Source organism: Actinomadura flavalba DSM 45200, assembly GCF_000374305.1.
GTDB classification, from domain to species: Bacteria; Actinomycetota; Actinomycetes; order Streptosporangiales; family Streptosporangiaceae; genus Spirillospora; species Spirillospora flavalba.
Window position 1 is genome coordinate 1 of sequence record NZ_KB894107.1, and the last position, 42543, is coordinate 42543.

Below are 42543 nucleotides of genomic sequence, written 5' to 3' on the forward strand. Positions count from 1 at the left end.
CACACCTCGGCACGCACACCTCGGCACGCACACCTCGGCACGCACACCTCGGCACGCACACCTCGGCACGCACACCTCGGCACGCACACCTCGGCCGCGCGTCCCTGGTGGGACGCGCGGCCGAGGTGTGCGTTCGGTCAGTCGCGGGTGAGTTTGCGGTGGGTGACGCGGTGGGGGCGGGCCGCGTCGGCGCCCAGGCGCTCGATCTTGTTCTTCTCGTAGTCCGCGAAGTTGCCCTCGAACCAGAACCAGCTCGACCCCTCTTCCCACGCGAGGATGTGCGTGGCGATGCGGTCGAGGAACCAGCGGTCGTGCGAGGTGATCACGGCGCAGCCGGGGAACTCCAGCAGCGCGTTCTCCAGGCTCGACAGCGTCTCGGTGTCGAGGTCGTTGGTGGGCTCGTCCAGCAGCAGCACGTTTCCGCCCTGCTTGAGGGTCATCGCCAGGTTCAGGCGGTTGCGCTCACCGCCGGACAGCACGCCCGACGCCTTCTGCTGGTCGGGGCCCTTGAAGCCGAACGCCGCGATGTACGCGCGCGACGGCATCTCCACCTGGCCGACCTTGATGTGATCGAGCCCGTCCGAGACGACCTCCCACACCGACTTCTTCGGGTCGAGGCCGCCGCGGCCCTGGTCGACGTAGGAGACCTGCACGGTCTCACCGACCCGCAGCGTGCCCGAGTCGGGCTTCTCCTCACCGACGACCATGCGGAACAGCGTCGTCTTGCCGACGCCGTTCGGGCCGATGACGCCGACGATGCCGTTCGGCGGCAGGTTGAACGACAGATGGTCCATGAGGAGCCGGTCACCGAAGCCCTTGGTGAGGTCGTCGGCCACGATCACCGTGTTGCCCAGGCGCGGGCCCGGAGGGATCTGGATCTCCTCGAAGTCGAGCTTGCGGGTCTTGGCGGCCTCGGCCGCCATCTCCTCGTACCGGGCCAGACGCGCCTTGCTCTTGGTCTGCCGGGCCTTGGGGTTGGAGCGGACCCACTCCAGCTCGTCCTCCAGGCGCTTCTTGCGCTTGGCGTCCTTGTTGCCCTCGACCTTGAGCCGCTCGGCCTTCTTCTCCAGGTAGGTGGAGTAGTTGCCCTCGTACGGGTGGCAGCGGCCCCGGTCGAGCTCCAGAATCCACGTGGCGACGTTGTCCAGGAAGTACCGGTCGTGGGTGACGGCCAGGACGGTGCCCTCGTACTTGGCGAGGAACTGCTCCAGCCAGTTGACGCTCTCCGCGTCGAGGTGGTTGGTGGGCTCGTCCAGCAGCAGCAGGTCGGGCGCCTCCAGCAGCAGCTTGCACAGCGCGACGCGGCGGCGCTCGCCACCGGACAGCTTGGTGACGTCGGCGTCCGGCGGGGGGCAGCGCAGCGCGTCCATCGCCTGTTCGAGCTGGCTGTCGAGGTCCCACGCGTTGCGGTGGTCGAGCTGCTCCTGCAACCGGCCCATCTCGGTCATCAGCTCGTCGGAGTAGTCGGTCGCCATCTGCTCGGCGATCTCGTTGAACCGGTCGAGCATGCCCTTGGTCTCGGCGACGCCCTCCTCGACGTTCCCGAGGACCGTCTTCTCCTCGTTGAGCGGCGGTTCCTGCTGGAGCATCCCGACGGTGAACCCGGGCATCAGCTTCGCGTCACCGTTGGACGGCTGATCAAGACCGGCCATCATCCGCAGCAGCGTCGACTTACCCGTCCCGTTCGGCCCCAGGACGCCGATCTTGGCACCGGGAAGGAAACTCAGAGTGACGTCGTCCAGGACGACCTTGTCGCCGTGCGCCTTGCGCACACGCTGCATCGTGTAGATGTACTCGGCCATATCGTCAAGCCTAGAGCCTCCGGGGCACTGCTCCGTTTCCCTCGCCGCCCCCTCCACGCGGCCTTGGGTGACCGGTGTTACCGATGGTTCGCCGGTGGCCCCTGTTGCCGTCCCACCCACGCGTTCGGCACCCGCGAACGGCCCGGCGTCAGCAGACGCCGGGCCGGCCCGCACGCCGAGGCGGCCGGGTCACCGGCGACCGGCACGAACTCCCGCCGTCGACACCACCACGACCTCGGCCCCGCGTCGGCAGGCGCCAGTCCAGCCCGCCCGGCCCGGACGCCGAGGCGGCCGGGGCGCACCGGCGCGAACTTCGGTTGCCGATGCACCGACGGCCTCGGCCCGACCACGACAGGCGCCGGACCGGCGCGAACTCTCGCCGTCGATACACCGACGACCTCGGCCCGACCACGGCAGGCGCCGGGCCAACCGGCCCGGCGCGAACGCTCGCCGTCGACACACCCATGACCTCGGCCCGAGCGGACGACCGGGAGCAACGGGACTGGGTGCGGACGCTGAGCTTGGCCGGACGTTGCGCGATGGTCAGGTGGCTCTCGGGCCGTCCAGGGCGGGGAGGCAGACGCGGTCGCGGCCGGACTGCTTGGCGCGGTAGAGGGCGAGGTCGGCGGCGGCGAGAAGTTCGATCATGTCGTCGCCGTGCAGGCGCAGCAGCGCGACGCCGACGGAGACGGTGACGCCGACCGTGCTGTCCTCGGCGGGGACGGCCAGGCGGCGGACGCGGTTACGCAGGCGCTCGGCGACGCGGCACGCCTCCACGGTGTCGGCGCCGGGAAGCAGCACGACGAACTCCTCGCCGCCGAAGCGGCCGACGACGTCGTACTCGCGGAGCTGGTGGACGAGCGTGCTCGCCATGCCGACGAGGACCTGGTCGCCGATGAGATGCCCGTAGGTGTCGTTGACCCGCTTGAAGTGGTCGATGTCGATGAGGAGCAGGGCGAGCGGGTCCTGGGTGCGCTGGGCGCGGGCGAGTTCGGTGTCGGCCTCGCGCTGCCAGGCGACCGCGTTGAGCAGCCCCGTCTTGGCGTCGGTGCGGGCGGCGGCCTGGAGCTGCTGGTGCATGAGGCTGCGCTGGAGCAGGACGGCCGGCGGCAGCGTGAGCAGCAGCAGGCCGAGCGAGAGCGCGGCGCTGATCGCGACGATGACGCCGACGCAGAGTTCGACCACGTCGAGCAGCAGGGACTCGCGCGTCCACAGCACGTCGCGCCAGCGCGTCTCGGGGTTGGACGCGTGCGCGGCCAGCGCGACGATGAACGTGTTGACGACCGTGAACAGGACGGCGCACGCGACGGCGAGCGGCACGCCGGGCCAGCCGTCGACGATCCAGCCGATGCCGCCGAGCGGCTCGGGGATGACCGCGTGGAACACCACCGACGCGCAGGCCCCGGCGATGCCGAGCGCGGCCGTCACCAGGATGCGGCGGTACAGCAGGGTGCGGCGGACACGGAACTGCAACAGCAGTTGCAGCGGAATCGGGAAGAGCAGCGCGTACGCGGGCGGCAGGAGCAGCGCGGTGGGCAGCCACCACGCCGACAGCAGGTCGCGGGCGACACCGGCCGGCATGCCGAGACGGCGCGACGCCTCGATGCAGACGGCGCCACAGGCCAAGAGGGCGCCAAATGTCCATAGATCATTCAGGCGCAGCGGGGCGAAGAACAGCGCCGTCGCCGTCAGTGCGAGATGCACGACGACGACTACCACGACGTATGCGGACAGCACCGTCGGACGCCCGGAAACCGCGCGCCAGCGGGGCTTTCGCAGGAGCTCGCCGCCACGGTCCTCGGCGGACGACTGCACGGCCGTCATCCTTCCCCCTTATGCCTCACGTTGGGTAACACGATAGTTGCAACGTGTGCGATCCGGTTCCGAAACCGGTAGCGTCGATAACGCACAAGTCGGTGGCCAAGGTGGCCATCCACCACAGGGTCAGCCAAACCGCTGGCCTCAGCAGATCCGGAGGGGGCGAACATCATGCGCGGCGTTTCCTGGATCTAAGGCAGCCCGCAACCCCTACCGCGCGGGGGCGACGCCCAAGCGCCGTCCCCGCCCCCCAGACCGAAGACCCCCCACCCCCAAACCACCACGACCCACCCACCCCACACAAACCAACCCCCGCAAGCCCGCACCTCCCAAGCCCCCGCCCCGCAGGACCACACCTCCCAAGGCCCCGCCTCGCAGGACCGTGCCCCTCAGCGCCGACCTCCCCGAGACCGCGCCCCGCAAGACTCCGCCTCCCAGGACCATGGCCACACTGCCCAAGAGCGTGCCCGGCGAGAAGGCTCGCACCAAGGCAGCCCCTGCCAAGGCGACCCGCACAAGGGCAGCCCGCACTCAGATGGCCGCAGCCGTGACGGCCCGCACCTAGGCGAACCACACAAAGTCGGCCCACACAAAGTCGGCCCACGCCTAGGCGGCCCACGCCTAGGCGGCCCACGCCGGGACGGCCCACGCCGGGACGGCCCGCGCCAAGGCGAACCACGCAGGGGCGGCCCACGCCGGGACGGCCCACGGTCAGGCGGCCCACGCCTACGCGAACCACACAAGGTCGGCCCACGCCTAGGCGGCCCACGCAAGGACGGCCCAAGCTCAGGCAGCCCACGCCGGGGCGGCCCGCTCTAAGGCGAACCACGCCGAGGCGAACCACGCCGGGGCGGCACACGCTTAGGCGGTCCCCGCCGGGACGGTCCTCGCCGGGACGGTCCGTGCCGAGGCAGCTCGTGCTGGGACGGTTTGCGCGAGGGTCGTCCTTGTGGGGCTTGGTCCTTGCGTTCAGGTCTCGTGCGCGCCGGGTGGGGCGGTCTGACGTCGGGTGCTGGTGGGTGTGCCGTGTGGCGGGGTCGGGTTCGGTCTCCCGTCGTCGGTGTCGCCGGTCGTCGGGGACGAGGTCGCTGGACGTCGCGGGTGGGCGTACGTCCGGCGGACCGGGTGCGGCGGCCGGCGGCCTCGGCAGGGCGGGTTCGCCGGTGCCGGGGAGGGCCGGGTGCGCCTCTCGACTTTGGTGCACGATTACCGAGAGTACATGTTCATTTACCCCCGCGAAAGGTTTCGTCCAGAACTCAGAGAAGTCGTGTCGACACTCTCCGCGTTCACGTGCTATGTCGGGGAGCTGGAGCACCAGCGTGCGACGTCAGGCGGCCTCCCGGGCGTCGATGGGAGTGAGCGGCGGGAGTGCGGTCGCGGAATCGTCGGGCGTGGCCGCGGGGTCGGCGCGGGCGCGAGGGTGGAACGTCGCGGTGCCGCGGGTGAGGTCGTGGCCGAGGGTGGAGGCTTCGATCTCGACGGAGAGCCGCCAGTCGCCGTCCTTCTCGTACTGGCGGATGCGGAGGCGGCCCGTCACGAGGACGGGATGCCCGCGACGCAGCTCGGAGGCGTACACGTTCTCGGCGAGAGCACGCCAGCAGTTGACCGACAGGAACATCGTGTCGCCGTCGTGCCAGTCGCCCGACGACCGATCGAACCGGCGCGGCGTGCAACCCACCCGGAAGCTCAACCACGGGACGCCCCCGCCGGTCAGCCGGTAGAAGGGCTCGGTGGCGGTCCACCCGGCGAGGGTGATGTGCGCTTCGTTCACGGCGTTCTCCGCTCAGGACGCCCGAGGACCCCCGTGACCCTCGGCTCCCCTCACGATGACGCACCGTTACCACCAAGGAAAGCCGGAAACCAAGGCTGTGGATAACTCCGATCCGGGCAGCTACCCATCATCGCGAAAGCGGACGTAGCGCCCGCAGCCCGATCGAGGACCGCTGCCTCAGCCCCGGGCGGCTTCTACGTCGTCGCGGAAGCGGGTGTAGTGCGTTAGTTCGTCCGCCACGCAGCGGATGACCTTGTGGTCGGCCACCTGTTCGATCTGTTCGCGCATGTGCCGTTCCATCCGGTCGCCGTGCTTGCCCGACGACAGCGCGACCATGTTCCGGCATGCCGACGACGTCAGCCAGCCCATCCCCAGCGCGCAGATCGCCACGACCGCGACGTACGGGATCAGCCCGGCCTCGCCCAGCAGCGGATGCGGGTCGGCGCCGCCCAGCTCGAACAGCCCGAACGCGACGAGCAGCCCGATCCACGCCACGCCCAGCACCGCGACCAGGACGAGGAAGTACTGCCACGTCTTCACCAGCCACCACCAGCGCGGCACCTGGTTGAACGTCGGCACCGCCTCGCGCAGCGCGGCCCCGAGGTCTTCGGGGAGTTCGGCGGCGTGCGTGCGGGCGGCGGCGCGCACCGACCGCGCCCACACGTCGGGCAGGTCGTCGGTGAAGCCGGCGGTGACGCCGGCGAGCGCGTTGTCGACGTCGCCCTGCTGCGCGCCGACCGGTCCGGTGAACGCGCCGCGCAGTTCCTCGCGCAGCTCGGTCAGCCGCATGCGGCGCAGCGGGTCGCTGCGCAGCCGCGTGATCATCGTCTGGACGGGCCAGCCGACGAAGTCGGCCGCGCGCAGCTCGTAGGCGCTCTCCATGGCCTCGGCTACGGCGGGGGCGCCGGCGGCGGCGCTCAGTTCCTCGATCAGCTCGGTGCGCCGCGCGGCGGGGACGGCCGACGGCGGCGCCGCCTCGCCCCGGTACGCGGCGAAGCGTTCAGCGAGCCGTTCGACGTCGGTGCCGAGGCGCGCGTTGCGGGCCTGCCGCTCGGCCACGGTCGCGACGAGCACGTCCCGCAGGTTCCGGACGCCGTCGGGCGCGACGGCGGACGTGGTGACGATCCGCGGTTCGGCCAGCCCTTCGGCCTCCAGCAGCCGCCGCAGGTCCGCGACGCAGTCGTCCACCTCGCCGGGCTGGAGCTTGTCGACCTGGTTCAGCACGATCAACGTCACCGCCGCATACCGGGCGTACGGGACGATGTAGTTGCGGTGCAGCGCCGCGTCGGCGTACTTCTGCGGGTCGACGACCCACACGAGCAGGTCCGCGATGGTGACGAACCGGTCGACCTCGGCGCGGTGCACGGCCTGGATCGAGTCGTGGTCGGGCAGGTCGAGCAGGACGAGGCCCTGCAACGACTGGTCGGCGCTGTTGTCGAGCGCGCTGGCCCGCGCGTACCGGTGGCGTTTGTCGACGTCGAGCCAGTCGAGCAGCGGCCCGGCGCCGTCGAGCCCCCACACGCACGCGTGCGCCTTGGACGTCATCGGCCGCCGCACCCCGGTCGGGGACAGGTCGAGCCCGCAGACGGCGTTGAACAGCGACGACTTGCCGGACCCGGTGCCGCCCGCGAACGTCACGACGGTGTGGTCGCCGGAGAGACGGAGCCGTTCCCCGGCGCGGTCGAGCAGGGTCCGCGCGTCGGCCAGCAGCGGCTCGTCCAGGCGTCCCGTCCCGGCCTGGACCATGCGGTCCAGGGCGTCCAGGCGCGCGAGCAGGACTGCGGACGACTCCTCCGGCGCGGCGGCGGACGGCGCGGGACGTGCCACGCCGCCGGTGCTCGCGGGGATGGCGGAGGTGGTCATCGGGCGACCTCCAGATTGTGCGTGGCCTGGTACAACTGCGCGGGCACGGTCTGGTCGGGGATGCCGGCGGCGTCGAGCGCCTGCCCGAACCGGATCGCCTCCTCGTCGAAGAGCATGCCGATCCGGCTGCGCAGGTCGGCGCGGGCCTTGGCGCCCATGCCGCGCAGCGACTCGGCGCCGAACAGGGCCTTGAGCAGCCGCTGCGGGACGGCGCTGTTGCCGGAGACGGCGACGTCGGACGTCCCGTAGCCGAGCAGCCCGACCATGAGGACGAGCGCGAGCGCTTCGGGGTCGAACGAGACGAGCTTGGCGACCGAGCGCTTGGTGACGCCCTCGGTGCGCACGAGGTCCTGGACGTGGTCCTGCCAGGCGCTGACGGCCCGCGTGACGCGCCGCGCCAGCTCGGGCGACGCGGTGCCGAGCGACGCCGACGCCTCGGCCATCACCGGACCGCCCGCCGGATGTTCCCGCCAGCCCGCGATGACCTGCTCGGCGGCGTGCTCGGCCGACGAGACGATCAGCGACTCCAGCCCCGCCCGCAGCGCGGACTTCAGCGCCCGGACGCGGGTCGGGCCGCGCTGCCGCCGCGCCGCCCCGTGCCGTTTGCCGGACTTGGTCCGCCGGATGTGCAGCGATTTGAGCAGGTCGCCGGTGCCGGCGAAGTCCTGCCAGCGGGCGAGGACCTCGCCGCGCAGTAGCGAGCCGTTGCGGGTGGCCTCGTCGAGTTCGGCGAGGGCCGTGCCGTAGGACGACTCGACGATGCGGGCCAGCTCGTCGCGCTGCTCGACCTGCGCCTCGACGTGCCTGGCGACCTCGGGGACGCGGGTGCGGAAGCTGTCCAGCACGCCGCCGAGGGTGTCACCGACGACGAACTCGCGGTCGCCCGCGTTGTCGGCGACGCCGACGAGCCAGCCGCGGATCTCCTCGACGGCCTCCTCGGGCAGGCGGCTGTCCTCGATGCGCGTCTCGGGGACGGTGAAGCGGCGCGTGTCACCGACGCCGTGCTCGTCCAGCATGTCACCGAAGTGCCCGACGACCTCGGCGCCCGCGCCCTGCGGGACGCGCGACAGCACGACGCCGATGGTGGCACCGTTCTCGCTGGCGCGGCGGAGCATCTGCCAGACCTGCGCGTCGGCGTAGCGGGCGGCGGTGGTGACGCACAGCCAGAGGTCGGCGACGGCCATGAGCTTGGTCGCGAACTCGTAGTGGTCTTCGAAGACCGAGTCGAAGTCGGGGCTGTCGAGGAGCGCGAGGCCGCGCGGGACGGCGTCGCTGGCGATGATGACGAGCTGGTCGCCGGCGATGGCGTCGGGCGCGGGGCCGCGGACGCGTCCCATGCCGGGCAGCAGCGGCCCTTCGAGGAACCAGTCGGCGTGGTCGGGGTGGCAGACCAGGATCGGGCTGCTCGTCGTGGGCCGCAGCACGCCGGTCGCGGACACGCGGGTGCCGACGAGCGTGTTGACCAGCGTGGACTTGCCCGCCCCGGTGGACCCGCCGAGCACGACGAGCAGCGGGGTCTCGACGGCCTGGATGCGCGGCAGGACGTAGTCCTCAAGCTGGTTGCGCAGCTCGGACCGCGCCTCGCGCGCCTCCTCGACGCCGGGCACGTCGAGCACGAACTCGAACGCGCCGAGCCGGTCGCGCAGCTCGCCAAGCGCCCGCGTCAGCTCGCTCTGCCGCATCGTGGTGCCCGCGAGCGCCAGCGCGGACCGGTCCGGCCGCCGCACCGCCTCGGTCCGGACGGCCCGCCGGGGTTCCTCGGCCTCTTCCGGATTTTCGGGAGTCTCGGGCGGCGCCGGTTCGGGGGCCTCCGCCTCCGGAGCGGGTGCGGCTCCGGTGAACAGCTTCCGCTCGGACGCGTCCGGGGCGTCCTCGGACGCGTCCCCGAAGATCAACGCCGCGGCGGCACCCGAGTTGGACCCGCCGCTCGCGCTTTCGCCCGGTTCGTCCCCGAACGGCACGCCGGACATGCCGGAATCGCCGGTCGGCTCGTCGCCCGAAGCGGGCGGGACCAGCCCGAACCCGTCCGCCCGGACGGACGGACCCGAGACCTCGTCGCCCGACGGCACAGCCGAGGCCGGGCCACCGAGGAAGCCGGACGACCCAGCCGGGTCACCGCCGGAAGTACCGGACGACGCAACCGGGGCCGACCCGCTGCCGGGAACGCCGAACGACGTAGCCGAGGCCGGATCGCCGCTAGGACCACCAGACGGCGCAGCCGAAGCCGGGCCGCCGCCGGAAACACCGGACGGCGCAGCCGAAGCCGAGCCGCCGCCGAGAATGCCGGACGGCGTGGCCGAGGCCGGGTTGCCGTCAGGAACACCGGACCGCGCGGCCGAAGCCGAGCCGCCGACGGGAACACCGGACGGCGCAGCCGAAGCCGGGTCGCCGGGGACGCCGGTCGAGTCGTCGCCGCCCGGGGCGCCGGGCGTGCCGCCGGGTTCGGGCGGGGCCGGGCGGGGGCCTGGGTCGGTGGCGCCGGAGGGTGTCGGCGCGCGTGCTTCCTCCACCCGGGTACCGCTACCCGCTCCACCGCCGGAACTACCGTTGCGCTCGCCGGAATCACCGGCGGCGGCCGGGATGCCGGACTCGTCCGGGGTGCCGGGCGTGCCGGAGCCGGTCGACGGGGGCGCGGGTGTTTCGTCGGGGGTGGGCTGGTTCGGTGGTGCGGGCTGGCGCTTCACGGCGTCGGCCTCTCCGGGTCCGGCGGGGGCGGAACGGGGACGGGGGCTTCCTGCGGAGTCCGCGTGGTCGGGCGGCGGCGTCACGGACTCCGCCCCAGGTCGATCTCCCGGCCCACGGCGACGACGTCGCCCACCACGACGATCGCGGGCGGGCGGACCTCGGCGGCGCGCATGTCGGCGCCGACCGCGTCCAGCGTCGTCGTCAGCGAGCGCTGGCCCGGGAGGGTGGCCTCCTGGATGACGGCGACCGGTGTCTCGGGCGGACGCCCGTGCTCGACGAGCGTTCCGGCGATCAGCTCCATCCGTTCCACGGCCATCAGCAGCACCAGCGTGCCCCGCGAGGCGGCCAGGGACGGCCAGTCGACCGTGGAGTCGGGGTGGCCGGGCGGAACGTGCGCGGAGATCACGTGGAACTCCTGCGACACCGACCGGTGCGTCACCGGGATGCCCACGGCGGACGGCGCCGCGACCGCGCTGGTGATGCCCGGGACGACGATGACCGGAATGCCGTGCTCGGCGCAGTGCAGCGCCTCTTCGCCGCCGCGCCCGAAGACGAACGGGTCGCCGCCCTTGAGCCGCACGACGAACTTGCCCTGCTTCGCGTGCTCGACCAGGTGCTCGTTGATGCGGTCCTGGGTGACGGTGCGGCCGTAGGGGATCTTGGCGGCGTCGATGACCTCGACGTCGGCGGCCAGCTCGTCCAGCAGTTCGCGGGGCGCGAGCCGGTCGGTGACGACGACGTCGGCGAGGGCGAGGAGCTGGCGCCCCCGGACGGTGATGAGCCCGGGGTCGCCGGGGCCGCCGCCGACGAGCGCGACGCCGACGGGCTTGTGCCGCGACTGCCGCGATTCGAGCGTCGCGTCCCGCAGTCCGGACACGACGGCGTCGCGGATGCCCGCCGCGCGGCGCGGATCGCCGCCGGACAGCACGCCGACGGTCGTCTCCCCGACCTGCCCGCCGGCGGGCGTCCAGCCGGGCGAGGCGTCGGCGTCGTCGGCGCGGACGGACCAGACGCGCAGCGCCTCGGCCTCACCGACGACGGCGGCGTTGACCTTGCCGTCGTCGGTGACGGCCTGCACGAGCCACGCGTCGGCGCAGTCGCCGGTGGCGTAGGGGCGGGGGTGCCAGGTGAGGCGTCCGGCGTCGACGAGGTCTTCCAGCGACGGCGTGATCTCGGGCGACACCAGGACAACGTCGGCGCCGGCGGCCAGCAGCGCGGGCACGCGGCGCTGGGCGACCCGTCCGCCGCCGACGACGAGGACGCGTCGACCGGCGAGTCGAAGGCCGAGCAGGTACGGGGGCACGGGCGATGGTCTCTCGACGGAGGTGACGTTGCGACTCAAAGGTACTCGGAACGGCGAGCGCATGAGGAGGGCGCCCGCCCAGTCGATAGCCGACGGTGACTCAGACCGTGATCAGGTCGTTACGCGGGAGCCCCCTTGTCGCTGACCCCGGCGGCGTCGAAGGTGGCGACCTCGCGCAGCACGCGGGCGGCGCCCTGGACGAGCGGCAGCGCGAGCAGCGCGCCGGTGCCCTCGCCCAGCCGGAGTTCCAGGTCGACCAGCGGCCGGAGCCCGAGATGCTCCACGGCGGCGGAATGCCCTGGTTCGACGGATCGGTGCCCGGCGACGCAGGCGCCCGCCGCGTCCGGGCAGAGCGCGACGGCGGCGAGCGCGGCGGCACCGGCGATGACGCCGTCGAGCACGACCGGCACGCGCAGCGCGGCGCCGCCGAGGATGAACCCGGCGAGCGCGGCGTGCTCGAAGCCGCCGACGCGGGCGAGGACCGTCAGCGGCGGGGCGCCGTCCGGGATGTGGGCCAGCGCCGCGCGCACCACGTCGATCTTGCGGGCGTGGGTGGCGGCGTCGATGCCGGTGCCGAGGCCGGTGACGCGCTCGGCGGGCAGCCCGGTGAACGCGGCGATGAGCGCGGCGGACGCGGTGGTGTTGGCGATGCCCATGTCGCCGGTGAGCAGGCAGCGGGCGCCGCCGCCGACGAGGTCGCGGGCGACCTGGACACCGGTCTCGACGGCCTGCCGGGCCTGCGCGTCCGTCATGGCCGGTCCGCGCGTCATGTCGGCGGTGCCGCGCGCGACCTTGCGGTCGAGCAGGGCCGGGGCGGCGGGCAGGTCGGCGGCGACGCCGACGTCCACGACGGTGACGGACGCGCCGACCTGCCGCGCGAACGCGTTGACGACCGCTCCCCCGGCCAGGAAGTTGCCGACCATCTGCGCGGTGACCTCCTGCGGCCACGGCGAGACGCCCTGGGCGTGGACGCCGTGGTCGGCGGCGAACACCGCGACGGCGGCGGGTTCGGGCAGCGGCGGCGGGCAGTGCCCGGCCAGCCCGGCGAGGCGGACGCCGACGTCCTCCAGCACGCCGAGCGACCCCGGCGGCTTGGTGAGGCGGCCCTGGAGGTCGCGGGCGTCGCGCAGCGCCGCGTCGTCGAGGGGGACGACGGCGGCGACGGTCTCCTCGATGAGGTTCAACGGAGTCCTTTCCGGGGGGTCAGATGCCCAGGTCGGCGAGGGCCTTGAGGAGGTCGTCGTGGGCGGGGGCGTCGCGGACGGCGAGCCGGAGCCAGTCGGGACCGAGGCCGGGGAAGGTGTCGCCGCGCCGGACGGCGAAGCCGCGCTGGCGCAGCAGCGCGCGGATGCCGAGCGCGTCGGGCACGCGGACGCACAGGAACGACGCGCGGGCGTCCGGCACGACGTAGAGGCCGCGGGCGCGCAGTTCCCCGGCGAGCGCGTCGCGTTCGGCGCCCATCGCGGCGGCCCAGGCGTCGGCCTCGGCGACGGCGGCGGGTTCGGAGCACGCCTCGATCGCGACGAGCGCGGGCGTGGACACGGCCCACAGCGGCTGCGCGGCGGCCAGCCGGGCGATCAGCGGCGGCGCGGCGAGGACGTATCCGGCGCGGAGCCCGGCCAGGCCCCACGTCTTGGTGAGGCTGCGCAGGACGACGACGCCGGGTGGCAGCGACCCGGCGAGGCTGTCGGGTTCGCCGGGGACGCAGTCCATGAACGCCTCGTCCACGACGAGCGTGCGGCCGGGGCGGGCCAGCGCGGCGACGACGGCGGCCGGGTGCAGCACCGACGTCGGGTTCGTCGGGTTGCCGATCATGACGAGGTCGGCGTCGGCGGGCACGGCGGCCGGGTCGAGGGTGAAGCCGGGCGCGAGCAGGACGCGGTCGACGGGGTGCCCGGCGGCGGCCAGCGCGGCCTCCGGCTCGGTGAACTGGGGGTGCACGACGACGGCGCGGCGCGGCGCGAGGACCCGCGCGAGCAGCACGAACGCCTCGGCGGCCCCGGCCGTCAGCAGCACCTCGTCCACGGCGCGGCCGTGGCGGCGGGCGACGGCGCGGCGCGCGGCCGCCGGGTCGGGGTAGGCGGCGAGGTCGGCGACGGACGCGCGCAGCCGCTCGGCGAGCCAGTCCGGCGGGGTGCCGGAGCGGACGTTGACGGCGAAATCGGCGAGACCGCCGCCCACCTCGGCGTCGCCGTGGTGGCGAAGGTCGATCACGGGACGTCTCCCTCGTAGTAGAGCAGGGCGTTCACGGCGGCTGCGGCCACCACGGACCCGCCCTTCTCGGACACGTTGCTGAGCTGCGGCAGCCCGGAGCCGCGCAGCGCCTCCTTGGCCTGCGCCGCGCCGACGAACCCGACGGGCAGCCCGATGACCAGGGCGGGCCGGACGTCGGCCGCGATGATCTCCAGCAGGGCGGGCGGCGCCGATCCGACGACCCAGACCGCGCCGGGGCCGACCTCGGCGTGGGCGACGCGGACGGCCGCGGCGGCGTGGTCGATGCCCGCGGAGCGGGCCGTCCGCGCGGTCTCCGGCTCGGTCAGGGCGCAGTACGCGCGGCGCGCGGTGATGCCCGCGGCGACCATCTGCTCGTCGGCGACGATCGGCGCGCCCGCCCGCAGCGCGGCCAGTCCGCGCGCCAGGTGCTCCTCGCCGGTGACGAGGTCGACGGCGTACTCCAGGTCGGCGCTGACGTGCACGACGCGTTCGGTGACGGCCCGCCACAGCGGCGGCATCGGGGACAGATCGACCCTCGTCCGCAGAATCTCGTACGACCGGACCTCGATGGGATGAGGTTGACGCACGGCCACCGGCTCTCCTAGCGCTCCGCCCGAAATTCGACGCAGCAAGGTTCGCACGCCCCCGCCCCACCGGCCACACCGGCGGCGCGACGGGCCGATCCGAACGCATCATGTCTCCTCACCCAACGAACGGCCCGCCACCGAAGTGCCCGTTGTCGCCGCGCCGGAGCGGCCGATCGGTCACGGCGGGGGGTCGAGGGTGTCGATCCGGCGGCGGGGCGGGGGTTCGGCGTGCGGGCGGAGCGGGACGGCCCGGTCGCCCCGCACGACGACGAGGCCGCCGAGGTCGGCCGTCGTGCAGGCCAGTCCCGCCCGCTCGAAGGCGGCGGTCACCGGGCCGGGGTCGTGGGTGATCGCGACGGCGGTGCGGAGGGCGTGCGCGGCGCAGGCGAGCGCGTCCGCCGCGCCGGGCGGCACCAGCACCGCGTCGGGGACCGGCAGGTGGTCGAGCACGCCGGGCAGGGCGCCCCGCGCCACCGCGACCTTGACGCCGTGCGCCCGGACGTCGGCGCGGATCGCCGCGCGGGAGGCGAGGTCGGGGGTGACGGCGACCGCCGCCGCGCCCAGCCGGGCGCACTCGATCGCGACCGGACCGGCGGCCGGGCCGACGTCCCAGACCAGGTCGCCCACGCGCGGCCCGAGCCAGGCCAGGGCCAGCGCCCGGACCTCCGGCGGCGGCGCCGGGCGCGTGAACGCCTCGGCGGGCAGCGCCCACCCGGGAGGACCCGGCGGACGTCCGGCCAGCCACGACGGCCCGTCGAACCGCTCGAACGGGTCCAGGACGAGCACCACGGACGGGTCGTGCCACGGCCGCGTCGTCGCCTCGGCCGGGCGGACCCGGACGATCCGCTCGGCGGGGCCGTCCAGGTCCTCGCAGACGACGAACGTGCGCGGCGTCTGCGGGAACAGCTCACGGGCCAGCTCCGCCGGACCGGCCCCCGGCCCGGTCAGCACCGCGACCTTGCGGTGCGCGCGGCACGCGTTCGCGGCGCGGCGCAGCCCGCCCGTCGCCGCCGACACGACCAGCGCGTCGGCGGCGTCGATCCCGGCGCGCTCCAGCGCGCGGACGGCGGGACCGATCATCGCGCCGGGGCCAGCCGCCCGTACATCCCGACCATCCGGCCGTCCGCCCCGCCGACCAGGACGACCTGCGCGGCGACCGGGGCGTCCAGCCCGTCGGTGACGCGGCGGCACAGCTCCCGGCCGCAGGTGCCCAGCAGGCCGGTCTCCTCCCAGAACGCGTAGTAGTCGGCGGTTCCGGCGGCGTCGCCGCCCATCGCGGCGGTGATGTCGGCGAGCGCGGCGTCCCCGCCCGCCGCCTCGGCCAGCTCGGCGAACCGGCCGACCACGACGAACTGCCGCAGTCCGTGCGCGGCGGCCGCCCGCGCGGCCGGGGCCAGGTCGGCGGGACCGGCGTGGACGAAACAGACCTCGGGGAGGCGCGGCAGCATGGCGCGGGCCGCGGCGGGCGTGCCGTCGCCCGCGCACAGCACGAGCGAGGACTCGCCCGCGGCGGCGAGGCGGGCGGCGGCGTCGATGCTTTCAACGGTCATGGCGCCGAGCCTGGCGAAGAGAGCGGCGCGGCGCGGCCCGGCGCGCCGGGCGCGGCCGGATCGGTGGCCAGCCGCCCGAACACGAACTGGTCGTGCTGGACGCCGTCGGCGGTGCGCTCGGCGCCGCGCGCGCGGCCCTCGCGCAGGAAACCGGCCTTCTCCGCGACGCGGATCGACGCGGCGTTGGACGTCAGGGCCCGCAGCTCCACCCGGTGCAGGCCCAGCCCGCCCAGCGCCCAGCCGGTGACGAGCCGCAGCGCGGCCGTCGCGTGCCCGCGTCCGCGCCACCGGGGCCGCAGCCCGTAGCCGACCTCGCAGGTGCGCTGCCCCCAGTCGACCCGGAACAGCCCGATCGTCCCGGCCAGCTCCCCGTCCGCCACCACGGCCAGGTGGACGCCGAGACCGAGCCGCATCGGCTGGTGCACGCCGGTCTCGAACCACCACGCCAGCCGCTCGGCGTCCAGCTCGCGGGGGAAGTTCGGCGGCAGCCAGTCCTCCCCGGCCCGCAGCACCTCGATGTACCCGGCGGCGTCGTCCATCCCGAACGGCCGCACGACGACGCCCTCCCCGGCCAGCCGCACGTCCGCGCCGAACCCGCCCGCGCTCATCCCGCCTCCTTCGCCGCACCGGCCGAGCACGCTAGCGAAACGCGTGCGGCCGTGCCATCGAGGGGCGTCAGCCCGGTGGGACCGCGAACCACACCGCCTTGCCCGCCGCCCGGTCGCCCAGCCGCGCCCGCGCGGCGGCCACGCCCCAGCGCCCGCCCGACAGCTCCGCGACGATGCCGAGGCCGCGCCCGTGGTCGCCGGACGTCCACGAGTAGCCGGTGATGTCGACCCGGGCGTCGCGGTCGAAGACGCTGACGCGCAGGCCGTCCGGGGTGTCGTGCAGCCAGAGTTCGTAGGGGCCGAGGCCCGCCGCGTGCCGGTGGGCGTTGGTGGCGATCTCGCTGACCATGAGACGGGCGTCGGCGCGGGCGTCGCGGCCGACGCCCAGGGCCGTCAGCGCGCCGTCCAGCGCGCGCCGCGCGAACCCGGCGCCCTCGGGGCCGGTGGGCAGGTCCCAGACCCAGCCGGGGCGGGCGGCCGTCGGGGCCGTCCCCCCGGGCTGCCGGTCGTGGGCTATCTCTGGCGCGACCTTCACGGGGCCTCCGCTCTCGGCTGTGCGGACGGGGTTTCGTCACCATGCGTCCCCGAACCGTCACGCGTCAGCGTCTCCTGAGAATCTCACGCGCGCAAGCGCCTTCACCGGATTGCTCCGGGAACCTCGTGAATTCCGGCAATCACGTTGTGCGAGGCGCCGTTGACGGAGAGACTTCCTTCTCATGAACTACCGCCCCACGGTGCGCGGCCGGCGGCTGGCGCGGGAACTGCGCAAGCTCCGGGAGGACCAGGGCCTGACCCTCCAGGAGGTGGCCGACCGGCTCGACTGGTCGCGCGCCACCGTGTCCCGCCTGGAGACGGGCCAGACCCGTCCCAAGACCGACGACATCGCCGGACTCCTCAACCTGTACGGCGTCCCCAGCCCCGACCGGGACGCCCTCATCGCGCTGGCCGGCGAGACGAGCCGGCGCGGCTGGTGGACCGCCTACGCCGACGTGTTCACCGGCAGCTACGTCGCGCTGGAGGATGACGCCTCGCGCATCCGCACGTGGGACCCGCAGCTCGTCCACGGCCTGCTCCAGACCGAGGACTACGCCCGCACCGTGATCACGGCCGGGCGGCTGCTGTCCGACACCGGGCAGATCGAGCGGCGCATCGACGCCCGCCGCATCCGGCAGACGCTCCTCGACCGCGAGTCGGCGCCCCACATGCACATGATCGTGGACGAGGCCGTCCTGCACCGCATGATCGGCGGGCCGGGCGTGATGCGGGCGCAGCTCGCCCGGCTCGGGCTGCTGGCCGAGCGGGAGACGATCACGATCCAGGTGATGCCGTTCGCCCGGCGTGAGCACGCCGGACTCGACGGACGTTTCACGATCCTGTCGTACCCTGACCCGGCCGACCCCGATATCGCCTACGTGGAAGGCACTATGGGCGACGTTTACCTCGAAAGCCTCGCGGAAACAGCAAAGCATGTGGACCGCTTCCAGCGGATCGAGGAAGCGGCCCTCAGCCCCGAGGAATCCGCGCACCTCATCGTCAAGGCAGCAAGGAGCGGCCCATGAACGAAGTCCGGCGCGAACTCATCGGCGCGTCCTGGCGCACGTCCTCCCACAGCGGAAGCGGCGACCAGTGCGTGGAAGTGGCCGATATGACGGGGGGACGCCACGCCGTCCGCGACTCCAAGGACCGGTCCGGACCGGTCCTCGTCGTGTCGCGCACCGGCTGGCGCGCGCTGGTCGACACCTGCCTGACCGACCCCTCCCCCGCGCGATCCAGGCCGGGACTGCTTTAGCGTCACCCCTCGGGGAGCATGGTCACCCGCTGCGGCGGTCTCCGATCGTGCTCCCCGAGGGCCTCGCCCCCGCGGTAGAACCTGTTCTAGTGTGGCCCTGCGTCCGATTCTCGACGGAGGGTGGCCCGTGACCGCGGATCTCAAGCTCGGCATCAACGTCGGCTACTGGCAGCGCGACCCCGACGACCAGACCGAGACCGTCCTGGCCGCCGAACGGCTCGGCTACGACGCCGTCTTCACCGCCGAGGCGTACGGCTCCGACGCCTTCACCCCGCTCGCCTGGTACGCCGCGCGGACGTCGCGCATCCGGCTCGGCACGGCCGTCGCGCAACTCTCCGCGCGCACCCCCGCCGCCACGGCGATGCAGGCGCTCACCCTGGACGCGCTGTCGGGCGGACGCGTCATCCTCGGCGTCGGCGCGTCCGGGCCGCAGGTCGTCGAGGGCTGGTACGGCGTCCCGTTCCCCAAGCCGCTCGCCCGGACCCGCGAGTACATCGACATCATGCGCAGAATCTGGCGCCGCGAAGAGCCCGTCACGGCGCCCGGCCCGCACTACCCGCTGCCGTATCCGGGCGGCGCCGGGCTCGGCAAGCCGCTGAAGTCGATCGTGCACCCGGTGCGGCCCGAGATCCCCGTCTACCTGGGCGCCGAGGGGCCGAAGAACATCGCGCTCGCGGCCGAGGTGGCGCAGGGCTGGCTGCCGCTGTTCGTCGACCCGGCGCAGATCGACGCGCTGTTCGGCGCGTCGCTCACCGGCCGGCCGGACGACTTCGAGATCGCCGCCACCGTCACGACGATCGTCACCGACGACCTCCCCGCCGCGCTGGAGTTCGCCAAGATCCCGCTCGCCTTCTACATCGGCGGCATGGGCGCCAAGGACCGCAACTTCCACCTCGACCTCATCGGCCGGCTCGGCTTCGCCGACGACGCCGCCCGCGTCCAGGAACTCTTCCTGGACGGCCGCCGCGCCGAGGCGATCAGCGCCGTCCCCGACGCGCTCGCCGACGCGATCTCGCTGCTCGGCCCGCTCGACCGCATCCGCGAACGGCTCACCCTGTGGCGCGACAGCCCGGTGACGACACTGCTCTTCGCGGGCGTCCGGGACGAACCGACGCTGCGCGCACTGCGCGATCTCGTCCGGGGGTAGGGGGCGGCGGAATGATCGGGCGGCGCCGCGTGCTGTCCTGATCGTCAGCCTCTTGCGACCGGAAGGACACCGATGTCCACCCAGACGGATGCCGCCCGACTCCTCGTCCGCACGCTGGAGGCCGAGGGCGTCGAGTACGTCTTCGGCATTCCGGGTGAGGAGAACATCCATTTCGTCGACGCGCTGAACGACTCCCCCATCCGGTACATCCTCGTCCGGCACGAGCAGGGCGCGGCGTTCATGGCCGAGATCTACGGCCGTCTCACCGGCAAGGCCGGTGTCGCGTCCGCGACGCTAGGACCCGGCGCGATCAACCTCCAGCTCGGCGTCGCCGACGCCACCACCAACAGCGTCCCCGTGGTCGCGATCTCCGCTCAGGTCGGGCTCGACCGCATCTACAAGGAGTCGCACCAGATCGTCGACCTGGTGTCGCTGTTCCGGCCGATCACGAAATGGTCGGAGCTGGCGCCGACCGCCGAGGCACTGCCGGAGATGGTGCGCAAGGCGTTCAAGGTCGCGCAGACCGAACGGCCCGGCGCCGTGTACCTCGCGATCCCCGAGGACGTCGAGGACGCGCCCGTCGACCCGGCGCTGCGGCCGCTCAAGGTGGACGTCGTGCGTCCGCAGGAGCCGTCGCCGGCGCAGATCGCGCGGGCCGCCGACGTGCTCGCGCGGGCGCGGCGTCCGATCGTCCTGGCCGGGCACGGCGCCGCCCGCGCCCGCGCGAGCGACGCGTTGGTGCACTTCGCCGAGACGCTCGGGCTTCCCGTCGCGACGACGTTCAACGGCAAGGGCGTCTTCCCCGACGACCACCGGCTCGCGCTCGGCGCCGTCGGGTTCATGCGGCACGACTACGTGAACTTCGGCTTCGACTCCGCCGACGTGCTGATCTCCGTGGGCTACGAACTCCAGGAGTTCGACCCCGTGAAGATCAACCCCGACGCCGACAAGAAGATCATCCACATCCATCACGGACCCGCCGAGGTGGACGACCACTACCCCGTCGAGGTCGGCGTCCAGGGCGACCTGTCCCGGTCGCTGCGACTGCTGGCCGAGTCGGTGCACCGCCGCTTCGACGGCGCCGCCGAGGGGCAGCGCATCCGGGAGATGATGCGCGCCGAACTCGACCAGGGCCGCGCCGACGACGCCTTCCCGCTGTCCCCGCGCCGCATCGTCAGCGACATCCGCGAGGCGATGGGCCGCCACGACCTGGTGCTGGCCGACACCGGCGCGGTCAAGATGTGGATGGCGCGGATGTACCCGACGTACGAGCCGAACACGCTACTGGTCTCGAACGGGCTGTCGTCGATGGGGTTCGCGGTGCCGGGCGCGCTCGGCGCCAAGCTCGCGCACCCCGAGCACCGCGTCCTGGCCGCGACCGGGGACGGCGCGTTCCTGATGAACTCGCAGGAGCTGGAGACGGCCGTCCGGGAGAACATCCCGATCACGGTGCTGATCTGGGACGACTCCGCCTACGGCCTCATCGAGTGGAAGATGGACCTCGATCTGGGCCGCAGCTCCCACGTGAAGTTCCGCAACCCCGACTTCGTCCAGTACGCGGAGAGCTTCGGCGCACGCGGCTACCGCGTCGAGTCCGCCGGGGACCTGCTCCCCACGCTCCGCAAGGCCCTGTCCGACGAAGGCGTCTCGGTCGTCACCGTCCCGGTCGACTACTCCCACAACCTCGAACTGACCCGCAAACTCGGAGAACTGACCGGCCCCTTCTAGCCCCTCCCACACCACCCGCCCAACCCCACACCAACGGCAACGCACCGAGCGCGCAGCCCCGACCCGCGACCCCGGAACCCGGCCACGGCGAACGGCCCGGCGAACGGCCCCGGTACGCGGCCCAGTACGCGCCCCGGCGGACGGCCCCGGCGGACGGCCCCGGCACGCGGCCGTGACGCGCAGCCGTCACGCGCAGCCGTGGCGGGACCAAGCGGCGACCCAGGGCGGCGCGGTTGACCTGCCCGGCCGACAGCAGCGGGGCGCGCAGCCGTGGCGCGCCCCCGCCGCGCAACCGTGGCGCGCTCCGGCGGGCGCCTCCCGCGCCGCCCCGGCGCGCGGCCCCGGCGCGCGGCCCCGGCGCGCGGCCCCGGCGCGCGGCCCCGGCGCGCGGCCCCGGCGCGCGGCCCCGGCGGGCAGCTCCGGCGGGCGCCTCCCGCGCCGCCCCAGCGCGCCGCTCCAGCGCGCGGCTCCCCCGCGCGGCCCCGGCGGGCAGCTCCGGCGGGCGGCTCTCGCACCGCTCCGGCGGGCGGCTCCGGCGGGCGGCTCCGGCGGGCGGCTCCGGCGGGCGGCTCCGGCGGGCGGCACGGCCCGGCGGTTACGTGCGGCAGAGGATTTCGCCGTGGGGGACGGCGAACCAGCCGTCGTCCGCGGCGGCCCAGGCGGTCCAGCCCGCATGGACGCGGTCCAGGTCCGCGCGGGTGGCGTGCCCCGCCGCCACGACGCGGTCGGCGATGTCGGAGCGGACCATGCGTCCGCCCCAGGACGCGCTCCACCAGGCGCGGTCCTGCGGGGTGGCGAAGCACCAGATCGACGCCGAGGGCGTGACGTCGGTGAACCCCGCCTGACGGGCCCAGGAGACGAGGCGCCGCCCGGCGTCCGGCTCGCCCCCGGCCTCGCGCGCGACGGCCGTGTACAGGTCCCGCCACGGCTCCATCTCCGGCGGGCGCGGATGCCAGATCATCCCGCCGTAGTCGGCGTCCCGCACGGCGACGATCCCGCCCCTACGGGCCACGCGGCGCATCTCCCGCAGCGCCGCGACCGGATCGGAAACGTGCTGGAGCACCTGGTGAGCGTGTACGACATCGAACGCCCCGTCCGGAAACGGCAGCGCCCCCACATCGGCCACCTCGAACGCGACATTCCCGGCCCCACGCTCCGCCGCGAGCCGCACCGCCTCCCCCACGACCCCCGCCGCACTGTCGACCCCGACGACCCGCCCGTCCCCGACGCGAGCCCCGATCTCCACAGTGATCGTCCCCGGCCCGCACCCGACGTCCAGCACGGAAATCCCGTCCCGCAGAAACGGCACCAGATACCCGGCCGAGTTCTCCACAGTCCGCCACCGATGCGCACTGAGCACGGTGTCGTGATGCCCCTGCGCGTAAGAACCCACAGCCACCAACCCCCACTTCGAATCCAACCCACCCAAACCCTAGATCCCCGCCCAACATTTGAGAATTCAGTCCCACATAATGAACACTCAACCCCACGACCTGCGAACTCGCCCCCAACAGTGCCAACAACAACGAGACCAACCCGACCCGACCAACGCGAGCAGCCCACGCGACACAAGCAGCACAAACAACACGGTCTCGACACATGCGGGCGCGCGGGCCGAGGCGCGGACGCGGAGGCGCGCGTGGTGGCAGGAGGGGCCGCGCCCGGTGGGGCAGTGCGCGGAGGGGCTCCCACCCCGGGTATGGGGCGGGGGCGTGCGGTCAAGGGACTAGGGCTCGGGTGCGACGGTGCGAGCGGAGCCGGGGCGCGGACGGTGGGCGCGCGTTGTGTGTGGCACGAGGGGCCGCGCCCGGTGGGGCGGCGCGCGGGGCGTCTCGCCGGGTCGAGGGCGGCGAGACGCGCGCGGCATCGGAAGGGGCGCGCCCGGCGGGGCATTGCGCAGGGCCGTCTCCACGCTGGGTATGGGTGGGGGCGCGCGGTCAAGCGGCTAGGGGCTCGGTGGCGGCGGTGTGAGCGGTGGGCGCGCGGGACCGCAGCGCGGACGGTGGGCGCGCGTGATGGTAGGAGAGACTGCGCGCGCGGCGCACGGTGGGGCGGCGCACGGTGGGGCGGCGCACGGTGGGGCGGCGCACGGTGGGGCGGCGCACGGTGGGGCGGCGCACGGGGCGGGCCCCGCCCCCGGGTGTGGGGGCGGGGTTATGGTTAGGCGGCCAGGGCCTTGCGGCGGTGCGGGCGGTGGGCGCGCGGGCGGGCCGGGGCCGGGTCGAGGGTGGTGACGGGGCGCGGGTGCGGCGGCGCCGGGTCGGTGTAGGTGTTGAGGGGCTGGTCGGAGAGGGCGCTCAGCCGGATCTCGACCAGCGTCCGCTCGGCCGGGCCGTGCAAGTGCGAGTGGGTGAGGTGGAACGTCGTGTCGTTCACTGGTACCCCTTTCAGAACCGGCGAGGCCGATCTCCGTCCCGCCGGCCGGGCCGTGCCCGGTCGTACGGATCGAACAAGCTCCCCGGTTCGACCCGTATTCCTCGACGTGCCTTCCTTCACCTCGGAAGTTACGCCGTGCCTGTGACATTTCCCCGAGTCAGACCACCGCAAGCATCAAGCGCACCCCATATCTCCGTACACCGGATGCCACCTCCAGAAGGGACCTACGAGACGTCCGCCCGCGACGCCCCGGCGCGGCACCACCGCCTTCACGCGGCCGGAAGCAAGGCGCCGCCGCGCTGCGCCACCGAGAACGCCGCCCGAACGGGCCTTCACCCTCCTGATCAGCGCAGACATCATGCTGGCAGAGGCCACAACGAACACGCGACGCATTTACGAGCCAACAAGCGACACCTCCAACCCCACCGGGAACGCGCACCCCCACCTCGAACATCCACCAACGGATCGGCCCCGACACCAGGCCGACCCCGGACAGTTCAGGGGCGGGACGTCAGCTCTGGGACGCGTACGGGCTCCTCTCCTCGGCGGGTCGGTCGGGTGGGGCTTCGTCGTGGCGGTTGCGGAGGGAGTCGGTGATCTCCATGGCCGGGGTGACGAGGCCCGCGTAGACGACGAAGGCGACGAACAGGGCCGCCACCGGGACGTAGATCAGAAGCATCGGGTTCATGGGTCTAGCCTGCTCGCCCGGGTCCTCGCGCGGTATCGGCCGCCGGTGCGGTTTCCGCCGCGCGCGAGTCGGCCGATCGGCCGATCCGGGACTGCGTCGCAGGTCGTAGCCTCGAAGCATGACCGAGCACCCCGGCGGGCTGGAGCGCGTCCACACGGTGGGCGGGTGCGTCGTGCGGGTGGCGATCTGGGGCGGCGCGTCCCTGTATCTGCTGGCGTGCGTCCTCACCTACGGGCTCGGCCCCCGTGAGATCGTGCTGTACGCCGTCGCCGCCGCCGCGACCATCGGCGCGCTCTTGCCGCGTCACCTGTCGCGCTGGGCGGCCGGGGTGGCGGGCGCGTCCCTGCTCCTCACCGGCGCGCTGGCGTTCTCCGGCATGCACGACGGCAATCCCGCGGTGGTCCCGGAGGCGTGCGGCCTGCTGCTGCTCGCGCTGCGGGTCGCGTGGAAGGCGCCGCGCGACCGGCTCGTCCCGCTCACCACGCTGCTCGGCTCGGCGGTCGTGCTGCTGCCGCTGCGCGGCGGGCTGCTCCTGCCCGTCCTGCTGTCCGCGCCGCTCGCCGTGCTCGTCGCGGTCGCGGTCGGCGCGGGCCTGTACGGGCGGGCGCTGGACGAGCGGCGCGCCCGGTCGCTCACGGCCGCCCGCCGCGACGAACGCCTCGACCTCGCCCGCGACCTGCACGACTTCGTCGCCCACCACGTCACCGGCATCGTCGTCCAGGCGCAGGCGGCGCGGTTCGCGGCCGGGTCGGGCGCCGCGCAGAGCCCCGAGCAGCTCGACACGATGCTCGCCGGGATCGAGCAGGCGGGCGGCGAGGCGCTGACGTCGATGCGCCGCATGGTCGGCCTGCTCCGCGACGCGCAGGACGCGCCCGCCGCGACGCCCCGCCGCACCGGCCTCGACGCGGTCGCGGACCTGACGGACGCCTTCACCTCCCCGCCCGCCGCCCTCTTCATCGCCCCCGACCTGGGCACGCCCCCGCCGGAGATCGCCACGACGATCCACCGCGTCGTCCAGGAGTCGCTGACCAACGTCCGCAAGCACGCCGCCGACGCCACCACCGTGCATGTCATGATCGAACGACGCGACGGCGCGTACGCCGTCCAGGTCACCGACGACGGCCAGGGCCGGGGCCGCCGCCTGCCCGCCGGGGGTTTCGGCCTGGCCGGGCTGGACGAGCGGATCGCCGCGCTCGGCGGCCGGCTCATGGCCGGGCCGGGCCCGGCGGGCGGCTGGACGGTGACGGCGGTGCTGCCCGCGCGCTGAGCCTGCGAGAATCAACGACGTGACCCTGCGTGTGCTCATCGCCGACGACCAGCAGATGGTCCGCGCCGGATTCCGCATGATCCTCGAATCCCAGCCGGACATGACCGTCGTCGGCGAGGCCGAGGACGGCGCGCGGGCGGTCGAGCTGGCGCGCGAACTCCGCCCGGACGTGTGCCTGTTCGACGTCCGGATGCCCCGCATGGACGGCCTGGAGGCGACCCGGCTGCTCGCCGGTCCCGGCGTTTCCGATCCGCTCCGCGTCGTGATCGTCACCACGTTCGACATGGACGAGTACGTCTACGGCGCGATCCGCGGCGGCGCCACCGGCTTCCTGCTGAAGGACAGCGGCCCGGCGCTGCTGGTCGAGGCGGTGCGGGCGGCGGCGAGCGGCGCGGCGCTGGTGTCGCCGTCGATCACGGTCCGGCTGCTGGAGCGGCTGGCGGTGCCGGCGGCGGAGCCGCGCCGTCCCCGCGAGTCCCCGACCGACCGCGAACTGGACGTCGTCCGTCTTGTCGCCCGTGGCCGGACGAACGAGGAGATCGCCGCCGAACTGTTCGTGTCGCTGTCCACGGTGAAGACGCATCTGAGCAGCGTGCAGCGCAAGCTCGACGCCCGGAACCGGGTGGAGATCGCGGCGTGGGCGTGGGAGTCCGGCCTGGTCCGCTGAGACGCGGGCCGCGCGGAAGGGGACGGACACTGGCACCGGAGTCGCTGGCGGGACTGCCCGCGCTCGTCATCGTCGTGTGGGGGCTGTTCGCGGCGGGCTGGGCGCTCGTCCTGGCGACGCTGCGCCGCGATCTGCCCGAGGACGTCCGCGGCCCCGCCGTCTTCGCCCACACGCTGACCCCGCTGGCGTTCCTCGCGCTCCCCGCCCTCGTCGGCTTCGGTTCCCTCCTCGTGACGACGGGCGCCGCGGTCACCTGGTGGTCGCTGCTGACGGCCACCGCCTTCCGTCCCGTCCGTCTCCTGGACGGCGGCCTCCCCCGCCTGGCCGCGTTCCTGGTCCTCACCGCGACGGGCCTGGCGGTCTCCACGCTGCTGATCCTTTGAAGCGCCGGTCGTCAGAGGTTCCCTAGAATCAGGGCAAGAGGAGATAAAGACTGCCGGAGGTGGAGTCATGCCGTGTGCGTTGTGCGGCGACATCATCCCCCGGGAGATCGCGCGCTGCCCGCACTGCGGGGCGTGGGCGCGGCGGCGGGACTTCCGCGCGGTCGGGGTGGCCGTGTTCATGCTGCTCGGGTTCAACGCGTTCGTCGCGCTCGCGGCGGGGATCAGCCTGCTGCGGGTCATGGCGCCGCTGCGCACCGACACGCACGACACCTACGATCCGGTCGTCACGGCGGCGACGCTGAAGCCGTACGCGGACATGTTCGTCATCTGCGCCGTCCTCGCGGGGCTGACCGGGTTCCTCTACCTCGGCTGGCTGTGGCGGGCGCACCGGCAGGCGCCGGGGCCGCAGAGCCGGCACCGGGCGTGGGTCGTGTTCGGGTGGTTGTGCCCGTTCGTGAACCTGTGGCTGCCGCCGCGCATGGTGTACGAGGTGTGGGTCAACAGCGGCCGGTACCGGACGACGGAGCGGCAGTTCGCGGGGCTCGTCGTCGCGGGCTGGTGGGGGTGCGCGCTGATGGCGGCGCTCCTGGCGCGCCTGTTCACCGTGGGCAGCCTGGACACCCTCTCCGACGCGCGCTTCGACGTCGGTCTCGGCGTCGCCGCGGCGGCCTGCCTCGCCCTGGCCGCCGCGCTGTGCATGGTGCCCGTCTACCAGATCACCCGTCTCCAGGTCCTCTCCGACCGTTGAGCGCTCTCAGTCCCACACCCGCGTGATGGTCCAGGTTCCGGCGGCGGCCTCGTAACGCAACTCGCACACCCCGACGCCACGGGGCGCGTCCTCGGTGCGGACGGCCTCGACGCGCCAGAACTCGCGTTCGGTGAGTTCGGCGTCGGAGGCGGTGGCGTGTTCGAGCCACCAGTCACGGGTGGTGACCCAGTGTTCGAGGACCCGCTGGACCGTGTAGGCGCGTGCGCGCCACACGAACCGGACGGGCCTCCCGTTCACCGTGTCGACCTCGACCGCGTCGCCCGAGCCGTGCGCCATCCGCTCCCCCGTCGTAAAACGCCTGAATGCACCGCACGGGGGAAGTCATACGGATCGAACGTGTGTTCGCAACGGCGAGTCTAGAGACACCGTCCGCCGGGAGGCAACCCGGCGAAACCTCAGCTCAACTGCCGTGCGATCTGGTCGGCGACGCCCGCGGCGGCGGTCACGTCGGCGAACCCGCCGCCCGTCCACAGGTAGGACCAGCCGGCGCCGGACGGCATCGCGACGACCATCACCTGCCGTCCCGAGACGGGCGCGACGACGGCGAGCACCGACGCCTGCGGGCCCGCCAGCCGCCAGCCGAGGCCGCGGGCGCCGACCTCCCGGGCGAGGAGGGACAGATGGTGCCGGCGGACATGCGCCGGATCATGCGCGGGGGCCAGAGACACCGCGGATCAGCCGCCTTCATATCAGGAGCCGCTCCGGCGGGGGGTGACCGGCAGAGGCGCGGGGTGGGTCGCCGTCCCATTGTCGCCCCCACGCTCTGTCGCCGCGAGTTCACCAGGGGTCACGTCTTGCTTACGTGGCCGCGACCGGCGTGGTCTGCGGGGAAATGCGCAGCCCGTCCAGGGATTAGGGTGCTCTACGACCCCGCCTCCCGCCCGCCCGACCCAGGACGACCATGACCTCCCACGTCAGCCCGACCGAAGCCCTGCGCCCCGGCGACCCCCGGGAACTCGGCCCGTACCGGCTGCTGTCGCGGCTCGGCCAGGGCGGCATGGGCACCGTCTACCTCGGCCAGGACGAGCGGGGACGCCGCGTCGCGGTCAAGGTGATCAACCGCGAGCTGGCGGGCGAGGCCCCGTTCCGCGAGCGGTTCCGCCGCGAGGTGACCGCCGCCCGGCAGGTGCGGCGGTTCTGCACGGCGCCGGTGCTGGACGCCGAGCTGGAACGCGATCCGCTGTTCGTCGTCACCGAGTTCATCGACGGCCCGAGCCTGGAGAAGGCGGTCGCCGAACGCGGCCCGCTGCCGGGATCGGAGCTGGAGGGCCTGGCCGTCGGCGTCGCGACGGCGCTGGCCGCGATCCACGGCGCGGGCATCGTGCACCGCGACCTCAAGCCCGCGAACGTCCTGCTGTCGTCGACAGGACCACGCGTCATCGACTTCGGCATCGCGCGGGCCCTGGACGCCGCGCCGGGCGACGGCCCGACCCGCACCGGCCACTTCGTCGGCACTCCGAGCTATCTGCCGCCCGAGCTGCTGCGCGGCGAGCCGATCACGCCCGCGTCCGACGTGTTCTCCTGGGGCTGCGTCATCGCCTACGCCGGGACGGGCGCGGCGCCGTTCGCGGGCGCCACGATGCCGGAGATCTTCTACCGGGTCGCGCACGAGACGCCCGACCTGTCCCGGCTCGACCCGGCGGTGCGCGACGTCGTCGCCGCCGCGCTCGACAAGGACCCGCGCCGCCGCCCGACCGTGGACGAGCTGCTGGGACGGCTCGTCGGCACGGCCCGGCCCGACCCGGCGCGGCTCGCCGACACGGTCCAGCGGACGTGGAGCCCGCCGCCGCAGCCGACGCGTCCCGAGGCGCCGCCGCCCCCGCCGCCGCCGTCCCGGAGGGGCGGCGTCCCGGTCCGGGCGCTGGCGGCGGGCGCGGCCGTCCTCGCCGTGGTCGTGCTGGTCGGCGTCGGCCTGGTCGGGCTGTTCGGCGGCGGGCCGCCCGACGACACCCAGATCGTCTTCTCCGACGACTTCGCCGACACCCGGTCCGGCTGGCCCGGCAGCGCGTTCACCGGCGGCCGCGGTTACTTCGAGAACCAGTACCGCGCCGATCTGCGCGATTCCCAGAACGTGGAGATGTCCGAGTCGCCGTTCCGCGTCCGCGAGCAGAAGCTGCCCGCGCGGCAGCTCGTCAGCGCCACCGTGACGTTCGGCGACGGCCCCGCCAACGGGCAGGCGGGCCTGTTCTGCCGGGGCACCGACGCCGGTACCCGAACCGCCGGCTACCAGTTCCTGCTCCGCAAGGACGGCGCCGCCGCCGTGATCCGCAAGGCGGTGCCGGGCGGCGGCGCGGTCGAGCTGGCCCGCTCGGACAAGCCGTCCGGCTACGACGAGGGCGAGCCCAACCGCGTCCAGGTCGCCTGCGAGGAGGACGACGGCGCGGTCCGGCTGCGGATGTGGATCGACGGCGAGGAGGCCGCGTCGGCCACCGACCGCGACCGGCCGCTGGGCGACGCGAACTCGGGCCTGGTCGTGGCCAGAGCAGGCCAGGCCAGCGCGCCGTCGACCGCCCTCTTCGACGACTTCGACATCTCGGAGATCAGGAACTAGGTCGGCGCCGGGGACAGATCACCCTATTCTTGTCCACCTCCCCTCTCCCCCCATTCGGAGCGAAGCGTGACGTCCCCCCTCCGCACGACCGACCCGCAGGAACTCGGGCCGTACCGGCTGACCGGCCGCCTCGGCCGCGGCGGCATGGGCACGGTGTACCGGGGCGAAGACGCGACCGGCCGCCCGGTCGCCGTCAAGGTGATCAACGCCGAGCTGGCCGACGAGGAGGCGTTCCGCGCCCGGTTCCGGCGCGAGGTGACGGCGGCGCGGCAGGTCCGCCGGTTCTGCACCGCCGCCGTGCTGGACGCGCGGCTGGACGGCGAGCCGCTGTACATCGTCACCGAGTTCGTGGACGGGCCGTCGCTGGAGCAGGCCGTCCGGCAGAACGGGCCGATGCACGGCGGGACGCTGGAGGGCCTGGCCGTCGGCATCGCGACCGCGCTCGCGGCGATCCACGGCGCGGGCATCGTGCACCGCGACCTCAAGCCCGCGAATGTCCTGCTGTCGCCGACTGGACCGCGCGTCATCGACTTCGGCATCGCCCGCGCCCTCGACGCCGTGGACGGACCCACCCGGACCGGGCAGTTCGTCGGCACGCCCGCCTACATCGCACCGGAGATCACCCGGGGCGGCGAGGTGTCACCGGCCGCCGACGTGTTCTCGTGGGGCTGCGTCGTCGTGTACGCGGCGACGGGCCGCGCCCCGTTCGGCGGCGCGACCGTCCCGGAGATCATCCACCGCGTGATGACGGACGCGCCGACCCTCGACGGCCTCGACCCCGCCCTGCACGACCTCGTCGCCGCCACCCTGGACAAGGACCCGGCCCGCCGCCCCGCGGCCCGCGAAATCCTCGCCCGCCTCACCGGCGACCCCGGCCCGTCCCCCACCGAAACGGCCCCCGCCACCCCCGGCACGACGCCGGACAGCACACCCAACGGCGCCGCAACACCCGACGCCACGCCCAACGGCGCCGCGAGCGCCCGCACCCATGCGATGCACGGGCACGCCGCGCCGACCGTCGCGGGGCGGGACGGCGACGACGGGCGGGCCGCGCAGACGCGCGCCGACGCGGTTCCCGGCGGCAGCGGCGGCGCGGTGCGGCGGCTCGTCCGGCGTCCGGCCGTGCTCGCCGGGATCGCGGGGGCGCTCGTCATCGCGGTGCTCGCGTGGTGGGTGCTGCGCGACCCGCCGCCCTCGCCGGGGTCGGCGATCACGCAGCGGGACAACTTCTCCAACGTCGGCTCGGGCTGGCCGAACGGCCAGTTCGACTGCGGCAAGTACGAGAAGGGCCGCTACGTCGTCGGCGTCGCCTCGTTCGACGACTCCAGGTCCTGTTCGGCGCCGAACCAGCGGGTCTCCCCGTCCGGCAAGTACCTGATCGACGTGGTCGTCCGGCTGACCGGCGGCCCGGGCAACGGCGAGTGGGACGCGGGCGCCTACCTGTCGGCGGTCGACGACGACAACTACTACGAGGTCGTGTTCCGCCCCGACGGCAGCGTCCGGCTCCGCAAGGTCGTGGCCAAGCGGTCCACCGACGTCGCCGAGGCCCGCGTCAAGGACTTCACCTCGACCGGCCCGAACCGTCTTCAGGTGCTCTTGGACTACCACGGCAAGGACGACCGGACGACGGTCTCGGTGTGGGCGAACGGCGCGAAGGCGTTCAGCTACGACGACGAGGACAAGCCGTACCGCAAGGGCGGAACCGGCATCATCGTGAACCGGCCGAACAGCTCGTCGCAGGACACCGAGGCGTGGGCGGCGTTCGACGACTACGCGCTCAACGAGGTGGAGTGACGCGACGTTTCCCGAGGTCAACTAGGGTGGATCGGTTCCGTCCGCACCCGACCGACGAGGAAACGTCCCGCGATGTCGAAGGAGTCCCCCGCCGCGGAACCCGGCCTGCGGGCCGGGCTGCGCCGCAGGCACATGACGATGCTGGCGATCGGCGGCGCGATCGGCGCCGGGCTGTTCGTCGGCAGCGGCGCGGTGATCGGCACGGCCGGTCCGGCGGCGGTCCTGTCCTACGCGGCGGCCGGGCTGCTGGTGCTGTGCGTACTGCGGGCGCTCGGCGAGATGGTGGTGGCGCGGCCCGTCGCCGGGTCGCTGGCGGAGTACGCGCGGATGGCGCTGGGGCCGGGCGCGGGCTTCACGGTCGGCTGGCTGTACTGGTACCTGTACGTCGTCCTGGTGGGGGCGGAGGCGGTGGCGGGGGCGGCGATCCTCGCGTCCTGGACGGGGCTGCCCGCGTGGCTGCTGGCGGCGGTCCTGCTGGTCGTGATGACGGCCGTGAACCTGGTGTCGGTGCGGTCGTTCGGCGAGTTCGAGTTCTGGTTCGCGTCGGTCAAGGTGGCGGCGATCGCCGTGTTCGCCGTGCTCGGCCTGCTGTACGTGTTCGGGGCGTGGCCGGACTCCCCCGGTGGCCTCGGCAACCTGACGGGCAACGGCGGCTTCGTCCCGAACGGCGTCACGTCGATCTTCACGGCGATCGTGGCGGTCATGTTCGCGTTCGGCGGCACCGAGATCGTGACGATCGCCGCCGCCGAGAGCCGTGAGCCGGGCCGGGCCGTGGCGCGGGCGACGAGCAACGTCCTGTACCGGGTCGCGCTGTTCTACGTCCTGTCGATCTTCCTGGTGGTGGCGATCCTGCCGTGGGACGACGCGCAGGTGCTGACGAGCCCGTTCGTGAGCGCGCTGGAGCGCATCGGCGTCCCCGCCGCCGCGACGATCATGGAGGCGGTGATCCTGACGGCGGTGCTGTCGGTGCTGAACTCCGCGATCTACGTGTCGTCCCGGATGCTGTACGTCCTCACGCGCGACGGCGACGCCCCGGCGGGCCTGGTGAAGCTGAACTCCGGCGGCGTCCCGGTCCGCGCGATCCTGCTGGGCACGGTCGCGGCGTGGCTGGCGGTGATCGCGTCCTACGTCTCGCCCGACCAGGTGTTCCGCTTCCTGATGAACTCGATCGGCTCGATCCTGGCCTTCGTCTACATCGCGATCATGGTCTCGGAGCTGCGGCTGCGCCCGCGTCTCGAACGCGAGGACCCGTCCAGCCTCACCTACCGCATGTGGCTGTTCCCATACCTGCCGGTCGCGGTGATCCTCGCGCTGGTCGCCGTCCTGGTCTCGATGGCGTTCATGGCCGGGCAGCGCACCCAGCTCCTCGCGTCCCTCGCCAGCCTCGCGATCGTCGCCGCCCTCTACCCGCTGCGCCGCCGCTACGGCCGCCGCCCCCCGGTCACCGACGTGGCGGTGCTTCGGCGCTGAGGTCAGTCCTTGCGGCCGGTCGCGGCGATGGTGACGCCGAGGCCGATCATCATGAGGCCGCCGGTGCCGCCGAGGAGGGCCAGGCGCTGCGGGGAGCGGGCGAGCCAGGTGCGGGCCGTCGCCGCCGCGAGGCCCCAGGTGCCGTCGCAGGCGAGGGCGATCAGGCAGAAGACGGCGCCGAACACCATCATCTGGACGCCGGACGAGCCGCGCGCCGGGTCGACGAACTGGGGCAGGACGGCCGCGAAGAACACCAGCAGCTTCGGGTTCGTCAGGCTGACGAGCACGCCCTGGCCGAGCGCGTTGCCGCGTCCGGCGTCGGTCTGCGTCAGCTCGGCGAACGCGCGCCGCCGCCGGATCGCCTGCACGCCGAGGTAGACGAGATACGCCGCGCCCGCGAGCTTGAGCACGGTGAACACCACCGCCGACCGCGCCACGATCGACCCGACGCCGAGCGCGACGAGCGACGCGAGCACCAGCGCCCCGATCGTGCTCCCGGCGACACCGGCGAGCGCGACCCGCCGTCCGTGCGCGAGCGCGCGCCCGATGACGAAGAGCACGTTCGGGCCGGGCACCAGGATGATCGCGAAGGCCACGACGGAGAACGCGAGAAGCTGATCGATCTGCACCACGCGGCCGAGCGTAACGCGCCCTGACCTGCTGCGTCACCCCGATATCGGACCGGCGCCGCCCGGCCACGCGGCGGGACGCACACCGACGTCCAGGCCGCGCAGTTCGGCGAGGACGGCCGGGTCCTGGACGTCGAGCCAGTCGACGAGTTGGCGGAAGGAGACGCAGCGCACTTCCTCGCGCCCGCAGGTGTCGCGCATGACGTCCTCGACCGCGTCCATGTAGACGCCGCCGTTCCACTGCTCGAAGTGGTTGCCGATGATCAGCGGCGCGCGGTTGCCGTCGTAGGCGCGTTCGAAGCCGCGCATGAGGCTTTCGTGCATCTGCCGCCCCCGCGCGGCGTTCCCGCCGGAACCGCCCTGGTTGGCGAGGTAGTTGTAGTCCATCGACAGGACCTCGAAGCCGCGGCCCGGCAGCGGCACCTGCTGGAGCGGAAGGTCCCAGAGCCCGGCGCGCCTGCCCGGCCACACCTGCGTGCCGACGCCGCTGGAGTCGTACCGGAACCCCATCTCGCGGGCGGCCTCGCGCGCGTTGGCGCTTCCCTCCAGGCAGGGGGTGCGGCCGCCGACCATCTCGCGGTCGTAGTCGAACGGCAGCGGCGGCAGGGACTTCCAGCCGGTCGTCGTCTTCCAGTTCTTGACGAACCAGCGGGCCTGCCGGATCTCCGAGCGCCACTGCGCGGGCGTCCAGGTCCCCACGCCTCCCGGGCCGCAGAAGTGGCCGTTGAAGTGGGTGCCGATCTCGTGGCCCTCCAGCCACGCGCGGCGGACCTGCGCGAGGGTCCGGCGGACGTCGGCGGTGCGCAGGTACCCGATATCGGACGCGCCGCGTTCGCGGCCGGGCGGGCGGTAGTGGTGCTTTCCGGCCTCGGGCAGGGCGTAGAGGCCGCTGAGGAAGAACGTCTGCGCGGCGTTGTGGCGGCGGCCGAGGTCGAGGAACTTGGAGAACAGCCGGGCGGAGTCCTCTCCGGCGCCGTCCCAGGAGAACACGACGAACTGCGGGGGCCGCTGCCCCGGGGCGAGCCTGCGCGGGGTGGGCTGGGACGGCTGCGGGCCGGTGTCGGCGGTCGAGCCGTCACCGATCAGCCTGCGCACCGGGCGTTCGGTCGACGCGGCGTCCGGGCGGCCCGCCTGGGCGGGCGTGCCCGAGGATTCGCCGCGCAGCAGCCCGCTCTCGCGGACGGCGACGGCTACGAGGACCGCCCCGGCCATCACGCCGACCGACTTGACCAGCATCGTCGCCAACGCAACCCCCCGAGATCCCGGACTCCGGTGTCCACGCTGGCAGGCGGAGTGATCTTGCTCGGGGACGTCGCGGGGGGTGCGCCGAGTCCTTACGGATCATTTGCTCCGAGGGGAGACGCTGTGAGCAGTGCTCTCGTGACGGGGTGGCGGGCGTCGTCCAGGCCGGTGACCGGGAGGTCCTCGACGACGCGCCCGGCGTCCAGCACGACGACGCGGTGCGCGACCCGCCGCGCCACCCGCAGGTCGTGGGTGACGAGCACGACGGCGAGCCCGTCGCGGGCGCGCAGCCCGTCGATCAGGGCGAGGACGCGTTCCTGCGCGGGCAGGTCGAGCCCGGTGGTCGGCTCGTCGGCGAGCAGCACCCTGGGCCGGGCGGCCAGCGCCCGCGCGAGCGCGACCCGCTGCCGCTCCCCGCCCGACAGCGTCCCGGGACGCCGCGCGGCGAACGCCGCGTCGAGCCCGACCCGCTCCAGCAGATCGGGGACCCGCTCGCCCCCGGCGGCTTCGGCGACGACCTGCTCGACCGTGTAGCGGGGGTCGAAGGAGGCCAGCGCGTCCTGGAAGACGAGCCCGGCGTCGCGGCGGGCCGCGCGGCGGGCGGCGGCGGGGAGCGCCCACAGGTCGTCGCCGGAGGCGAGGACGCGGCCGGTGTCGGGACGGTCAAGCGCCGCGAGCGTCCCGATCAGGGTGGACTTGCCCGATCCGCTGCGGCCGACGACGGCGACGGCCTCGCCCGCGGCTACCTCGAACGTGACGCCGTCCAGCGCGACCGTGGTGCGGCCCCGGCCGCGCAGGACGCGGCGGACGTCGCGCGTGGCGCGGGGCGGCGGGGCGTCCGGCGTCGAGGCGGCCCCCGTCGCCGCCTCGACGCGGGTCGCGGCGTCCACCAGCGCGCGGGTGAGCGGCGCGCGCGGCGCCGCCAGCACCGAGCGGGACGGGCCGTGCTCGACGACGCGTCCGTCCCCGAGGACGGCGATCTCGTCGGCCCAGCGGGCGGCGGCGGCCAGGTCGTGGGTGATGAGCAGGACGGCGCGGTTCCGTTCGGCGGCCTGCGCGGCGACCATGTCCAGCACCTCGGCCTGCGTGACGGGGTCGAGCGCGGTGGTGATCTCGTCCGCGACGAGGATCTCGGGGTCGAGGACGGTCGCGACCGCGAGCGCGGCGCGCTGCGCCTGGCCGCCGGACAGTTCGTGCGGGCGCGCGTCCCAGACGTCGCGGGCGGTGAGGCCGCAGCGTTCCAGCGCCGCCGCGCCGGTCGCGGCCGGGTCGGCGCCGCCGTGCGCGCGGACGGTCTCGGTGAGGTGCCGTCCGACGGTGATCGTCGGGTTGAGGCTGGCGACGGCGTCCTGGAACGCGTGGCCGACGCGGCGTCCGCGCAGCTCGCGCAGGGCCCGGCGGCCGAGCGCGAGCACGTCGGTGCCGCCCGCGAGGACGCGCCCGCCGACGCGCACCCCGGCGGCCGGATCGTGCAGCCGCAGCACCGACCGCGCCGTGAGGCTCTTGCCGCCGCCGCTCGGCCCGGCCAGCGCGACGACGCGTCCCGCCGGGACGTACAGCGTCAGCCCGTCCACGACGCGGCGGCCGGGCACGTCGACGGTCAGCTTCTCGATCATGAGCCCGCTCACCACGCCCGCCCCTCGCCCCGGTTCGCCGCCGACGCCAGCACGTTGACGGCGAGGATCGTCACGACGACGCAGCCCGCCGGGAACGCGACCGTGTACCAGGCGCCCGTCAGCAGGTGCTCTTGTGCCTCGGTGAGCAGATTGCCCCAGCTCGGGCGGTGCGGCGGGACGCCGAGGCCGAGGAAGCTCAGCGTCGACTCGGTGAGGATCGCGTGCCCGACCTCGAACGCCGCGACGGACGCGACCGGCGGCAGCGCCCCCGGCAGCAGGTGGCGGCGCAGCACCTGGCCGCGCGTCAGCCCGAGCCCGTACGCGGCCCGCACGTACAGCCGTTCCCGCTGGCTGATCAGTTCGGCGCGGGCGACGAGCGCGACGGCCATCCAGCCGGTGCAGGCCACGGCGACGATCACCGTGCCGAGCGACGGCCCGAGCACGGCGGCGAGCCCGAGGACGACGAGCAGCATCGGCAGCGAGAGCAGCACGTCGGCGGTCCGCGCGATCAGCTCGTCCAGCCAGCGCGGCCCGGCGGCGGCCAGCGCGCCGAGCAGCACCCCGGCGGCGACGGTGAGCGCGGCGGCGGCGAGTCCGACGAGCAGCGACGTCCGCGCCCCGTGCAACAACCGCGCGAGCAGGTCCCGCCCGAGCAGGTCGGTCCCGAGCGGATGCCCCGGCGCCCCGGGCGGCAGCCCGAGCGCGTCGGTGTCGGTGGCGATCGGGTCATACGGCGACAACCAAGGCGCCAGAACGGCCGCCCCGACCATCACCACCAGCACGACCCCCGCCACCCACACCCCCGGCCGCCGCACCCGCACCCGAACAGCCAGCAACCCCCGCGTCCCCTCACCCACACCAAGCCGCCCCGCCCAAGGCACACCACCCACGAACCGAACAACGCCCCGCCCCGCACACACCCGCCACCTCGCCCCAGCCGCACCCGCGAACGACCGGGCAGCAACCCGGGCACCGGCGCGCCGAGGCCGCGCACGCCCGTGTCGCCTCGGGCGCAGCGTGCCGTCTGCGGGCCGGGCTCCGTCGCGTCGGGGTCGGGTACACCCGCGTGGTGTCAGTCATGGGTCGGTGTTCCGAGGCGGACGCGGGGGTCCAGCCAGGCGACGGCGAGGTCGCCGAGGAGGGTGGCCAGGACGACGACGAGGCCCGTGAGCAGGACGATCGCCGCCAGCAGGGCGTGGTCCTGGTCGCGGGCGGCGGCGATGGCCTCGCGGCCGACGCCGGGCCAGGCGAAGATGACCTCGGTGGCGTACGCCCCGGCGACGAGCGTGCCGACGCCCGCGCCGAAGCGGGCCGCGAACGGCACGAGGCCGGGCCGCAGCAGGTGCCGCAGCACGACGGTCCGGCGGTGCAGGCCGCGTGCGCGGGCGCTGTCCACGTGCGGGACGGCCCGCAGCCGCTCGACACCCGTCTGCACGAGCCGGGCGTAGACCCCGAAATGGTGCCCGAACGCCAGCGCGAGCGCGGGCAGCAGCAGGTGCGTCGCCACGATGCCCACCGTCAGCGCCTCCCCCGGCCGGTGCAGACCGCCGGACGGCAGCACCCGCAGCCAGCCCGCGAAGATCCAGAGCAGCAGCAGCGCCGTCACGAACCCGGGCATCCCGCCCAGTGTGAACAGCACGCCCTCGATGCCGCGCCGCACCCGGCGGCTGCGGGTCAGCGCGGCGGCGAGCCCGGCCGCAATGGCGCCGACGACGCTGAACAGCGTCGCGACGGCCGTCAGCAGCAGCGTCCACGGCGCGGTCTCGGCGAGCACGTCCGCCACCGGCCGCCCGGACCGGTACGAGACGCCGAAATCACCCGTCGCCACCCCGGCCGCCCACCGGACGTACCGGACGGGCATCGGGTCGTCCAGCCCCATCTCGCGCTCCAGCGCGGCGACGGCGGCGGGCGGCGCGGGCCGTCCGCCCGAGCGCGCCTCCAGGATCGACGCCGCCGCGCTGCCGGGCGCCGCGTCCAGCACGGCGAAGCACAGCACGGACAGGACGGCGACGACCCCGCACGCCGTCGCCGCCCGCACGAGCAGGCTGCGCCTATTCAAAGTCCCGGCCTGACCGACCCTTTGCGAGCACGCATCGCTTCGCGATCCGCCCGGCGAGGCCCGCCCTCGCCGGGCAGTTCACGTGCTCGCGCGAGGGCAAACGGCGTCACGACCAGGCCCACGTCTCGGCGTTCCAGAAGAACCCGTACCCGTGATGACCGAGCGTCCGCTTGGTAGGCCCGGTCAGCGCGGCCGGAACGGCGTTGTCCGCCTGAAGGTAGGCGATCCACACGAACGGCGGGTCGGCGGCGAGAGCGCGCTGGAAGTCGGCGTACGCGGCCTTGCGCTCGGCCGGGTCGGCGGTGTTGCGCCCCCGCTCCAGCGCGGCGTCCACCTCGGCGTTGCGGTACGTGCCGTAGTTGGAACCCCCCTCGGCCAGCGCCTCGGACGAGTGGAACGGCCCGAACACCGAGGTGTCGGGGTCGTACGGGGTGCCCCAGCCGACGACGAACGCCTCCAGCTTGCCCCAGTTCGCCCGGACCCAGTCGCGCGGGCGCGGGTTCGGCACGACGTCGAACCCCTGCTGCTTGAGCTGCGTCGCGGCGACGTTGAGGATCGCGACGCGGGCGGAGTCCTCGGCGAACGTGGACAGCTCGAACCGGACGGTCTTCCCGTCCTTCGCCCACAGGTTCTGCGCATTCTTCGTGTATCCGGCCTCACCCATGAGCGCGGCCACCCGAGCCGGGTCGAAGGTGAACGGCGCGTCCGTCTTGTACGGCCCGAGGTCGAGCGGCCCGGTCGCGGGCGTGCCCTGCCCGGCCAGGACGCTGTCCACGAACGCCTTCCGGTCGACCGCGTGGTTCATCGCGATCCGCACCTTCTTGTCAGCGAAGACGGGATTCGCGAAGTTCAACATCAGCGCGCGGTAGTCGGCGGTCGGGTAGCTCTCCACGCGCAGCCCGTCGAAGCCCTTGACGCGCGCGACCTGCTGCGGCTGCACGACCGCGCCGTCCACCTCGCCGTTGCGGAGCTGGAGCAGGCGCGCGGAGTCGTCCGGCACGTACTTGATCACGATCTTGGGAAGCTTCGGACGACCCTCGTAGTAGCCCGAGAACGGGACCAGTTCCGCGAACTGCCCGGGTTTGAAGGACGCCAGCCGGAACGGCCCGGCGCCGACCGGGTTCTGCCCGTACGCGGCGTCCGTCAGCTTCTTGCCGTCCAGGACGTGCCGGGGCAGCAGGCCCATCGACAGCGCGTCCAGCAGCGGCGCGAACGGCCGCTTCAGCTTGATCGTCGCGGTCAGCGGGTTCGGGGTCTCGACGGCGGCGACCTCGGCGAAGTTGCGCCCGCGCGGCGAGTCCGACGCGGCGTCGCGCACGGCCGTGACCGTGTACTTCACGTCGCCGGACGTGATCGGCTTGCCGTCGTGCCAGGTCAGGCCGTTGCGGAGGGTGAAGGTGTAGGTCCGGTGGTCGGCCGAGACCTGCCAGGACGCGGCCAGGCCCGGAACGACCTTGTTGTCCGCGTCGTGCCGGGTGAGGCCCCGGTGGACGAGTTCGGTGACCGGGTCGGTGTGCTCGTCCTGGAGTGCCGGGTTGAGCGTGTCGGGCTCGTCGTTGACGGCGTAGGTGAACGAGCCGCCGGCCTTGCGGGCGTCCCCCGTCCCGCCGCAGGCGGACGCGAGCAGCGCCACCGCCCCCGCCATCGCACCGACTACCAGCACTGGCCTATGCATACGTCTCCTTGTTGCACACTGATCGCAACAAGGAACTATAGCCAGCCTGGGATGTTAAATCACTTTCGCCCGTTCTGTCCCATCCAGCGCACGGCGCAGCACCTTCCCCGTGGACGAACGGGGCAGTTCCTCCCGGAACACCACCGAACGCGGCACGGACGACTCCGGCAGCCGCTCGGCCGCGAACGCGATCAGCTCGTCGCCCGCGTCCCGTCCCGGCGCGGCGCGCGCCGCGACGACGAACGCGCACAGGTCGCCGTCGCCGTCGACGGCCACGGCCACCTCGCGCACCAGCGGATGCCCGGCGAGCACCCGTTCCACCTCGACCGGCACGACGACGGCGCCGCGCACGTCCACCTGCTCCCCGGCCCGCCCGTGGTGGTGCACGAACCCGTCGGCGTCGACGTGCACGACGTCGCCGGTGCGCACCCACCCGTCGTCCTCGCCCTGCCGGGCCCACGGAACCTGGACGAACCGCCCGCTCTCCCCGGCCTCCGGGTCTTCGCGCGGGCGCGGCTCCCCGCCCCGCGCCCAGGGAGCACCCGGAGATCGCACGCCCGCCCACGGAACCCCGGCCTCGGGGAGCCGTTCCGCGCTCTCCCGCGCCTCCGGCACGTGCGGGCCTACGGTCGGCAGGGCGCCGGGGTGCGCGACGGACGGTCCGCGCAGGTGGAGCAGGCCGCGTTCGCCGGGACGGATGCGGCGCCCGTCCGGGGTGCGGACGTCGATCTCGAAGGGCGGCAGGGGCGTGCCGAGAGTGCCCCGGCGGCGGCGCGTCAGGGTGTTCGCGATGGCGGCCGTGCCGGTCTCGGCGGTGTCGAAGGCGTCGAGCAGCGGGCAGCCGAACGCGGCGCCGGCGCGGTCGGCCAGGGTGGGTTGCAGGGGTTCGCCCGCCGAGACGACGGCGCGCAGGGACGCGAACGTCGCCCGGGGCGTCTCGACGAGGCCCGGTAACAGCGCCGGGACCGCGAACAGCAGCGTCGGCCGGTGGCGGCCGAGCTGCACGGCCGTGCCCTCCGGCGTCGGCGCGTCCGGCCACAGCACCGCCGACGCCCCGCACAGCAGCGGGAACAGCACCGACGCGCCCAGGCCGAGCGGCGTGTGCGCCTTCGCCGCCGACAGCGTCGTGTCGGCGGCGGTCAGCGCCAGCGCGCCGCGCGCGAACGCGTAGGCGAAGACCTCCGGGTCGCCGTGGCCGTGCGCGACGGCGCGCGGTGCGCCGGTCGTCCCGGCCGTGTACTGGAGATAGGCGGGGGCCTTGGGCGTGACGGGGTCGGGCACGGTGCCGGGGTCGTCGGCGAGGTCGCCGGGCGTCAGCGCGCAGGCGTCGGGGAAGCGGTCCAGCAGCTCCGGCGGGCAGACGACGACGTCGGCCCCCGCCTCCCCCGCCAGCCGCCGGTGCTCCCCGGCGGTCTGCTCCGGCCCCGCGAGGACGGCGACGGCCCCGAGCCGCAGCACCCCGAGAAACGCGGTGACGAACGCGACCCCGTCGGGCAGGACGAGCAGCACGCGCCGTCCGGACAGCACCCCCGCCGCCCGCAGCACCCCCGCCGCCCGTGCCGCCCCGTCATGGACCTGCCCGTGGGTGACGCCGCCCCGGGCGGTGTGGAACACCGTCCGTTCCCACCACCCGTGCGTCACCGCCCGGCGCGCGAGCGTTCCCGCCAGATTCCCGTCCATGCGCCGACATTACGCCCCGCACTCGCTCCACCACCGGGCGTTCTCGGGATTCCGTCCCGAACATCCCGCGCGGAACGCGAAGGACCCTGGTGCCCACCCCTCCGGGGCACCAGGGTCCGTCTGTACGGTGCGCGCCCGCTCGTCGGCTACCCGGCGCGCGACCGGCCCGCATGGAACACCGTCGTGTTCCGGTCTAGAGGTGCGCGGCGCCGAGCCGTTCGGACAGCGTGTCCGCGACCTTGGAGGGGTCGCCGCAGGAACACAGCTCTTCCATGTCCCGGCTGAACACGACGGCCTGACCGTGGATCACCACGGCGGTGACGCCGTAGCCGATGGACCTGTCACCCGGGGTGGAGGGGGTGATCCACAGCGTCGGCACGGCGGACTGCGCCACCGAACACGACCAGCCCCGAGCCGTCATCTCCCCGCCCAGAACCCGCAGGTAGGACGCGGCCGCCGCACGGCGACGCACCCAGACGAACCAGGCCACCAGCGCCCTGAAACCGGTCACACCTGGTCTCCGTTGCTTCCCCGGTACAACCGCATGACCTCGGCGCGGTCGAACCGCAGGTGCCCCGACGGCGTCGTCCCCGCCGCCAGCAACCCCCTCCGCGTCCACCGCACCACCGTGTACGAGGTCACGCCGAACAACCGCGCGACCTCTTTCGTCTTCATCATCTGCACCGAATCGCCGCCCACGTCACCTTTCCCTTGTCATCCGCGAGGCACTGCCAGCCCCACAAACCGCCCGTAAGACTGTCCACGATGAACAACCCCCGACCGGACTCCCGAACAAAATCCGGCTCCCCAAT

General features: G+C 74.0%; 39 protein-coding genes. 11 read left to right on the forward strand and 28 right to left on the reverse strand.

Annotation, left to right across the window (positions count from 1 at the left end):
- Positions 1-137: 137 nt before the first annotated feature.
- From ettA to C229_RS0128405, 13 genes are all read right to left on the reverse strand, one after another.
- The gene (gene ettA / locus C229_RS0128345) at positions 138-1802 is read right to left on the reverse strand and encodes an energy-dependent translational throttle protein EttA (RefSeq protein WP_018658505.1); all 1665 of its coding nucleotides are present in this window, start codon (positions 1800-1802) and stop codon (positions 138-140) included.
- Positions 1803-2345: 543 nt separating this feature from the next.
- Positions 2346-3626, reverse strand: a complete 1281-nt coding sequence (locus C229_RS32150; protein ID WP_051109163.1) for a GGDEF domain-containing protein — start codon at positions 3624-3626, stop codon at positions 2346-2348.
- Positions 3627-4947: 1321 nt separating this feature from the next.
- Entirely contained in the window at positions 4948-5391 is a 444-nt protein-coding gene (locus C229_RS32155) for a single-stranded DNA-binding protein (protein ID WP_018658507.1), read from the reverse strand.
- A gap of 177 nt (positions 5392-5568) precedes the next feature.
- A complete protein-coding gene (locus tag C229_RS0128360; protein ID WP_018658508.1) occupies positions 5569-7254 on the reverse strand; it encodes a P-loop NTPase family protein in 1686 nt (561 codons plus the stop codon).
- Positions 7251-9323 (reverse strand): GTPase family protein, encoded by a 2073-nt coding sequence (locus tag C229_RS0128365; RefSeq protein ID WP_018658509.1) that lies wholly within the window; start codon positions 9321-9323, stop codon positions 7251-7253. Before C229_RS0128365 ends, C229_RS0128360 begins: the two co-directional genes overlap by 4 nt.
- Positions 9324-10018: 695 nt before the next feature.
- Positions 10019-11242, reverse strand: coding sequence for a uroporphyrinogen-III C-methyltransferase (gene cobA, locus C229_RS0128370; RefSeq protein ID WP_018658510.1), 1224 nt, complete (start codon positions 11240-11242; stop codon positions 10019-10021).
- A gap of 119 nt (positions 11243-11361) precedes the next feature.
- Positions 11362-12426: a nicotinate-nucleotide--dimethylbenzimidazole phosphoribosyltransferase gene (gene cobT, locus C229_RS0128375; RefSeq protein ID WP_018658511.1), complete on the reverse strand. Its 1065-nt coding sequence runs from the start codon at positions 12424-12426 to the stop codon at positions 11362-11364.
- Positions 12427-12445: 19 nt separating this feature from the next.
- Positions 12446-13456, reverse strand: coding sequence for an Rv2231c family histidinol phosphate aminotransferase CobC (gene cobC / locus C229_RS0128380; RefSeq protein ID WP_018658512.1), 1011 nt, complete (start codon positions 13454-13456; stop codon positions 12446-12448).
- Complete coding sequence (locus tag C229_RS0128385; RefSeq protein ID WP_026314238.1) at positions 13453-14043, reverse strand: precorrin-8X methylmutase; 591 nt, start codon at positions 14041-14043, stop codon at positions 13453-13455. The genes cobC and C229_RS0128385 overlap by 4 nt, the downstream gene beginning before the upstream one ends.
- A gap of 177 nt (positions 14044-14220) precedes the next feature.
- Complete coding sequence (locus C229_RS0128390) at positions 14221-15123, reverse strand: hypothetical protein (RefSeq protein WP_018658514.1); 903 nt, start codon at positions 15121-15123, stop codon at positions 14221-14223.
- Positions 15120-15593, reverse strand: coding sequence for a hypothetical protein (locus tag C229_RS32160; RefSeq protein WP_018658515.1), 474 nt, complete (start codon positions 15591-15593; stop codon positions 15120-15122). Before C229_RS32160 ends, C229_RS0128390 begins: the two co-directional genes overlap by 4 nt.
- Entirely contained in the window at positions 15590-16201 is a 612-nt protein-coding gene (locus C229_RS33280) for a GNAT family N-acetyltransferase (protein WP_018658516.1), read from the reverse strand. The genes C229_RS32160 and C229_RS33280 overlap by 4 nt, the downstream gene beginning before the upstream one ends.
- Positions 16202-16268: 67 nt before the next feature.
- Positions 16269-16736, reverse strand: a complete 468-nt coding sequence (locus C229_RS0128405; RefSeq protein WP_018658517.1) for an ATP-binding protein — start codon at positions 16734-16736, stop codon at positions 16269-16271.
- A gap of 181 nt (positions 16737-16917) precedes the next feature.
- Here C229_RS0128405 and C229_RS0128410 point away from each other — a divergent pair, with 181 nt between their 5' ends.
- From C229_RS0128410 to C229_RS0128425, 4 genes are all read left to right on the forward strand, one after another.
- Positions 16918-17760, forward strand: a complete 843-nt coding sequence (locus tag C229_RS0128410) for a helix-turn-helix domain-containing protein (RefSeq protein WP_018658518.1) — start codon at positions 16918-16920, stop codon at positions 17758-17760.
- On the forward strand, positions 17757-17990 hold the full coding sequence (locus C229_RS32170) for a DUF397 domain-containing protein (protein ID WP_018658519.1): 234 nt from the start codon (positions 17757-17759) through the stop codon (positions 17988-17990). Before C229_RS0128410 ends, C229_RS32170 begins: the two co-directional genes overlap by 4 nt.
- 127 nt (positions 17991-18117) lie before the next feature.
- Entirely contained in the window at positions 18118-19137 is a 1020-nt protein-coding gene (locus C229_RS0128420; protein WP_018658520.1) for an LLM class F420-dependent oxidoreductase, read from the forward strand.
- 72 nt (positions 19138-19209) lie between these two features.
- Positions 19210-20865 (forward strand): acetolactate synthase large subunit, encoded by a 1656-nt coding sequence (locus C229_RS0128425; protein WP_018658521.1) that lies wholly within the window; start codon positions 19210-19212, stop codon positions 20863-20865.
- Positions 20866-21460: 595 nt separating this feature from the next.
- On the opposite strand, the gene C229_RS0128430 is transcribed toward C229_RS0128425, so the two are convergent.
- The 3 genes from C229_RS0128430 to C229_RS34600 form a co-directional block, all read right to left on the reverse strand.
- Positions 21461-22264 carry a methyltransferase domain-containing protein gene (locus C229_RS0128430; RefSeq protein ID WP_338029186.1) on the reverse strand — a complete coding sequence of 268 codons (804 nt, stop codon included), beginning with the start codon at positions 22262-22264 and terminating at the stop codon, positions 21461-21463.
- Between the two features lie 761 nt (positions 22265-23025).
- Entirely contained in the window at positions 23026-23241 is a 216-nt protein-coding gene (locus tag C229_RS0128435; protein WP_018658523.1) for a hypothetical protein, read from the reverse strand.
- A gap of 511 nt (positions 23242-23752) precedes the next feature.
- A complete protein-coding gene (locus C229_RS34600) occupies positions 23753-23929 on the reverse strand; it encodes a hypothetical protein (RefSeq protein ID WP_018658524.1) in 177 nt (58 codons plus the stop codon).
- A gap of 118 nt (positions 23930-24047) precedes the next feature.
- On the opposite strand from C229_RS34600, the gene C229_RS0128445 reads away from it, so the two are divergent.
- From C229_RS0128445 to C229_RS0128460, 4 genes are all read left to right on the forward strand, one after another.
- On the forward strand, positions 24048-25196 hold the full coding sequence (locus C229_RS0128445; RefSeq protein ID WP_018658525.1) for a sensor histidine kinase: 1149 nt from the start codon (positions 24048-24050) through the stop codon (positions 25194-25196).
- Between the two features lie 19 nt (positions 25197-25215).
- Positions 25216-25863 carry a response regulator gene (locus tag C229_RS0128450; RefSeq protein WP_205624572.1) on the forward strand — a complete coding sequence of 216 codons (648 nt, stop codon included), beginning with the start codon at positions 25216-25218 and terminating at the stop codon, positions 25861-25863.
- Positions 25833-26246, forward strand: a complete 414-nt coding sequence (locus tag C229_RS0128455) for a hypothetical protein (RefSeq protein ID WP_240487410.1) — start codon at positions 25833-25835, stop codon at positions 26244-26246. The genes C229_RS0128450 and C229_RS0128455 overlap by 31 nt, the downstream gene beginning before the upstream one ends.
- 67 nt (positions 26247-26313) lie before the next feature.
- Entirely contained in the window at positions 26314-26994 is a 681-nt protein-coding gene (locus C229_RS0128460; RefSeq protein WP_033424897.1) for a DUF4328 domain-containing protein, read from the forward strand.
- A 6-nt stretch (positions 26995-27000) separates the two neighbouring features.
- On the opposite strand, the gene C229_RS0128465 is transcribed toward C229_RS0128460, so the two are convergent.
- Both C229_RS0128465 and C229_RS0128470 read right to left on the reverse strand, forming a co-directional pair.
- Positions 27001-27291, reverse strand: coding sequence for a DUF6504 family protein (locus C229_RS0128465; protein WP_018658529.1), 291 nt, complete (start codon positions 27289-27291; stop codon positions 27001-27003).
- Positions 27292-27410: 119 nt separating this feature from the next.
- Positions 27411-27683 carry a hypothetical protein gene (locus tag C229_RS0128470; RefSeq protein WP_018658530.1) on the reverse strand — a complete coding sequence of 91 codons (273 nt, stop codon included), beginning with the start codon at positions 27681-27683 and terminating at the stop codon, positions 27411-27413.
- 233 nt (positions 27684-27916) lie between these two features.
- Between C229_RS0128470 and C229_RS0128475 the strand changes: the two genes are divergently transcribed.
- The 3 genes from C229_RS0128475 (at position 27917) to C229_RS32180 (ending at position 32830) form a co-directional block, all read left to right on the forward strand.
- On the forward strand, positions 27917-29566 hold the full coding sequence (locus tag C229_RS0128475; protein ID WP_018658531.1) for a serine/threonine-protein kinase: 1650 nt from the start codon (positions 27917-27919) through the stop codon (positions 29564-29566).
- Between the two features lie 66 nt (positions 29567-29632).
- Positions 29633-31360 carry a serine/threonine-protein kinase gene (locus C229_RS35145; protein WP_018658532.1) on the forward strand — a complete coding sequence of 576 codons (1728 nt, stop codon included), beginning with the start codon at positions 29633-29635 and terminating at the stop codon, positions 31358-31360.
- 72 nt (positions 31361-31432) lie between these two features.
- On the forward strand, positions 31433-32830 hold the full coding sequence (locus C229_RS32180) for an amino acid permease (protein WP_018658533.1): 1398 nt from the start codon (positions 31433-31435) through the stop codon (positions 32828-32830).
- A gap of 2 nt (positions 32831-32832) precedes the next feature.
- Here the strand turns inward: C229_RS32180 and C229_RS0128490 are convergent, their stop codons facing one another.
- The 10 genes from C229_RS0128490 to C229_RS35660 all read right to left on the reverse strand — a co-directional run.
- A complete protein-coding gene (locus tag C229_RS0128490; protein ID WP_018658534.1) occupies positions 32833-33462 on the reverse strand; it encodes a LysE family translocator in 630 nt (209 codons plus the stop codon).
- A 33-nt stretch (positions 33463-33495) separates the two neighbouring features.
- Positions 33496-34695 carry a polysaccharide deacetylase family protein gene (locus C229_RS0128495; protein ID WP_018658535.1) on the reverse strand — a complete coding sequence of 400 codons (1200 nt, stop codon included), beginning with the start codon at positions 34693-34695 and terminating at the stop codon, positions 33496-33498.
- Positions 34696-34793: 98 nt separating this feature from the next.
- A complete protein-coding gene (locus tag C229_RS0128500; protein WP_018658536.1) occupies positions 34794-36332 on the reverse strand; it encodes an ABC transporter ATP-binding protein in 1539 nt (512 codons plus the stop codon).
- Positions 36326-37153, reverse strand: coding sequence for an ABC transporter permease (locus C229_RS0128505; RefSeq protein WP_240487411.1), 828 nt, complete (start codon positions 37151-37153; stop codon positions 36326-36328). Before C229_RS0128505 ends, C229_RS0128500 begins: the two co-directional genes overlap by 7 nt.
- Positions 37154-37389: 236 nt before the next feature.
- Positions 37390-38376: an ABC transporter permease gene (locus C229_RS0128510; protein WP_240487412.1), complete on the reverse strand. Its 987-nt coding sequence runs from the start codon at positions 38374-38376 to the stop codon at positions 37390-37392.
- Between the two features lie 106 nt (positions 38377-38482).
- Entirely contained in the window at positions 38483-40039 is a 1557-nt protein-coding gene (locus tag C229_RS0128515; protein ID WP_240487413.1) for an ABC transporter substrate-binding protein, read from the reverse strand.
- 66 nt (positions 40040-40105) lie between these two features.
- Positions 40106-41731 (reverse strand): AMP-binding protein, encoded by a 1626-nt coding sequence (locus tag C229_RS35655; RefSeq protein ID WP_018658540.1) that lies wholly within the window; start codon positions 41729-41731, stop codon positions 40106-40108.
- 193 nt (positions 41732-41924) lie between these two features.
- A complete protein-coding gene (locus C229_RS0128525) occupies positions 41925-42242 on the reverse strand; it encodes a hypothetical protein (RefSeq protein ID WP_018658541.1) in 318 nt (105 codons plus the stop codon).
- A complete protein-coding gene (locus tag C229_RS0128530; protein WP_081639911.1) occupies positions 42239-42406 on the reverse strand; it encodes a helix-turn-helix domain-containing protein in 168 nt (55 codons plus the stop codon). The genes C229_RS0128525 and C229_RS0128530 overlap by 4 nt, the downstream gene beginning before the upstream one ends.
- A partial coding sequence (locus C229_RS35660; RefSeq protein WP_476692142.1) for an ATP-binding protein occupies positions 42406-42543 on the reverse strand: 138 nt, incomplete at its 5' end. The genes C229_RS0128530 and C229_RS35660, both read right to left, overlap by 1 nt.

Coding starts and splice junctions, on each gene's coding strand:
- ettA (WP_018658505.1), bottom strand. CDS start 1,802: ATGGCCGAGTACATCTACACGATGCAGCGTGTGCGCAAGGCGCACGGC.
- C229_RS32150 (WP_051109163.1), bottom strand. CDS start 3,626: ATGACGGCCGTGCAGTCGTCCGCCGAGGACCGTGGCGGCGAGCTCCTG.
- C229_RS0128360 (WP_018658508.1), bottom strand. CDS start 7,254: ATGACCACCTCCGCCATCCCCGCGAGCACCGGCGGCGTGGCACGTCCC.
- C229_RS0128390 (WP_018658514.1), bottom strand. CDS start 15,123: ATGATCGGTCCCGCCGTCCGCGCGCTGGAGCGCGCCGGGATCGACGCC.
- C229_RS32160 (WP_018658515.1), bottom strand. CDS start 15,593: ATGACCGTTGAAAGCATCGACGCCGCCGCCCGCCTCGCCGCCGCGGGC.
- C229_RS33280 (WP_018658516.1), bottom strand. CDS start 16,201: ATGAGCGCGGGCGGGTTCGGCGCGGACGTGCGGCTGGCCGGGGAGGGC.
- C229_RS0128410 (WP_018658518.1), top strand. CDS start 16,918: ATGAACTACCGCCCCACGGTGCGCGGCCGGCGGCTGGCGCGGGAACTG.
- C229_RS32170 (WP_018658519.1), top strand. CDS start 17,757: ATGAACGAAGTCCGGCGCGAACTCATCGGCGCGTCCTGGCGCACGTCC.
- C229_RS0128425 (WP_018658521.1), top strand. CDS start 19,210: ATGTCCACCCAGACGGATGCCGCCCGACTCCTCGTCCGCACGCTGGAG.
- C229_RS34600 (WP_018658524.1), bottom strand. CDS start 23,929: ATGAACCCGATGCTTCTGATCTACGTCCCGGTGGCGGCCCTGTTCGTC.
- C229_RS0128445 (WP_018658525.1), top strand. CDS start 24,048: ATGACCGAGCACCCCGGCGGGCTGGAGCGCGTCCACACGGTGGGCGGG.
- C229_RS0128460 (WP_033424897.1), top strand. CDS start 26,314: ATGCCGTGTGCGTTGTGCGGCGACATCATCCCCCGGGAGATCGCGCGC.
- C229_RS0128465 (WP_018658529.1), bottom strand. CDS start 27,291: ATGGCGCACGGCTCGGGCGACGCGGTCGAGGTCGACACGGTGAACGGG.
- C229_RS0128475 (WP_018658531.1), top strand. CDS start 27,917: ATGACCTCCCACGTCAGCCCGACCGAAGCCCTGCGCCCCGGCGACCCC.
- C229_RS32180 (WP_018658533.1), top strand. CDS start 31,433: ATGTCGAAGGAGTCCCCCGCCGCGGAACCCGGCCTGCGGGCCGGGCTG.
- C229_RS0128495 (WP_018658535.1), bottom strand. CDS start 34,695: ATGCTGGTCAAGTCGGTCGGCGTGATGGCCGGGGCGGTCCTCGTAGCC.
- C229_RS35655 (WP_018658540.1), bottom strand. CDS start 41,731: ATGGACGGGAATCTGGCGGGAACGCTCGCGCGCCGGGCGGTGACGCAC.
- C229_RS0128530 (WP_081639911.1), bottom strand. CDS start 42,406: ATGAAGACGAAAGAGGTCGCGCGGTTGTTCGGCGTGACCTCGTACACG.